The 57,671-nt window shown below is 69.2% G+C and carries 51 protein-coding genes and 1 tRNA gene (1 of these 52 running past the window's edge); 15 read left to right on the plus strand and 37 right to left on the minus strand.

The features are described 5' to 3' along the window. The 5 genes from IT306_15745 to pyrR form a co-directional block, all read right to left on the minus strand. Positions 1-706 (minus strand): carbamoyl-phosphate synthase large subunit (locus tag IT306_15745; protein MCC7369881.1); only part of this gene is annotated, 706 nt, incomplete at its 3' end. Positions 707-765: 59 nt separating this feature from the next. After that, the gene (gene carA, locus IT306_15750; GenBank protein ID MCC7369882.1) at positions 766-1,896 is read right to left on the minus strand and encodes a glutamine-hydrolyzing carbamoyl-phosphate synthase small subunit; all 1,131 of its coding nucleotides are present in this window, start codon (positions 1,894-1,896) and stop codon (positions 766-768) included. After that, positions 1,896-3,224 (minus strand): dihydroorotase, encoded by a 1,329-nt coding sequence (locus tag IT306_15755; protein MCC7369883.1) that lies wholly within the window; start codon positions 3,222-3,224, stop codon positions 1,896-1,898. The genes carA and IT306_15755 overlap by 1 nt, the downstream gene beginning before the upstream one ends. Positions 3,225-3,229: 5 nt before the next feature. Then, on the minus strand, positions 3,230-4,252 hold the full coding sequence (locus IT306_15760; GenBank protein ID MCC7369884.1) for an aspartate carbamoyltransferase catalytic subunit: 1,023 nt from the start codon (positions 4,250-4,252) through the stop codon (positions 3,230-3,232). A 48-nt stretch (positions 4,253-4,300) separates the two neighbouring features. Beyond that, on the minus strand, positions 4,301-4,858 hold the full coding sequence (gene pyrR / locus IT306_15765) for a bifunctional pyr operon transcriptional regulator/uracil phosphoribosyltransferase PyrR (GenBank protein MCC7369885.1): 558 nt from the start codon (positions 4,856-4,858) through the stop codon (positions 4,301-4,303). A 402-nt stretch (positions 4,859-5,260) separates the two neighbouring features. On the opposite strand from pyrR, the gene IT306_15770 reads away from it, so the two are divergent. Then, positions 5,261-6,838 carry a helix-turn-helix domain-containing protein gene (locus IT306_15770; protein ID MCC7369886.1) on the plus strand — a complete coding sequence of 526 codons (1,578 nt, stop codon included), beginning with the start codon at positions 5,261-5,263 and terminating at the stop codon, positions 6,836-6,838. 59 nt (positions 6,839-6,897) lie between these two features. Further along, positions 6,898-8,259: a type I glutamate--ammonia ligase gene (glnA, locus tag IT306_15775; GenBank protein MCC7369887.1), complete on the plus strand. Its 1,362-nt coding sequence runs from the start codon at positions 6,898-6,900 to the stop codon at positions 8,257-8,259. A 211-nt stretch (positions 8,260-8,470) separates the two neighbouring features. Here glnA and IT306_15780 read toward each other — a convergent pair whose 3' ends face one another. The 13 genes from IT306_15780 to IT306_15840 all read right to left on the minus strand — a co-directional run bounded on the left by IT306_15780 (position 8,471) and on the right by IT306_15840 (position 20,812). Beyond that, complete coding sequence (locus IT306_15780) at positions 8,471-8,821, minus strand: TIGR04076 family protein (protein MCC7369888.1); 351 nt, start codon at positions 8,819-8,821, stop codon at positions 8,471-8,473. Between the two features lie 13 nt (positions 8,822-8,834). Beyond that, positions 8,835-9,089 carry a DUF2171 domain-containing protein gene (locus tag IT306_15785; protein ID MCC7369889.1) on the minus strand — a complete coding sequence of 85 codons (255 nt, stop codon included), beginning with the start codon at positions 9,087-9,089 and terminating at the stop codon, positions 8,835-8,837. Further along, a complete protein-coding gene (locus tag IT306_15790; protein MCC7369890.1) occupies positions 9,086-10,108 on the minus strand; it encodes an LLM class flavin-dependent oxidoreductase in 1,023 nt (340 codons plus the stop codon). The genes IT306_15785 and IT306_15790 overlap by 4 nt, the downstream gene beginning before the upstream one ends. 17 nt (positions 10,109-10,125) lie before the next feature. Beyond that, entirely contained in the window at positions 10,126-11,028 is a 903-nt protein-coding gene (locus IT306_15795; GenBank protein MCC7369891.1) for an ABC transporter permease, read from the minus strand. Positions 11,029-11,072: 44 nt separating this feature from the next. Continuing rightward, positions 11,073-12,065, minus strand: a complete 993-nt coding sequence (locus tag IT306_15800; GenBank protein MCC7369892.1) for an ABC transporter permease — start codon at positions 12,063-12,065, stop codon at positions 11,073-11,075. A gap of 3 nt (positions 12,066-12,068) precedes the next feature. Then, on the minus strand, positions 12,069-12,581 hold the full coding sequence (locus IT306_15805; protein MCC7369893.1) for an N-acetyltransferase: 513 nt from the start codon (positions 12,579-12,581) through the stop codon (positions 12,069-12,071). 122 nt (positions 12,582-12,703) lie between these two features. Further along, entirely contained in the window at positions 12,704-13,699 is a 996-nt protein-coding gene (locus tag IT306_15810; GenBank protein MCC7369894.1) for a Gfo/Idh/MocA family oxidoreductase, read from the minus strand. A gap of 85 nt (positions 13,700-13,784) precedes the next feature. Further along, positions 13,785-14,939, minus strand: a complete 1,155-nt coding sequence (locus IT306_15815) for a Gfo/Idh/MocA family oxidoreductase (GenBank protein MCC7369895.1) — start codon at positions 14,937-14,939, stop codon at positions 13,785-13,787. A gap of 101 nt (positions 14,940-15,040) precedes the next feature. Further along, entirely contained in the window at positions 15,041-15,952 is a 912-nt protein-coding gene (locus tag IT306_15820; GenBank protein MCC7369896.1) for a carbohydrate ABC transporter permease, read from the minus strand. Positions 15,953-15,965: 13 nt separating this feature from the next. Further along, a complete protein-coding gene (locus IT306_15825) occupies positions 15,966-16,901 on the minus strand; it encodes a sugar ABC transporter permease (GenBank protein ID MCC7369897.1) in 936 nt (311 codons plus the stop codon). Positions 16,902-16,920: 19 nt separating this feature from the next. Continuing rightward, the gene (locus tag IT306_15830) at positions 16,921-18,399 is read right to left on the minus strand and encodes an extracellular solute-binding protein (GenBank protein MCC7369898.1); all 1,479 of its coding nucleotides are present in this window, start codon (positions 18,397-18,399) and stop codon (positions 16,921-16,923) included. 72 nt (positions 18,400-18,471) lie between these two features. Beyond that, positions 18,472-19,563, minus strand: coding sequence for a LacI family DNA-binding transcriptional regulator (locus IT306_15835; GenBank protein ID MCC7369899.1), 1,092 nt, complete (start codon positions 19,561-19,563; stop codon positions 18,472-18,474). A 211-nt stretch (positions 19,564-19,774) separates the two neighbouring features. Further along, on the minus strand, positions 19,775-20,812 hold the full coding sequence (locus IT306_15840) for a Gfo/Idh/MocA family oxidoreductase (protein MCC7369900.1): 1,038 nt from the start codon (positions 20,810-20,812) through the stop codon (positions 19,775-19,777). A gap of 239 nt (positions 20,813-21,051) precedes the next feature. Between IT306_15840 and IT306_15845 the strand changes: the two genes are divergently transcribed. Then, complete coding sequence (locus tag IT306_15845) at positions 21,052-21,864, plus strand: enoyl-CoA hydratase/isomerase family protein (GenBank protein ID MCC7369901.1); 813 nt, start codon at positions 21,052-21,054, stop codon at positions 21,862-21,864. A gap of 10 nt (positions 21,865-21,874) precedes the next feature. Then, positions 21,875-24,013 carry an acetate--CoA ligase family protein gene (locus IT306_15850; GenBank protein ID MCC7369902.1) on the plus strand — a complete coding sequence of 713 codons (2,139 nt, stop codon included), beginning with the start codon at positions 21,875-21,877 and terminating at the stop codon, positions 24,011-24,013. 405 nt (positions 24,014-24,418) lie between these two features. Here the strand turns inward: IT306_15850 and ftsH are convergent, their stop codons facing one another. Continuing rightward, a complete protein-coding gene (gene ftsH, locus IT306_15855; protein ID MCC7369903.1) occupies positions 24,419-26,425 on the minus strand; it encodes an ATP-dependent zinc metalloprotease FtsH in 2,007 nt (668 codons plus the stop codon). A 496-nt stretch (positions 26,426-26,921) separates the two neighbouring features. Between ftsH and IT306_15860 the strand changes: the two genes are divergently transcribed. Continuing rightward, complete coding sequence (locus IT306_15860) at positions 26,922-27,875, plus strand: hypothetical protein (GenBank protein ID MCC7369904.1); 954 nt, start codon at positions 26,922-26,924, stop codon at positions 27,873-27,875. 129 nt (positions 27,876-28,004) lie between these two features. Further along, complete coding sequence (locus tag IT306_15865; GenBank protein ID MCC7369905.1) at positions 28,005-29,042, plus strand: zinc-binding dehydrogenase; 1,038 nt, start codon at positions 28,005-28,007, stop codon at positions 29,040-29,042. A gap of 96 nt (positions 29,043-29,138) precedes the next feature. On the opposite strand, the gene ftsZ is transcribed toward IT306_15865, so the two are convergent. Beyond that, positions 29,139-30,353, minus strand: a complete 1,215-nt coding sequence (gene ftsZ / locus IT306_15870) for a cell division protein FtsZ (GenBank protein ID MCC7369906.1) — start codon at positions 30,351-30,353, stop codon at positions 29,139-29,141. Positions 30,354-30,423: 70 nt separating this feature from the next. Beyond that, entirely contained in the window at positions 30,424-31,188 is a 765-nt protein-coding gene (locus tag IT306_15875) for a ParA family protein (GenBank protein MCC7369907.1), read from the minus strand. Positions 31,189-31,529: 341 nt separating this feature from the next. Between IT306_15875 and IT306_15880 the strand changes: the two genes are divergently transcribed. After that, positions 31,530-32,012: a hypothetical protein gene (locus tag IT306_15880; GenBank protein MCC7369908.1), complete on the plus strand. Its 483-nt coding sequence runs from the start codon at positions 31,530-31,532 to the stop codon at positions 32,010-32,012. Between the two features lie 123 nt (positions 32,013-32,135). After that, positions 32,136-32,579: a hypothetical protein gene (locus IT306_15885; protein MCC7369909.1), complete on the plus strand. Its 444-nt coding sequence runs from the start codon at positions 32,136-32,138 to the stop codon at positions 32,577-32,579. A 35-nt stretch (positions 32,580-32,614) separates the two neighbouring features. Here the strand turns inward: IT306_15885 and IT306_15890 are convergent, their stop codons facing one another. Beyond that, a complete protein-coding gene (locus IT306_15890; GenBank protein ID MCC7369910.1) occupies positions 32,615-33,502 on the minus strand; it encodes an SH3 domain-containing protein in 888 nt (295 codons plus the stop codon). 257 nt (positions 33,503-33,759) lie between these two features. On the opposite strand from IT306_15890, the gene IT306_15895 reads away from it, so the two are divergent. The 3 genes from IT306_15895 (at position 33,760) to IT306_15905 (ending at position 35,817) form a co-directional block, all read left to right on the plus strand. Then, on the plus strand, positions 33,760-34,422 hold the full coding sequence (locus IT306_15895) for an antibiotic biosynthesis monooxygenase (protein ID MCC7369911.1): 663 nt from the start codon (positions 33,760-33,762) through the stop codon (positions 34,420-34,422). Positions 34,423-34,589: 167 nt separating this feature from the next. Beyond that, positions 34,590-35,222, plus strand: coding sequence for a sigma-70 family RNA polymerase sigma factor (locus IT306_15900; protein MCC7369912.1), 633 nt, complete (start codon positions 34,590-34,592; stop codon positions 35,220-35,222). Between the two features lie 178 nt (positions 35,223-35,400). Continuing rightward, positions 35,401-35,817 (plus strand): hypothetical protein, encoded by a 417-nt coding sequence (locus IT306_15905; protein ID MCC7369913.1) that lies wholly within the window; start codon positions 35,401-35,403, stop codon positions 35,815-35,817. A gap of 121 nt (positions 35,818-35,938) precedes the next feature. Here IT306_15905 and IT306_15910 read toward each other — a convergent pair whose 3' ends face one another. From IT306_15910 to IT306_15945, 8 genes are all read right to left on the minus strand, one after another. After that, positions 35,939-36,595: a hypothetical protein gene (locus IT306_15910; protein ID MCC7369914.1), complete on the minus strand. Its 657-nt coding sequence runs from the start codon at positions 36,593-36,595 to the stop codon at positions 35,939-35,941. A gap of 288 nt (positions 36,596-36,883) precedes the next feature. Beyond that, positions 36,884-36,960, minus strand: a tRNA-Arg gene (locus tag IT306_15915). Positions 36,961-37,044: 84 nt separating this feature from the next. Continuing rightward, complete coding sequence (locus IT306_15920; protein ID MCC7369915.1) at positions 37,045-38,700, minus strand: methylmalonyl-CoA mutase family protein; 1,656 nt, start codon at positions 38,698-38,700, stop codon at positions 37,045-37,047. 48 nt (positions 38,701-38,748) lie between these two features. Then, the gene (locus IT306_15925) at positions 38,749-39,474 is read right to left on the minus strand and encodes a hypothetical protein (GenBank protein MCC7369916.1); all 726 of its coding nucleotides are present in this window, start codon (positions 39,472-39,474) and stop codon (positions 38,749-38,751) included. After that, positions 39,458-40,726, minus strand: a complete 1,269-nt coding sequence (locus IT306_15930) for a competence/damage-inducible protein A (GenBank protein ID MCC7369917.1) — start codon at positions 40,724-40,726, stop codon at positions 39,458-39,460. Before IT306_15930 ends, IT306_15925 begins: the two co-directional genes overlap by 17 nt. Positions 40,727-40,932: 206 nt before the next feature. Further along, positions 40,933-42,009, minus strand: coding sequence for an ABC transporter ATP-binding protein (locus tag IT306_15935; protein MCC7369918.1), 1,077 nt, complete (start codon positions 42,007-42,009; stop codon positions 40,933-40,935). Beyond that, entirely contained in the window at positions 42,009-43,535 is a 1,527-nt protein-coding gene (locus tag IT306_15940; protein MCC7369919.1) for an iron ABC transporter permease, read from the minus strand. Before IT306_15940 ends, IT306_15935 begins: the two co-directional genes overlap by 1 nt. 83 nt (positions 43,536-43,618) lie before the next feature. Further along, a complete protein-coding gene (locus IT306_15945; GenBank protein MCC7369920.1) occupies positions 43,619-44,638 on the minus strand; it encodes an extracellular solute-binding protein in 1,020 nt (339 codons plus the stop codon). 372 nt (positions 44,639-45,010) lie between these two features. Here IT306_15945 and IT306_15950 point away from each other — a divergent pair, with 372 nt between their 5' ends. Continuing rightward, positions 45,011-45,223 carry a cold shock domain-containing protein gene (locus tag IT306_15950; GenBank protein ID MCC7369921.1) on the plus strand — a complete coding sequence of 71 codons (213 nt, stop codon included), beginning with the start codon at positions 45,011-45,013 and terminating at the stop codon, positions 45,221-45,223. A gap of 116 nt (positions 45,224-45,339) precedes the next feature. On the opposite strand, the gene IT306_15955 is transcribed toward IT306_15950, so the two are convergent. The 4 genes from IT306_15955 to IT306_15970 all read right to left on the minus strand — a co-directional run bounded on the left by IT306_15955 (position 45,340) and on the right by IT306_15970 (position 51,516). Then, a complete protein-coding gene (locus IT306_15955) occupies positions 45,340-45,888 on the minus strand; it encodes a hypothetical protein (GenBank protein ID MCC7369922.1) in 549 nt (182 codons plus the stop codon). Next, positions 45,885-47,393, minus strand: a complete 1,509-nt coding sequence (locus tag IT306_15960; protein MCC7369923.1) for an acetyl-CoA carboxylase biotin carboxylase subunit — start codon at positions 47,391-47,393, stop codon at positions 45,885-45,887. Before IT306_15960 ends, IT306_15955 begins: the two co-directional genes overlap by 4 nt. 28 nt (positions 47,394-47,421) lie before the next feature. Further along, positions 47,422-48,978 carry an acyl-CoA carboxylase subunit beta gene (locus IT306_15965; GenBank protein ID MCC7369924.1) on the minus strand — a complete coding sequence of 519 codons (1,557 nt, stop codon included), beginning with the start codon at positions 48,976-48,978 and terminating at the stop codon, positions 47,422-47,424. Positions 48,979-49,173: 195 nt separating this feature from the next. Continuing rightward, positions 49,174-51,516, minus strand: coding sequence for a PAS domain S-box protein (locus tag IT306_15970; GenBank protein MCC7369925.1), 2,343 nt, complete (start codon positions 51,514-51,516; stop codon positions 49,174-49,176). Between the two features lie 307 nt (positions 51,517-51,823). On the opposite strand from IT306_15970, the gene IT306_15975 reads away from it, so the two are divergent. After that, complete coding sequence (locus tag IT306_15975) at positions 51,824-52,513, plus strand: protein-L-isoaspartate(D-aspartate) O-methyltransferase (protein MCC7369926.1); 690 nt, start codon at positions 51,824-51,826, stop codon at positions 52,511-52,513. Between the two features lie 15 nt (positions 52,514-52,528). Here IT306_15975 and IT306_15980 read toward each other — a convergent pair whose 3' ends face one another. From IT306_15980 to IT306_15990, 3 genes are all read right to left on the minus strand, one after another. Further along, entirely contained in the window at positions 52,529-54,115 is a 1,587-nt protein-coding gene (locus IT306_15980) for a glycosyltransferase family 39 protein (GenBank protein MCC7369927.1), read from the minus strand. Beyond that, positions 54,093-54,926: a 2-phosphosulfolactate phosphatase gene (locus IT306_15985; protein MCC7369928.1), complete on the minus strand. Its 834-nt coding sequence runs from the start codon at positions 54,924-54,926 to the stop codon at positions 54,093-54,095. The genes IT306_15980 and IT306_15985 overlap by 23 nt, the downstream gene beginning before the upstream one ends. 141 nt (positions 54,927-55,067) lie before the next feature. Further along, positions 55,068-56,300, minus strand: coding sequence for a threonine synthase (locus IT306_15990; GenBank protein MCC7369929.1), 1,233 nt, complete (start codon positions 56,298-56,300; stop codon positions 55,068-55,070). 182 nt (positions 56,301-56,482) lie between these two features. Here IT306_15990 and IT306_15995 point away from each other — a divergent pair, with 182 nt between their 5' ends. Both IT306_15995 and IT306_16000 read left to right on the plus strand, forming a co-directional pair. Beyond that, positions 56,483-56,935, plus strand: a complete 453-nt coding sequence (locus tag IT306_15995) for a VOC family protein (GenBank protein MCC7369930.1) — start codon at positions 56,483-56,485, stop codon at positions 56,933-56,935. A gap of 6 nt (positions 56,936-56,941) precedes the next feature. Beyond that, a protein-coding gene (locus tag IT306_16000) for a glycosyltransferase family 39 protein (GenBank protein ID MCC7369931.1) crosses the window boundary here: on the plus strand, positions 56,942-57,671 show its beginning. It continues 1,619 nt past the right edge of the window; the window shows 730 of its 2,349 coding nt (coding positions 1-730); the start codon lies at positions 56,942-56,944; the stop codon falls past the right edge of the window.

Genomic DNA, 57,671 nt, shown 5'->3' on the forward strand with positions numbered 1-57,671 from the left:
CCGTGTGGACGCCCATCGGGTCGATGTTCTCCATGTTGCAGACGACGATGCAGGTGTCGGCGGCGTCGCGGAGCACCTCGTACTCCAGCTCCTTCCAGCCGATCAGCGACTGCTCGACGAGCACCTGGGTGACCGGACTGGCTGCCAGTCCCGACGCGGCGACGCGGCGCAGCTCGGCCTGGTCGCGGGCCTGCCCGCCGCCGGTGCCGCCGAGCGTGAAGGCCGGCCGCACGATGACCGGGTAGCCGTTTGAGGCCGCGAACGCCATCGCCTCGTCGACGGTGGTCGCCGTGACGCTGGCCGGCACCGGCTCGCCGATGCGGATCAGCAACTGCTTGAACAGGTCGCGGTCTTCAGCCGTCTTGATGGTTGCCAGCGTTGTGCCGATCAACTCGACGCCGTGCCGCTCGAAGACGCCGGCCTCGGCGCACGCCACCGCCAGGTTCAGGCCGGTCTGCCCGCCGAGGGTCGCCAGGATGCCGTCGGGCCTCTCGCGCCGCACGATGTCTTCGACCATCTCGACGGTCAGCGGCTCGATGTAGGTCACATCGGCCACGCCCTCGTCGGTCATGATGGTGGCGGGGTTGGAGTTGATCAGAACGGTCTCGACGCCCTCCTCGCGGAGGGAGCGGCAGGCCTGGGTGCCGGCGTAGTCGAACTCGGCGGCCTGCCCGATGACAATCGGCCCGGAGCCGATGACCAGCACCTTCTTTGGCTGGCGTACGTGGGTTGGGGTCGCCGTGGTGGGGAATGAGGTTGGCTCGCTCACGCGGGCGCTCCAGTCGCCCGCCGACGGGCGATCAACTCGAACAGGTGGTCGAACTGCGGCTGCGAGTCCTGGGGACCAGGGCAGCCCTCCGGGTGGAACTGGACCGAGAAGACGGGCAGCTCGCGGTGCCGCAAGCCCTCCACCGAGCCGTCGTTGAGGCTGATGTGGCTCACGTCGAAGCCGCTGGCGTCGAGGGCCGGCCCGGCCTCCACCTGGAACTCGTGGTTCTGGCTGGTGATCGCCACCCGGCCGCTGCCGGTGTCCTTGACCGGGTGATTCCCGCCGTGGTGCCCGAACGGCAGGCGCGTGGTGGCAGCTCCGGCCGCCTGCCCGATGATCTGGTGCCCCAGGCAGATCCCCATGATCGGGGTGCCACTGGGGATCAGCTTGCGGGCGGTAGCGACCGCCTCGGCGAGCTGGGCCGGATCACCGGGGCCGTTGGAGAGCAGCACGGCGTCGGGGGTGTTCGCCATGATGCCGTCGTAGCCGGCATCCCAGGGGACCAGCTCCACCAGGGCGCCCCGCCGCTGCAACGAGCGCGCGATATTCGCCTTGTAGCCGTAGTCCACCAGCACGACGCGGGTGCGGCGCTCGGAGGGGACGTTCGGCGCGGGACTGAGGCCCGAGACTTCGGGGATCAGCAGCTTGTCCGAGAGCGAGGTGACCTCGCGGGCCTCCGCCCGGAGCTGATCCAGATCGTCCGCGCTGAAGCCGTCGACGCCCGCGTGCCGCAGCACCGCCCGCAGGGTGCCGACATCGCGCAGGCGGCGGGTCAGCGCCCGCGTGTCGATCCCTTCGAGGCCCGGCACGTTCCAGCGCTTCAGGTAGCCGCTCAGATCTTCGTGGCTCTCCCAGTGGTTGGGGAAGTCCGCCAGCTCGCGGACCAGCAGTGCGGTCAGCAGCGGGTGGGCCGCCTCCTCCGCCGAGAAGGAGACCCCGTAGTTGCCGACCTGCGGATGGGTCAGCACCACCATCTGCCCCCGATACGACGGGTCAGTGCAGATCTCCTGGTAGCCGGTCATGCCCGTGTTGAACACGACCTCGCCGTCAACGTCGGCCTCCGCCCCGAACGAGTGACCGATGAACACGGTCCCGTCTTCGAGGACCAGGGCCGCTTCACGCCCGATCACTGTGGCACCTCGTGTACGACCTCCCCGCCGACCATCGTCGTGCGGACGAGGCCACGGAACCGCTCGCCGTGCAACGGCGAGTTCTTGCCCTTGGATTGGAATTTTCGGACGTCCACGGTCCACTCAGCCCCGGGGTCGATCACCACCAGATCGGCGTTCGCGCCGACCCGGAGCGTCCCCGCGTCCAGCCCGAAGACCTGGGCCGGATTGATCGTCAAGACCTTGATGAGCGTGGCGAGCGACAGGTGTTCGCCGTCCACCAGCCGCATCAGCAGCCCGAAGGCCGTCTCCAGCATCGACAGGCCGGGAGCGGCCTGGTCGAACTCGCAATCCTTGTCGACGACCGTGTGCGGGGCGTGGTCCGTGGCGATGCAGTCTATCGTGCCGTCGAGCAGGCCGGCGATCAGTGCCATGCGGTCGGCGTCGGTGCGGAGGGGCGGGTTCACCCGGCAGTTGGTGTTGAACGGCGGGTGGCCAGCGCTCGTGCCGGCGATCCACTCGTCGGTCAGCACGAGGTGGTGCGGCGTCACCTCGGCGGTCACGCTGATGCCGCGCGCCTTGCCCTGGCGAATCAGGTCAACCGCCGCCGCCGTCGAGGCGTGTGCGATGTGCAGCTTGCCGCCGGTCGCCCGCGCCAGCGCGATGTCGCGGGCCACCGCGACCTCTTCGGCCTCGGCGGGGGAGCCCCGCAGCCCGAGGATGCTGGCGACCCGGCCGTCGTGCATGACGCCACCGTCCACCAGGTCCGGGTCTTCGGCGTGATCGACGATCGGGCGGCCGGTCACCCGACTGTAGGCCAGGGCGTTCCGCATCAGCCGCGCGCTCTTGACCATGTTGCCGTCATCGGAGAAGGCCACAGCCCCGGCCTGGGCCATGTCCGCCATCTCCGACAGCTCCTGGCCCTTCTCGCCGCGCGTGATGGTGCCGATGGGGTGGACCCGCACCACGCCGCCCCGGCGGGCCGCGCTGATCACCCACTCGACATCCGAGGCCGTGTCGATGGTCGGGCTGGTGTTCGGCATGGCACAGACGGTGGTGAAGCCGCCGGCCGCCGCCGCCCTGGTCCCCGTGGCGATGGTCTCCTTATCTTCGAACCCGGGCTCGCGCAGGTGACAGTGCAGATCCACGAACCCTGGCGCGATCACCATCCCGGTGACGTCGACCATGCGCTCGCCGCTGGCGACGGCTGTCCGGCGGCTGCGCTCGGTCCCCCGCACGATCTCGAGGACGCGCCCGCTCCCGATCACCACATCTGCCAGATCGTCAATCCCCTGCGACGGATCGATCAGGCGGCCTCCAATCAGCCGCGTTCGTTCGGTTGCCATAGGGACTACTCTCCGTCTGGTCGGGCCGTGCCGCCCGAGAGAAGGTACAGAAGGGCCATCCGGATCGCGACGCCGTTCGTCACCTGCTCCTCGATGACCGACTGCGCGCCGTGCGCCACATCTGGCGAGATCTCGACGCCCTCGTTCATCGGGCCAGGGTGCATCACCAGCGCGTCGGTCTTCGCCAGCTTCAGGCGGTCGGCATTCAAGGCGTAGAGTCGGCAGTATTCGCGGATGCTCGGGATCAAGCCGGCGTGCATGCGCTCGCGCTGCAGCCTGAGCGCCATCACCACGTCGGCCCCCTCAAGGGCCGGCTCGATGCGCTCCTCGACCCGCAGCTTCCAGGGCAGCCCGCCTGGATCGGTAACCCAGTCGCGCGGGAGGAGCGTCGGCGGGCCGCAGACTGTCACGTCAGCACCGAGCAGGCTCAGGCCCCAGATGTCGGAGCGGGCCACGCGGCTGTGGAGCACGTCGCCCAGAATGGTCACCTTCAGGCCGGCCACGCGCCCGAGTCGCTCGCGGATCGTGAACAGGTCGAGCAGCGCCTGAGTCGGATGGGCGTGCCAGCCGTCGCCGCCGTTGACGATCGACGAGTTGACACGCTCCGAGACGACCCACGGCGCACCGCTTTGCGGATGCCGCATCACGACGATGTCAGCCCCGATAGCCTGGAGCGTCCGGACCGTGTCCAGCAGCGACTCGCCCTTTGAGACCGAGCTGGCGGAGGCCGTCATGTTGACGGCGTCCGCTCCAAGGTACTTGGCCGCCACCTCGAACGAGATGCGGGTCCGCGTGCTCGACTCGTAGAACGCCGTGACGATGGTCTTGCCACGGAGCGTCGGCGTCTTCTTGATCGGCCGGGCCAGGATGCTCTTCATGGTCAGGGCCGTGTCCATGACCTGGGCGATCTCGCCGGGCGACCAGTCGTCCAGGTCGAGGATGTGGCGACGTCCCTTCCAGACGGGCGTCACTCGATCCGCACGCGCCTGTTCGAGGTTCGCCGCCGGTCGGTGTTCTGTCGCCGTCATGCCGGGCCTCCCGTGTTCGGGTTGACAGATCGATCAGCGGCCAGCCCGTCAGCTGGACTGCTTGTCGATGACGACTTCATCACGTCCGTCAACCTCCAGCAGCTTGACTTCTACGACTTCAGAGCGCGCCGTCGGGATGTTCTTGCCGACGTAGTCCGCGCGGATCGGCAGCTCGCGGTGGCCGCGGTCGATCAGCACGGCCAACTGAATGGTGCGCGGGCGGCCGTAGTCGCGCAGGGCGTCCATCGCGGCCCGCACCGAACGGCCGGTGTAGAGCACGTCGTCCACCAGCACGACATGCTGGCCCTCGATGTCAAACGGCATGTCTGAGGGGCCGGCCGGCAGCTTCACGCGGCGCGAGTGGTCGTCCCGGTAGAGCGTCACGTCGAGGCCGCCCACGGCGACCGAGTTGTGCTCGAACTCGGAGATCAGCCGGGCGATGCGCTTCGCAATGGGGACGCCGCGCGTCCTGATGCCGACCAGCACCACGTGCTCGATGCCGGCATTCTTCTCGACGATCTCGTGGGCCATCCGCGAGAGGGCACGACGGATCTCGTCGGCGCTCATCAGCTCGCGGCGGTGCGGGGTCGGCGGCTGCACACTCATGGCGCCACCGCCCGGATCAGACAGAAAAAAACCCCCGCCTCGCGGAGGATCTCGTCAACGATTACATCGGGCAGCTGGGTCGGACGCAGCGTGACACAGGGAACCACTGACGCCTCCTTGCCGGCCTCGCTGGACCGAATTAAAGGTGGCGGACTCGGCCTGGCTGCACGAGCCCACAGTGGGTATAGCACGCCGGTCTGAGCCGGGCAAGCGCTGCCGCGTCACGATCAGATCGCACCGCATCGGGCGAGTCGTCCATCCGGTTGCGCGGAGCTTTGTACAGTCTGCACAATGTGCCCCATGCACGCGACCGTACCAGGTTCGGCCCCTTTGCGCGCGCCCGCCTATGCCGTCTCGGTGTCGGAAGTCCTGCGACTCGCACTGCCGACTGGCGCAGAGGTCGTGGCCGGACGCGGGGGTCTGACCCGTGGGATCTTCTGGGCGCGGCTGCTCGGGGCGCGCCAGGGTCTGCTGAGCGGCAGCGAGACCGGCGAGATGGTCCTGTTCCCGGCGTCGGCCGTCAACAAGAGCTTCGGGCGCGTCGTGCGCGATCTCGGCGAGGCCGGCGTCGAGGCCATCGTCGTCAACACGCTGCCGCCGTCCGATGCGCTGGAGGCCGCCGAGGAGCTGGGCATGCCCATCGTGCTGGTCGGTCCGCACCTGTCGCTGATCGAGGTCGAGCGGGCGGTTATCAGCCTGATCGTGGACCGCGAGTCGCAGCTACGACGGCGCGTCGAGCAGATCTACGAGCGGCTGCTGGCGACCCTGGTCGAGGACGCCGGCATCGCCGCGCTGGCCGCCGAGGTCTCGGACGTCACCCGCCGGCCGACCGTGGTGCTGGACGAGTACTTCCGCGTCCAGGTCAGCGTCCCCGACGACGAGGAGACCCAGCAGACCGGGCGAGCGGTCGGCGCGGCCCTGGCGGCCGGCGACCCGCGTGCGCTCGGAGCACGCCCGGCCGCCCCCTTCTGGCTGGCCTCCGACAGCGACGCGCCCGAGGCGCTGGTCGTGCCGTTGCGGCTGCGTGGGACGCCGGCCGGCTACCTCGTCTTGGGCGGCGGCAACGACGTCACGGACCTCGACCGCCAGGTAGCCGAGCGGGCGGCCCGGGTTCTCGGCATAGAGCTGGCGAAGCAGCGGGCCGTCACCGAGGCCCAGCTTCGGCTGCAGGGCGACTTCCTGGACGATCTCCTCTCAGGCAACTACCCGAGTGAGGAGGCGATGCTCGCGCGCGCCCGCTGGATGGGCCACGACCTGGGACGGGCGCACGTCCTGCTGGCCGTCAGCCTGGAGGAGCCGTCAGACCGCCAGTCCGGCTCGCAGCGGCTGCACGCCGCCGACCTGGTCCGCACCGAGGTGCTGAGGTTGGCACCCGGCGCCCTCCTGCGCGAGCAGCAGGATCGGCTGGCTGTGGCCCTGCCGCGCACCGCGCCGCCCACCTCTGAGGAGGCGCTCGAACTGGCGGAGCGGCTTCGCAAGCGGCTCTCCAGCCTGCTCGCCAGCGGACAGGTCACCGTCGGCGTCGGGCGGCACCACCCGGGCATCGCCGGGCTCGCGCTCTCGTTCCGGGAGGCCGAACAGGCGCTGGCGATCGGCCGCGCGCTGCTTGGCGGAGACCGCTCCGTCCACTTCGAGCACCTGGGCGTGCAACGGCTGCTCTTTCAGCTGCGCGACAATTCCGAGCTGGCCTCGTTTTATGACGACCTCCTCGGCAAGCTCCAGGCTCACGACGAACGCCAGGGCGCTGGGCTGGTCAACACCCTCGAAGCGTTTTTCGAGTGCCACGGCAACCACGTTCGCACGGCGCAGCGGCTGCACCTGCACCGGAATACGCTGCTCTACCGGCTCGACCGGGCGCGGGGCGTGCTCGGGGTCGATCTTGACGACGCCGAAACGCGGCTGGCGCTGCAGGTTGCACTAAAGATCGGGCGTGTGATTGGGCGGCGCGGCGTCGACGGGCCTTCCGGAGCGTCCTCATAATTCATACGCCCCATTCATACGCCCGGGTCCGGCAGCACCTCAGCGGGGAGATGCTCATCATGAGCGCACCATCAGGCGATTCCAACGACCTCAGGCGCCACGTGCTCGAACGAGCCGCTGCCGAAGGGGTCCGCTTCGTCAACCTGCAATTCACCGACATCATGGGACTTGTGAAGACGGTCTCGATCCCGAGCCACAAGCTCGAAGACGCCATCGATCATGGTCTCTGGTTTGACGGCTCGTCCGTCGAGGGGTTCGCCCGCATCCACGAGTCCGACATGTACCTGCAGCCGGACCTGTCGACGTTCACCATGATCCCCTGGGACCGTGGGTCGAACCCGACGGCGAAGGTCTTCTGCGATGTCTACACGCCCGATGGCGAGCCGTTCGACGGCGACCCGCGCACGGTCCTCAAGCGGCAGCTCGAGCGGGCCGAGGAGATGGGCTACATCTTCAACACCGGCCCGGAGCTGGAGTTCTTCCTGCTCCGCACCAGCGGACCGACGAAGGTCGAACCGCTGCCGCACGATCAGGCGGGCTACTTCGACGTGACGACCGATCTCGCGGCGGACGTCCGCAAGGAGATGGTCAACGCCCTGGAGGACCAGGGCATCACCGTCGAAGCCAGCCACCACGAGGTCGCCGTTGGCCAGCACGAGATCGACTTCAAGTACGGCCCGGCCCTCCCGACGGCGGACAACGCGGTCACCTTCCGGGTCACGCTGAAGGCCATCGCTCAGCGGCACGGCCTCTACGCGACCTTCATGCCGAAGCCGTTCTTGGGGATGAACGGCTCGGGGATGCACTGCCACCAGAGCCTTGCCGACGCGCAGACGGGCGAGAACCTGTTCCACAACGCCGACGACGAGTACGGCCTGTCAGAGCTGGCCCAGCACTTCATCGCGGGACAACTGGCACATGCGCGCGGCATGTCTGCGATCCTCGCGCCACTGGTCAATTCGTACAAACGGCTCGTGCCGGGCTTCGAGGCGCCGGTGTACGTGAGCTGGGCGCGGATCAACCGCTCGTCGCTGATTCGGGTGCCGCAGACCACGCGCGGCCGGCGCGAGGCGACCCGCATCGAGCTGCGCTGCCCAGACCCGAGCTGCAACCCGTATCTGGCGTTCGCGGTGATGCTGGCGGCTGGCCTGGACGGCGTCCGCCGCAAGCTCGCGCCGCCCCGCCCGGTCGAGGAGAACCTCTACCACTTCGACGACCAGATGATGAAGAAGTACGCGATGGGGATGCTGCCGGGGACGCTCAAAGAGGCGCTGGATGAGCTGGCCGCCGACGCCGTCATCCGCGAGGCACTCGGGGAGCACGTCTTCGAGTGGTTCTACGCGGCGAAGATGGCCGAGTGGGAGCAGTACCGCAAGCAGGTGTCACCGTGGGAGCTGGAGAACTACCTCTCGACGTACTGAGCACGAGGGCCGTGCCCGGGCAGGCCGCACCTGCGGCCACGGGAGGCCCTCACCCCCGACCCCTCTCCCTGTGCGCGGGAGAGGGGAGGAACGACAGTCTCGTGTATCTCCCCCTCTCCCGCGCACAGGGAGAGGGGGCTGGGGGGTGAGGGCCTTCTCCGGGGGCCGGGGGGTGAGGGCCGCCTCGGTTAACGCCTGAGGGCCTCCCCCGCTACGTTTCGCCCTCCGGCACTTCGAGGGGCACGGCGCTCACGTCGGCGTGGTGCAGCGTGCGCTCGCCCACCCGTTCGATCAGCATGACGACGCCGCACAGCGGATCGGGGCAGATGATCCGGGCGTCCGTGGACATCCAGTCGTTCGGGTGGAGCGGGCGCTGCTTGGTCGGGAGCAGCGGCAACGTCGAGGCCAGCGCGTACAGACAGAAGCTCTGCCCGTCCGGCAGGCTCAGCTTGCCGCCCTTCAGCTCGAAGGCGTCACCGACCCGGTGATTACACGTACAGGTGCCCCGGATCTCCTCGATCCGGACCCGCAAGTCAAACAACTGAAATGTGTCGTCCGCCATGGATGCACGCCGATCAGTCGGGATGGGGCCAGGCCTGACCGTCGACGCTGCGGGCACGGATGGTCAGCACGACGTGCGAGTGAGCGGTAGGCCGCGCCATATCGTCGATGACCGCCTGGATCGCTTCGATGGGCACCACCAGATCGCGTGCCCACGGTCGGTTCAGGATGAAGTCGGTCTGGGAGACCGTCTTGACCGTGCCGACCAGCTCGCCATCGGTGCCATAGACTTCCATGCCAATACGGACTTGGTTCGGATCGACGCTCATGGCAACAGTGTCGCCGGCCGGCCGGTCAGGGCGGGCACGACCTTCTCCCCTAACAGTTTGATGCCGCGAATCGCGTCCAGGCCGTGCGGCGTCCCGAACTCGACGCGCGTCGCGCCGCCTTCGATCAGCCGTTCGACCTGCCCAACGATGTCGGACGGTGCACCCGCGTACGCAAACTTGTCCAGGATGTCGTCCGAGATGTCGCGAGCGACCGCATCATAGTCGTTTCGCCGCGCCGCCGTCTGAATCCGCGTCAGCCACTCCTGGTCCGACATCGACGGGTCCAACGGGGCCACCACCGGCAGGTAGAGCGCCACCTCCCGACGCGCCAGCGCTCGGGCAGCGTCCCGGTCCTCGTCCACCACCGTCACCGCGCCCAGGCAGACGCCCACCGATCCGCGCGCCCGCCCGGCCGCATCCAGCCCCTCGTTGATGTGCGGCATGATCTCGCGAACGAGCGCCGCGTTCGCCGTGCCGCCGATCTTGACCTCGTCGGCCACCTCGCCAGCCACACGGGCCGTGCGCGGTCCCCAGGTGCCGAGCATGATCGGCACGTCGGCCCGCAGCGGCTCGTATTGCAGCACGGCGTCGGGGATCAGGCTGAACACCGCGCCCTCAAACGGCTCCGGCCGGCGCGCCAGCAGGTGCCGAATCAGCAGCGTCGCTTCGCGAAGCGTATCCGCCGGGCGACGCGTCTCCAGGCCGAGCGCGTCGAGCCACGCTCCGCGCGCCAACCCGAGATAGGAACGGCCGTCCGTCGCCATGTCCAACACAGCCACCTGCCCGGCGATCTCGGCCGGATGGACGGTGTACGGGTTGAGCGCCGCCGGACCGAGCCGAGCGCGCGTCAGGCGCCGCGCCAGCATCAGCAGCGGCCCGAGCGCCGGCTGAAACAGCAGATCGTTGTAGACGCTGACCACGTCGAATGCGTAGCCGTCGATCAACCGGGCCAGCGCCTCGTACTGGCTCGGCGTCTTGTTGGTCTGAAGGGCTATCGACAGCTCGAACGGACGCGACATCATCTGCTCCCCTCAGCCTAGCGCTCGCTCAGGCCGTCGCCGAGCAGGTTGATGCCGAAGACCACCAGCAGGATCGCGAGGCCCGGCCAGATCGCGTTCCACCACGCCAACTCGAAGACCGTCTTCCCCTCGTTCAGCATGCCGCCCCAGGTCACCGTCGAGAGCGGCACGCCCACCCCCAGGTAGCTCAATGCCGCCTCGGCCAGGATGTTGGATGAGACGTTGATGGTCGAGACCACCAGGATCGGTGGGAGGATGTTCGGCAGGATGTGGCGGCGGATGATCCGCCCGTGCGTCGCGCCGAGCGCCCGCGCGCCGAGCACGTACTCCTGCGCGCGCACACCCAGCGTCGAGCCGCGCACGATACGGGCGTACTGGACCCAGCTCACGAAGCCGAGCACCAGGACGACGTTGACCAGCCCCTTGCCCGTGGCGGCGAGGATGGCGATGGCAAGCAGGACGCCCGGCAGCGACAACTGGACATCCACGAGGCGCATCACCAGCGACTCGACCCACCCACCGAAGTAGCCGGCCAGCAGGCCGAGCGTCAGCCCGACCAGCCCGCCGACCACCACCGACGCGATCCCGACGAAGAGGCTGGCCTGAGCGCCGGCCATGATCCGGCTGAGCAGGTCACGGCCGTTGAGATCGGTCCCCAGCGGAAAGCCGGCCTGCGCGCCCGGCATCCAGAACGGCGGCAGCAGGCTGCGCGCAAGGTCTTGCTCACCCGGCGGACGCGGCGTCCAGACCAGCGAGACGGCCGCTATCAGCACGGTCAGCAGCACCAGCGCGCCGCCGATCAGCAGTTGCCGGCCGACCTTGCGCCGCCTCCGACGCGTACGAGCGGCCGAGACGACAGCGCCGGCCGCTGACTCAGCCGTGGCGCCGGCCGCTGACTCGGCGACAGCGGCGTTGGACACGCTGACCCCAGGTGCAGTAACCGACTCGCGGCCAGCTTCGAGGCTCACTGTGCCCGCGCCCCCAGCTTGATGCGCGGATCGAGCAGCGTGTAGAGCAGGTCCACAACCAGATTGATGAGGACGATGAACAGGGCCAGGATCAGGACGGCCGCCCGGATGACCGGCAGGTCGCGCGCCTCGATCGACTGGATCATCAGCCAGCCGACGCCTGGCCACGCGAAGACCGTCTCCACCACCACCGACCCTCCGAGCAGCGCCCCGAACTGCAGTCCCATCACCGTGACGACGGGGATGGCGCTGTTGCGGAGGACATGGCCCCAGGCAATCGCCCGCTCCGACAGCCCCTTGCCGCGGGCGGTGGTCACGAACATCTGCCCGAGCGTGTCGGCCACCGAGCGGCGCACCAACCGAATCAGCAGGCCGGTGGCGAACGCGCTGACGGTGATAGTCGGCAACACCAGGTGCTGCCAGGTGCCAGAGCCTGACGCCGGCAGCACGCGCATCCCGCCCGCGAAGATCAGGATCAGGATCACCCCGAGCCAGAACGACGGCATCGAGATGCCGAACAGCGCGACCGACGATGCCAGCACGTCCGGAAAGCGCCCCTTGTAGGTAGCGGCCAGGACGCCGAGCGGCAGGCTCACCAGCATCGAGAGCAGCATGCTGGTGCAGGCCAGCAGCACGGTGTTCGGCAGACGCCCGAGGACGATACTGAGGGCGTCGCTCTTGAACCTGAACGACTCGCCCATATCGCCAGTCGCCGCCTTCTGGAGAAAGAGCAGGTACTGCACCGCCACCGGCTGATCCAGGTTGTACGCCCGGCGGATGTTGTCCACATCCTCCTGACGGGCATTGAGCGGGATCAGCGCGGCGACCGGATCACCCGAAAGAAAGATCAGCACGAAGCTGAGCACGCTCACGGCGAGCAGCACCAGGACGGACTGCCAGAGTCGCTGCACCAGATAGATGGCCATCGCGGCGTATTGTAGGGTGCGCGGCGAGGCGTCGGGCAGGCTGCCGGCTCGGCGGTCAGGCAAGGGTCAGTTCGGCATGTCCTTCTGCAACCAGGCGACGTCCCAGTAGCGACCGAACTTGTACCCGACCTCGGTGTAGAGACCAGCGTCGCGGAAGCCGAACCGCCGGTGCAGCCCAACGGAGGCATCGTTTGGCATGGTGATGCCAGCGTACGCGCGGTGGATCGGCTCCCGCGCCAGGATGTCGAACAGGGCCGTGTACAGGCGGCTGCCGACACCCTGACCGACGGCATCTTGGTGGATGTAGACGCTGCATTCGATGCTCGTCTGGTAGGCCAGCCGCTCGTGGAAGGGGCTGCTGGTGGCGTAGCCGAGGAGCGCACCCTCGCGCTCCGCCACCAGCAGCCGGTAGCGACCGTGGTCAGCGTAGTGGGAGGCCCACTCGCGGCGCTGCTCGACGGTCAGCGGCTCGAGGTGGAACGTCGCCGGCGAGTTGAGGATGTAGTGGTTGTAGAGATCCGTCAGGGCCGGCACGTCATCGTCGGTGGCCGGCCTGATCGTCAGGGGCAAGCTGGACATCGCTCCTCCAGGATTCCCGACTCCCTTCTGCGCGCGCCCATCATACCGCGACGATGTGAAACCCGCTTACCCGAGAGTCACCAGCCCCCGCGCTACTTCGAGCGCACGCCCGCGCCAGCACGTCAGCCCGGCAGGCCGCCGGTCGCCCGCAGCAGCGTCTCCTGCACCAGCAGCTCGTGCTCGAACGTCCGATCCGGCGTCTTGCCGTCGCGGACGGTCGCCACGAACGCTGCAAGCTCGCGCTCGTACATCTGCTGGCGCTGGATCGTCGGCAGCTTCACGATGTGCTCGCCGGCCGCGTACGCGCCGTATGGCTCCGAGAGGACCAGCCTCACCACGTCGCCCGGGTCGAACGGCTCGGTGATGGCGCTGCCCTTCGTGCCGTAGACCTCGAAGCGGCGGGCGTTCGGCCGTGGCTCCATCGCGGCGATGTCCACGAACGCCAGCGCTCGCTCGAACTCGAAGACGCCGAGCGTGTTGTCCGCGAAGTGCGGGATGCCCGGGGTCGTGTCGTTGCGGGCGAACAACTGCGTCCGCGTCGGCCGCCCGAGGTGCCAGACGACCTGATCCAGCATGTGCCCGGCCAGGTCGTAGAAGATGCCGCCGCGATGGACGCTGATGACCTCGCGCGCGGGCTCGCTGATCCAGGTGGACATGTGGGCGCGGACCGAGAACACGTCGCCCAGGGCGCCCGAGCGCGACAGCTCAGCCAGGAACTGGAACCCGGGCTGATAGCGGAACATATACCCCATCTGGAGGTACAGCCCCTTCGCCCGCGTCTTCTCGACGAGCGCATGGAACCGCGGCCAGTTGTCGCCAGCCGGCTTGTCGTACCAGAGGTGCTTGCCCGCGTCCACGGCGGCGTGGGCCATCGCGAGGCTCTCGGGATTCAGCCCCTCGATGGCCACGGCCACGATAGACGGATCGCCAAGTATGTCGTCGGCCGAGGTCGCCCAGTGGGCGCCGGCGAACTGCTCGTGCGCCTGCTCGGCGGCACGCTTCTCGGCGTCCGGCTCCCAGACGGCCACCGCCTCGACATCAGGATTCGTGACCAGCGCGCGCCACTTGCCGCGCGCATGTCCGTGTTTGGTGCCAATCTGTCCAAAGCGGACCGTCATCGTGCCAACTCCCTGCCCATCCGGCGAGACCGACGGACAGGCCCAACGGTACTGACTGCTGACCGCTGATGGCTGACCACTCGCCTCAGGCGTCCCAGGCGAACCCTTCGCCGCGCACGATCCGCGAGCGCGTCTCGTAGCGGCCCGGCCACTCGACCGGCAGCTCGCCGGACTCGACCATCAACTGGAGCGGGTTCGCCAGCGTCTTCAGCGGCAGATCGATGCGCCGACGCTTGCGGGCGGACTCGTAGATCGCCATCAGCACTTCGATGGTGGCCCGCGCCTTCTGGCCGGAGCTGATCGGGTCGGCAGTCTTGCCGTCCACCCAGTCGACGGCCTCTTGCGCCACCCGCACGAACGGATCGTGCCAGGGCGCCTCGATCTTCTCCCAGCGGTCGCCGCCGACGCGGAGCACCTGGGCGTAGCCGTTCTCGACGTTGTACTTGGCCGAGGAGCCTTCCGGTGAGCGCATGTTGCCGTCGCTCGGAATCTCCGCCTCCGGCGGCCGGGTGACGCCCAGCTCCATGATGCCGTCGGTGCCGACGATCCGCGCACCGTGGCCCCGGCCGCCGGTCGGGAGGGCCGCGCTCATGACCAGTTGCACGCCGCCCTGGAACTGCGCGATGCCCATCGCGGCGTCCTCGCAGGGGAAGGAGCGCTCGAAACGGTCGGTGCTGCGCTCGACGGCCCCCATCACCCACTCGACGGGCCGATCGTTGACCAGGAACTGCGCCATGTTGACGTCGTGGGAGAGCACGTTCAGCAGCGTGCCGCTGTTGATCGAGATCTGCACCACGTCGCCGATGAGCCCCTGATCGATCTGCTTCTTGGCCTCGAGCCAGCCGGCCAGGTGCCGCCGCTGATGGGCCACCACCAGCTTGACCCCTTCGCGGGCGCAGGCCGTCAGCATGCGGTCGGCCTCGCCGAGGCTCAGGGCCATCGGCTTCTGGCAGAGGATCGCCTTCGGGGCGCGGGCCGCCGCCGCGATGACCATTTCGGCGTGCAGACCGTGCCAGCTACAGACGTCGACGAAGTCCGGGCGGACCTCGTCCAGCATCTGGCGGTAGTCGGCAAAACGGCCGGACTCCGGCACACTGAAGAACTCGCCATACTCGTCGCGCGCCTGCTTGTTGCTGTCGGCAATCGCGACGAGATCGACATCCGGGACACCCTGCCATCCGCGCCCGTGGCAGCGGGCGATGGTGCCACAGGCAATGATCGCGCTTCGATATCGAGCCATAGGTGCTCGCCCCCTCTCAGTTCAGGACAGCATGAGGGAGGCCGCGCCCGGGGATGCGGCGCGCGGCCAGATCAGACGAGGCGTCACAGGGGGAACTGGCGCTACCCCTTGACGCCCGTGCTCACCAGACCTTGCACGAAGTATCGCTGCAGGGCCAGATAGACGAAGATGGTCGGCAGGCTCATCAGCGTGGCCGCCGCGAAGATCAGCGGGAAGTCCGCCACGGTCTCGGCCTGCTGCTGGGTGTACGAGTAGATCAGCCGCTGCACCGTCAGCGCCACCGGGGTGACTTCGCGGTTGCCGCCGACGAGGATCAGCGGGCTGAAGTAGTCGTTCCAGATCTGGACGAATTCCAGGATCGCCACAGCGGTCAGGGCCGGCTTCAACATCGGAACGTAGATCTGAAAGATCACGCGGAGGGTGCCCGCGCCGTCCACTCGCGCCGCCTCCTCGAAGTCCCCGGGCAGCATCTCGTAGTTCTGCTTGACCAGGAACAGCGCGATCACGTTGACCAGCCCGAGGATCCCGAGGGCCGGCCACTCGTTCACGAAGCCGTGGCCGCCCATGCCCCAGATGTCGTTGCCGCCGACCAGCGGCCACCGCGCCAGCATGATGTAGAGCGGCAAAATGGTCAGGAGCGGGGGCACCATCAGCCCCGACAGGAAGAAGACGAACAACGGCGTCTTGAACGGGAACTGGAGCCGTCCAAAGGCGTAGCCGCCCATGATCGCGATCAGCAGCGCCCAGAAGATGTACCAGAGCGAGCGGCCAACGGTGATCAGCATCGACTGCCAGATGCACCCCTGCGAGCAGTTCCCCAGGATGATCAGGTAGTTCTTGAGACTGAGGCTGTCGGGGATCGGCATGTAGGCGCTGCGGTAGTACTGCTCGGTGGAGGTAAAGGTCGCCAGCACCATGAACGCGATGGGGTACAGGATGATGATGCTGGTGACGGTCAGCACGGTGTAGATCAGCGCCGAGAGCCAGAGCGGTCGGCGGCGGGTGGTGTTCATACGTCGCCTCCCCTCAGCCGCGCTGCCGGAAGAACCGGAGATTGAGGCCGCTCAACGTCATCAGGACCACCAGCAGCAACATGCTCTGGGCGGCGGCCATGCCCATCGCCAGGTTGCCGAAGGCGTCGCTGTACATCGAGTAGACCAGCGTGCGAGTCGAGTTGTTTGGACCGCCGAAGGTCAGCACCAGCGGCGCTTCCCAGGTCTGGAGCGTCCGCACCAGCGAGGTCATGAAGACGAACAGGGTGACCGGGGCCAGCTGCGGGATGGTGATGTGCCGGAACAGGTTCCAGCGGCTTGCGCCGTCCACCTGGGCCGCCTCGTAGAGGGTCACGTCGATGGCCTGGAGGCCGGCCAGGAAGAAGATCACCACGCTCCCGACGCCACGCCAGAAGCTGAACATGATCACCCAGAACGGCATCCAGAACTCGCTGCGCGTCCAGATGATCGGGCCGGCCCCGACCAGGTCGAGCAGGCTGTTGAGCGCGCCGAACTTCGCCGGATAGAGGAAGACAGCCAGCGTCTGGGCCAGCACCGCGCCCGAGATGACGACGGGCAGGTACCAGATGGTCCGGTAGGCGGCGCGGCCCTTGATCTGCTCGTTGAGCATCAGCGCGATGCCGAACCCGACGCCGAGCTCCAGCACCAGCACGACGATGCCGAACAGAACCGTGTTCCAGATGACCTTGTGGTAGTACGGGGTCGTCAGGATCTCGATGTAGTTTTCAAGACCGATGAACGTCGGCGGCCACCGCACGATGTTCCACTCGGTCAGGCTGAGGGCCGCCATCACCAGGATCGGCACCCAGGTGAACAGCAGCAGATAGAGGAACAACGGCGTCAAGATCGTGAAGGCGAGGATCGTCTGGCGGTTCCGCCACCGCCAGACGCGCCACCGATCGCCCCGCGAGAGCGGGGCGTGGGCGGCATGGGTCAGCACTCCGGCCATAGTGATTCCGTCCCGTCGGCTACCGCAGGAGCCGTTCGACTTCCTTCTGGAGGTCGTCCAGCATCGGCTGGATCGGGTCGGCCTTCTCCAGAACCTTGCCGAACATGTCGCCCCAGGCGATCCAGATCTTGTCGGGGTTCTTGGAGTACGGCGGCACCGGCTTCACGTCCTCCTTCGCCAGGATGTCGGCGTAGGTGCGGACGATCTGCGGGCCGAATCGGGTATAGCCAGCCAGCTTTTCGAGGTTCGGATCGGTGAGCAGGTCGAGGCGGGCCGGCAGGCGGAAGCCCAGGATCTCGCCGAGCTGCTGCTGGGTCTCCTTCTCGGCCATGAACTTGACGAAGGCGATAGCGCCCTCGCTGTTCTTGGCCTTCGCCAGCGGCGAGAAAACGACGTTCGCCAGCACCACGTTGCCGCTGACGTTCGGATCCTTGCGCGGCAGCGGATGGTAGACCGTCTCCGCGCCAGCGTCCTTCGCGCTCTGGGCCAGCGACATCTGGGCGATCTGGTACATGCCCTTGTCCTGCCAGTTGTAGGCGTAGAGCTTGCCCTCGTCGCCCGAGAACGTGTTGCCCGGGTCCGCCGTCTTGAACAGCTTGCGGCTGAACTCGTAGGCCGCGACGTGCTCCGGCGCGTTGAAGAAGCCCTTGGTGCCGTCGTCGTCGCCGAGCGGCTTGCCGGTCTGGTTGATCCAGGGGATCGTCCGCAGCACGGTGCCGTAGACGCGGTTCGGCGCGGGGCCGTACAGGTTGTAGCCGATGTACTCACCCTTGCCCGCCTCGAACGCCTTGGTGGAGTTCGCGACCAGCTCGTCCCAGGTTTTCGGGGCCTGGGTCGGATCGAGGCCGGCCTTCTTGGCGACCCGGACGTTCGTCTCCAGCGCGAAGGCCGAAGTGTAGATCGGCAGGCCCCAGAGCTTGTCCTGGTACAGCGAGCCGGCGATGGTCCCGTAGGAGAAGTCCTTCGGGTTCACGTCCGGCACCGCCTGCAACGCGCCGAGCGAGGCAAACTCGTGGACGAACGCCTCGCCGGTCGTGACCTCAGGCACGGTGCCGCCGGCGATGGCCGTCAGGAGGCTGGTCCGCAGCGGCTGGTCCCAGCCGTGATCTTCGACCTTCAGCGTGTACTTCGGGTTCCGCTGCGCGAACGTGTCGCGGACCCAGGTCGCCCACTTGCCGTTGGGCGTGTTCATGTCGTTGAACGTGATCTGACCGGACCAGACGACGATCTGCTGGTCGCCCTTGCCGGCCGTGATGACCGGGATGGCCGCCGTGGCGGCAGCGGCCGGCTTCTGCTCGGCGGGCTTGGTCTCGGCCGGCTTCTGCTCGGCCGGCTTCGCAGCCGGGGCCGCCGGCTTCTCGTCTGTCTTGGCTGGCGCGGCCGGCGCCGATCCCGACGACTGCCCGCAGGCAGCCAGCACCGGCGCGAGCAACGCGATGCTGGCGCCAGCGCCCAGCCCGCGCAGCAACCGACGACGCGACACGTTCCGTGTGTCCATACGAACTCCTCCCCTGGGCTCCCGAGATGGGTTCCACCACGATGGGTTCCACCACGAATGCAGGGACGGCAGCTACTCCGCTGCTGCATCGCCCCTGATGAAGGTGACGTGCTGATGCGCACCGGTGCGCTGAGCTGCTGTTGACGCACGCTCGATGAGCTGGACGGGCAGGACGGTGCGGACGTCCGAGGGTCTCCCTTCGACCATGCGCGCCAGCAGCGTGACTGCCGTCTCTGCAAGAAGTGCCATGGGCTGGCGCACGGCGGTCAAGGCCGGCCGGCACGCTTCAGCCAACGGGCCATCGTCGAACCCGACGATGGAGACATCAGCCGGCACGCGAATGCCAGCGCCCTCCAGCGCGTTGATGGCCGAGACGCCGGCGTAGTCCGAGACGGCGAACAGGGCCGTCGGCGGATCGGGCTGCTGGAACCGCGCCAGGGCGGCCCGCCCCAGATCCTCGCGATGGTCCGCCCAGATCACGAGATCGTCGGCGACGGGCAGGCCCAGCTCGGCCATTGCCGCGTGGTAGGCCGCGCCCCGCAGGTCGATCCACAACGAGGCCTCACGGTGGTAGGTGAGATGGCCGATGCGGCGATGGCCGAGGCGCGCGAGGTGCTCGACCGCCACGCGCACGCCAGCGTCGTTGTCCACCACCACGTGCGCCACGTTCCGAGGCTGGACCCGGTGCGGGTCGATCAGGACAATCGGCACCTGGCTGGCCGCTGCCTCCAGGGCCGGCTCGTCGGCCGCCGAACGGAAGAACACCAGCCCGTCAACCTCGTGACCGTGGACCAGCGAGGCGACGATGCTCAGGTCGCGCTCGGTGTCGCGGTGGCTGTTGAACAGCATGGTGCGGTAGCCGGCCTCTTCGGCGCTGACCACGAAGCTGTTGACCACCCGCGCCGCGTAGCCGGAGTTCAGCTCTGCTGCGACAAACGCGAAGACGTTCGTCCGGCCACTGGAGAGCCGCCGGGCCGGCAGGTTGGGCACGTAGTTGAGCTGTCGAGCGGCGGTCTGAACCCGCTCGCGGACGGCGTCGCTGACGGCAGACGCGCCATTGATGACGCGGGAAGCCGTCTTCAAGGAGACGCCCGCGAGCTGCGCGACATCGACGAGACGGGTCGAGCCGCCCGCGTCAGACCTGCGCGGCGACAGCGCTGTCATCGTCCTCCCCACCGGCTCTCGGCGTACGTCTCAGCCGCCTTGCCACAGAGGTCGAGTCTACTCGTCGATGACAGCGCTGTCAACCCACCCACGGCTCGAAGCGCTGCGATTCCATACAGCCACACACACGGCTGCTCTCGCACAGCCCGTGCGCCGCTGACGCTGGAACGTCCGCTTCGCCGTCCGCATCGGTCCAGGCCTTCTCTGTCGTCTACTCTGCCAGCGGCAGGCTGACGACGCCGCTCTCGGCGTTCGACTTGTAGGCTGCCAGGATCACCTCGACGGCCTTCTTGCCGTCCTGGCCGGTGACCCGCGTCGGCGTCCCCTGGGTCAGGCCCCGCGAGTAGTCCTCCCACATCCGCATGAACGAGGTTGCCGAGACGTCGGGCGTCGGGATCTCGACGTTGTGGATCTCGGTGTCGCCGAACAGTTTCGGCGAGATGACGTTCAGCCCGAACCGCTGTCCGCTGGTCCCTGGCCCCACACCGAGCGCCGCGTACCCCTCGCGCCCGTGCAGCACGATGCTGTGCTCGAACGGCCCATGCGCGATACCGAACGTCGCTGTCATCTCCGCGACCACGCCGCTGGCGAACTTGAGCGTCGCGATGGCCGTATCCTCGGCCGTCATATCCACGACTTTCAGGTCGCCGAACAGGCAGGAGACCCGGGCGACGTCGCCGAGCAGCCAGCGCAGCACGTACGCCGGGTGCACTGCCTGCGCGATCAGCACGCCCCCGCCGCCGCGCTTCGTCGCCAGCCACGGGCGCACGCCGACCGTCCTCGGCCCCTCGAACCCGGTTGTCTGGGCCAGGATCACCTCGCCAATCGCCCCGCTGGAGACGACCTCGTGCAGCTTCTCGACGGCATGCGAGTAGACCCGGTTGTGGACGGGCAGCAGCGTCTTGCCGGCCGTGTCCGCTGCCGCCAGCATGCGGTCCATCTCGCCGATGCTCTGCCCCAGCGGCTTCTCGCAGACGACGTGCTTGCCGGCCTGGAGCGCCTCGACCGTGTACTGCTCGTGAAGGTCGTGCGGCAGCAGCACGGCCACGCACTCGACGGCCGGATCGCCCAGCAGCTCCTGCCACGTCCCGTACACCTTGCCGATGCCGTGCGCGGACGCCTTCTCCTGCGCGCGGGCCTGATCCATGTCGAAGATGCCCACGACCTCGACAGCCGTGGTGCCGCCGATCGCTTGGAGATGGACATTCGCCACCTGCCCTGCGCCGATGATCGCGATGCGTAGCGCCATGTAGCTCCCCTTGCCCTGGGTGGGCCAGTCTCGGCCACGCGCGGCCCTGCCGCTCTCGGGTGGCCTCCCATGTTGTACACGGCCTGCCAGCGGCGTCAGCGCCAGCGGCGCCAGCGCCAGCGCCAGCAGCGCCAGCGGCGCCCCCGGCGTCCCGTTGCGGAAGCCTCGGAGGCGGACTCGGTCGCGAGCCTTCTGCTACCGTACCGGCGTGGCGCGGCTGCGCCGAGGAGCCCGTGTCTATGAGCGCTGAACCGCGCGTCCTCCTGAGCGTCGCCAACGGCATCGCCCTGGCGACCTTGAACCGCCCCGATGTGCTCAATGCCTTCGACGACCAGATGCGAACCGAGCTGTCCGAGGTTGTCGAGCGCGTCGGATCAGACGATTCGATCCGGGCGCTGATCCTGACCGGCGCCGGTCGGGGCTTCAGCGCCGGCGGCGACATTCGCGGCATGCAGGCGCGCCTGGAGCAGCCGACTGGCCGCGTGGCTGACCTGGGCTGGCGGCGACAGCGGCGCATCCATCATATGGTGATGCAGCTGCACGGCCTGGAGAAGGTGACCATCGCGGCGGTCAACGGTCCGGCAGCCGGGCTCGGCGCGGACCTGGCGCTCTGCTGCGACTTCATCGTCGCCGCGCCCGAAGCGAGCTTCGTCATGAGCTTCATTCTGCGCGGCCTGATCCCGGACGGCGGCGGGATGTACTTCCTGCCGCGCCGCGTCGGCCTCTCGAAGGCGAAGGAGCTGATCTTTACAGGGCGCAAAGTCTCGGCCGAAGAAGCGGTCAGCATCGGGATGGCCGACCGGTTGGCCGCGCCGGACCAGTTGCTGGACGAGGCCACCGCCTGGGCCGACGAGCTGACGCTGCACTCCAGCACGGCCCTGGCGCTGGCGAAGTCGATCCTCGATCAGAGCTTCGAGCACTCGCTGGAGACGGTGCTCTCGGCCGGCGCGCAGGCTCAGGCCATCGGCTACACCACCGAGTTCCACCGCTCCTCGGTCGAGGCGTTCCTGCTGCGGTCAGCCGAGCGGGCACGCTCCCGGCCCCAGGAGTGAGGATCGGGTGATGCAGTCTGTCCACTCCAGCGTCACAGCCGTCGAGCGGCTGATCCGGCCGCGCTCCGTGGCCATCGTCGGCGCATCCTCAGACCCATCCCGTACGACGGGCCGGCCCCTTCGCTACCTCCTGAAGCACCGCTACGGCGGGACGATCTACCCGGTGAACCCGCGCGCCGCCGAGATCGAGGGCATCCGCTGCTACCCCAACATCGCGGCGCTGCCGGAGCCGCCTGACATGGCCCTGGTGCTGGTCGCCCCCGAGCTGGTGGAAGATGCCGTCAGACAGCTTGCCGCGCTGGGGACGCCAGCCGCCATCGTGCTGGCGGGCGGCTACGCCGAGGCCGACGAGGCCGGCCGTCAGCGGCAAGCCGAGCTGAAGGTCGCCGCCGGGCCGATGCGCCTGCTCGGCCCGAACACCATCGGGCTGGTCAACGTCACCGACAACACGGCGCTGACGCCGAGCGTCGCCCTGGAGCTGGCGCCGCTGGCGCCGGGGAGCGTCGGGCTGGTGTCCCAGAGCGGCGGCATTCTCGGGTCGGTCCTCTCGCGGGCCGAGGCGCGCGGCATCGGATTCTCGCGGCTGGTCAGCACCGGCAACGAGGCCGACCTCCAGGTTGAGGACATCGTCGAGTTCCTGCTGGACGACGACGCCACGCGGGTGATCGCGCTGTACCTTGAGGGGCTGCGCGACGTGCCCCGTTTCCGGCGACTCGCCCAGCGGGCCTGGGAGATCGGCAAGCCGCTTGTCGCGTTCAAGGTCGGGCGCTCGGAGGCCGGCGCCCGCTCAGCCTCGTCGCATACGGGAGCCATGGCCGGCTCGGACCGGGTCTACGATGCGATGTTCTCGCAGCACGGCATCCTGCGCGCGGCCACATTCGCCGACCTGATCGACGTGGCCGGCGCGCTGGCGACCGAGCGTCGTCCGCGTGGCAACCGGCTGGCCGTGCTCACGTCAACCGGCGGCGCCGGTGTGCTGGTCGCCGACGCCTGTGGGGTGGTCGGGTTCGAGTCGCCGCCGCCCGACGCCGGGACCGTCGCGCGGCTGGTGGAGCTGCTGCCGGGCGAGGCCGCCATGGCCGAGCGCAACCCGGTCGACGTGACGCTGGCCGGCCTTCGGTCAGACCTGTTCAAGTCGGCCATCGCGGCGCTGCTCGCCAGCCCGACCTATGACGCCCTGGTCACTATTGTCGGATCGTCGGGCATCGCGCAGCCGGAGCTGGCGGCCGGCCCGGTCCTCGACTGCCTCCGCGAGACTGACAAGCCGATCCTCGTCTACGTCAGTCCGTACGCGCCGAACATCATCCAGTACCTGAATCGTCACGGCGTCCCGGCGTTCGACACGCCCGAGGGCTGCGCGGCGGCACTGGCGGCGTTGCGGCACGGGACCGCCGGCACGCCTGTGCCTGGCGCTGACACGACGATCCCACACCAGGGCAACCGCGCGACGCCGTCTGACATGCTCGCTGGACTGACGGCGGGACCGCTCAACGAGGCCGAGGCGAAGGCGCTGTTCCGCGCGGCCGGCATCCCGAGTGTCCGCGAGCGGATCGCCCGCACGCCCGACGAGGCCGAGGCGGCGGCCCGCGATCTGGCCGGCCCGGGCGGAAGCGTCGTGCTCAAGGTGCTGTCACGCGACCTGGCCCACAAGACAGAGGCCGGCGGTGTCAGGGTCGGAGTGCCTGTGGCGGACGTTGCCGCCGAGGCCACCGACCTGCTCGTCACCGTCCGCGAGCGCCAGCCGCGCGCCCGCACCGACGGCGTCCTGGTGCAGGAACAAATCCTGGGCGGCGTCGAGCTGATCCTGGGCTTCACCCGCGATCCGCAGATCGGCCCGGCCATCCTGGTCGGGGCGGGGGGCGTCGCCGCCGAGCTGTACGGCGACACCGTCGTGCGGCTGCCGCCGATCTCCGGGCCCGAGGCCCGTCAGATGGTCGCGCGGCTGACCTGCTATCCGCTGCTGACCGGCTATCGTGGACGTCACGTGGCGGACGTGCGTGCGCTGGCGCAGGCCGTCGTGGCGTTCTCGGAGCTTGTCGAGTCGCTTGGGAATCGGCTCGTGGAAGCCGAGATCAACCCGCTGTTCGTGCTGCCGGAAGGGCAGGGCGTTCTGGCAGCGGACGGACTGGCCGTCCTGGCACCGGCGTAGGAGCGGTCGTTCGCGATTCGAAAGCCATGCACTCCGCCATGGCGCTCACGCTATTCACCGTCATCCCGAGCCGAGTGAACTCGTTCGGCAGGCTCAGGGCAGAGTCAGCGACCTTCCACCTCGTCATCCCGAGCCGAGTGAGGCTGCTTCCTTCACCGTCATCCCGACCGCGGCGAGGAACGAGCGGAGTGGATCTTCCTCGTGTAGCCACCAAGGGGAAGATCTCTCGACTGCGTTCGCACGCTCACGTCGCTCGGGATGACGGGCAGGGAGGCTCGTGCCTCACTCCGCTCGGGATGACGGGCAGGGAGGCTCGTGCCTCGTTGCGGTCGGGATGACGTCGAGGGTGCTCATTCCTTGCTCTGGTCCGGATGACAGACGCGTTCCGTTCCCGCCAGCCGGGCGTCAGGTCGCGACCGGCTCCTTGACGATCTGCGTCGGGTCGATCCGGCCGCTGTGGCTCTTCGGCGGCAGGTTCGTCACCCGCAGGATCTCGTCATGGTCGAGCGACTCGTTCTGGAGCAGCGCCTCGGCCAGCGCGACCAGCCGATCCTTCTCCCGCTCGACCAGGGCGCGTGCCAGCACGTAGTTCTCGTCGATGATCCGGCGCGTCTCCTGATCGACCACGCTGGCCATCGCCTCGCCATGCTCGCGGCCGAAGCCCATGCTGCCACCCAGGAACTCGTTGCCGTCGTCGCCGGCCAGCGCCACCAGCCCGACCTTCGGACTCATCCCCCAGCGAATGACCATCTGGCGGGCGAGGTTCGTCGCCTGCTTGATGTCGTTTTCTGCGCCGGTGGACGAGACGTTGAAGATCAGCTCTTCGGCGATGCGCCCGCCGAGCGCCACCTGAATCCGTGCCCGCAGGTACGGCTCGGTGTAGTTGACGATGTCGTCGGATGGCCGCGAATACGTCACCCCAAGCGCCTGCCCGCGCGGCACGATGGTCACCCGCTGGACCGGGTCGGCCTCGGGGTTGATCAGCCCGACGAGCGCGTGCCCCGACTCGTGGTAGGCCACCCGCCGGCGGTCCTCCGGATTCATGACCATCGCGCGTTCGGGTCCGAGGATGATCTTCTCCATCGCGTCGAAGAAGTCCTGCCGGGTCACGTGGTTGCGGTCACGGCGGGCGGCCAGCAGCGCCGCCTCATTCACGAGGTTGCGGAGGTCCGCGCCGACCAGGCCCGGCGTCGCCATTGAGATCTCGGCCAGGTCCACGTCGGGCGCGATCGGCACGCCACGAGTGTGGACGCGAAGGATCTTCTCGCGGCCGACCTTGTCCGGTCGCTGCACCACCACCCGGCGGTCGAAGCGGCCCGGGCGCAACAGCGCGGGATCGAGCACGTCCGGTCGGTTGGTGGCCGCCAGCACGATGACCGCCTGTCGGGCGTCGAAGCCGTCCATCTCGACCAGGAGCTGGTTCAGCGTCTGCTCGCGCTCCTCGTGGCTGCCCACCGAGCCCATGCCGCCGCGCTTCCGCCCGATGGCGTCAAGCTCGTCCACGAAGATGATGGCCGGGGCCTCCTTCTTCGCGTTCTCGAAGAGGTCACGCACACGAGACGCGCCCACGCCGACGATCATCTCGATGAACTCGGAGCCGCTCATCGAGAAGAACGGCACGTTGGCCTCGCCGGCCACGGCCTTCGCCAGGAGCGTCTTGCCCGTGCCCGGCGAGCCGACCAGCAGCACGCCCTTCGGGATGCTGCCGCCGAGCCGCTGGTACTTGTCCGGGTTCTTGAGGAAATCGACGATCTCGACCAGCTCGTTCTCGGCCTCGTCGATGCCGGCCACGTCCGCGAAGGTGATGCGTGGCACGCCCTCGGCGGCGGCGTAGCGCTTCGCCTTGCTGCGCCCGATGCTGAAGACGCCGCCCTGGTTTCGCTGCGCCCGGCTGAACATCCACATCAGCAGGCCGAAGAAGAGCAGACCCGGGCCGAAGCTGAGCAGCAGCGTCAGCAGCCAGCCGCGCCCCTCGTCGGGCGGGCGGGCGTTGATGACGACGCCCTGCTGGGTCAGCAGTTGCTCGAGCGACGGGTCCGGGAACGACGGGATGCGGGTGTCGAACTTGGTGGAGGTCTTCTGGTTCTCACCAGCCGCCGGCCACGTGATCGGCTCGCGTGCCGTGCCCTGGATCGCCTCGCCGCGCGTCGTGATCTCGGCGACGTTGCCGGCCTTGATCTGGTCACGGAACGTCGTGTACGGAATCGTCACGCGGTCGCTGCCGTCAGGAACGACGATGGGCGCGACGAAGTAGTTGACGGCCAGGAAGATCAGCAGGAGCACCCACGGCCAGCTCAGCTTCGGCGGGAAGCTGCGACCGCCGCCCTGGTCGCTGCCGGTGTTACGACGTGACTGCTCAGGCCCGGGTGGTCGAGCGCGCTCGCCGGATCGCCCGTTCGACCGCGACGGCAGTTTGTCAAGGGTGCTGACGGGTGCGCTCGGAGGACCGCCAGCGCTCGCTGTTTCTGTCACGCTTCTGTGCCCTTTGTGAGCAATCTTGCTGTCGAGGTGTGGACAGGGAGAACGTCCGCCCCAATCTGGTTGCACTGAGCGTGCCAGTGGGGGCGTGCTCCTTGCCGTAGATCGTAACGTGTCTGACCCCGGAGACGTGAACGTTTCGCGAGGAGATGGGGATTCGCCGGCAGGATCGCGGAGCTTTTGTCAAGCACGACTCCCGCACACCCCCGGGAGCGGCGGCGGCGCGACCACGGGTTTCCACGGAGTCAGGCCGGCGGCATGACACCTCGGCTGCGCGCAACTGCACGGAGTGTGCATCGTTGGCTACCATGTCGCGGGTCGAGGCCTGGCTGCCGACCTCGCTGATTGGAGCGTGCTTTCCGTGTCTGGACACCGCCCGCATCTGTGGCAGATCACGTGCAGTGCTCTCCTCGCTGCCCTCCTGGTGACGGTGCCCGCTGATTGGCTCAGCGGCGCGGCAGTTGCGGCGGACGGCTGTACGACCGATGGCGGGGTGCGGGCGTCCACCTGCCGGCTCGCGGACGGTCAGAGCGTTGAGGCGACGCTCGACGCCGCCAATCCGAGCCGCGTCTTCCGGGTGGACGTGCTCGCAGCTGATACGTCCGCCAGCTTTGAGCTGAGCGCCACTGGCGGCAGCACGAAGATCTCGGTGACGGACTGGCGTGGCGAGGTGCTGGCGTCCGGCCTGCGCGCAGACAGCGCGCCGAGCATCGTCCTGAACGTCACGCTGCCGCAGCCGGGCGCCTACGGCGTGCTGGTGGCCGGCGACGCACCGCCTGACACGCCGACCTTTCGTGTCAAGGCCTCGCTGGCGACGCTGCCCGTCGCCATGCGCCCGGTCTGGCCGCCGCTCCTGGGCCAGCCTGATGGCCTCCTGACCGGCGAGCGCCAGCAGATCAAGACGCCGCGTGGTGGCACCTCCGCTGCTGGCGTGGCAGTGGCGCGGGCGCTCGGGTCGCCGCCGGACGGCATCGTCGCGGACTTCACGCTCGTCTCGGATGTGCGCTTCGAGCACATCGTGGGGCCGTCGGCGCTGACCGTGCGTTTCCGATTCGAGCCGGAGGCCGGCGGCGGCACCGGCTACGTGTTGTCGCTCGATCCGTTCGGTGGAGTCGTCTCCCTGGACAGCTTCGAGGAGGGCCAGCGACGCGCAGTCGTCGCGCACAAGCCGCTGCCGATCATGCCCAGCTCAGAGCGCCCCAACCGGCTGGTCGTTCAGGCGACCGGGCCATCGATCGCGGCAACGCTCGACGGCCAGCCGATCCTCGACGCCACCGACGACAGGTTCCCACGCGGCCTGATCGCCGTCGGGGTGGTGACCTGGTCCGACCCCGTCGCCGTCACCTTCGATCACCTGATGGTCGTGACGACCGCTGACCGGTAGCGTCCGGGTGTCGGAGCGGGCCACACGGCGCACCATGTCGCGCGCGGCTCCCACGCCGCCGAGGCCGCGCCCCGACAGTCCTCTTCCCCCAGGAAATCCCTTCGCAACGACGCAGAGGAGTTCTCACACATGCTCGCCGCCATTCAGACCGGCGTCCGCACCATCGAGATGCGCGACGTTCCCGAGCCACAGCCGGACGACACCTACGGCATCGTCCGCGTGCGTCGCGTCGGCATCTGCGGCTCGGACCTGCACCCGTATCACGGGCGCGCCGAGCCGCAGTCGTTGCCGGCCGGCCATGAAGTCTGCGGCGAGGTCGTCAGCTTGCCGCCGAGCTACCAGGGGCCGGCCCGCGTCGGCGATCTGGTGGCCGTCGATTCGATTCTCGGCATGGCCTGCGGCGCGTGCAGTTTCTGCGCCACGGGGCAGGCGTTTCACTGCCCAGAGCGGCACACCGCCGTGTCGCCGGGCGGCGGGTTCGCGGAGTACTTCAAGCGCCGGCCGCAGAGCTTCTTTCCGCTGCCTCCCGGCCTGACGGCGCAGCATGGGGCGCTGGCCGAGCCGCTGGCGGTGGGCGTCCATGGCGTCCGCTGGCCCCGCATGCAACGGGGCGACACGGTGGTGGTCATCGGGGCGGGGACCATCGGGCTGATGACGCTGGTGGCGGCGAAGGCGCTCGGCGCGAGCCGCGTCTACATCACCGCGCGCCACGCCCACCAGGCCGCGATGGCGACGGCCCTCGGCGCGACGGCCGTCCTGCCCGAGTCCACGGAGAACGCGCTCGAACAGATCAGGACATTGACAGACGGCGTCGGCGCGGATCTGGTGGTCGAGACGGTGGGCGGCCACGCCGACACCCTCTCGACGGCCTGGGAGCTGGTCCGGCCGCAGGGCAAGGTGGCCGTCGTTGGCGTCTTCCCGGACCGGCTGCCGGTCGATCTGCTCAGGCCGCTCCAGAAGGAGGTCTGGGTCACGTTCCCGATCTGCTACGGCGTCGTCGACGGCCGCCACGACTACGAGGTGGCGCTGGAGCTGATGGCGACCGCCAAGGCCCCGGTCGAGCAGATGGTGACCCGCACCTTCCCGCTGGCCGAGGCCCCCGCCGCCTTCAAGATGGCAGCGGACAAGGGCACGGGCGCGGTCAAGATCCACCTCACCAACGAGTGAGCAGCGCCGCGGCACGCAGTGCTGCTCGGGCCACGACATGAAGACGCCCCCGCGCGGCCCAACGCGCGGGGGCGTCCGACGCTGATCTGACCCGGGCTAGCGCCGCCGCCTCAGGAACGACGGCAGGTCGATATCGTCGTCGTCGTCCAGCGGGGAGCCGCTCGGCCGTCGCCGCCACGAGGTGCGCGCGTCGTCCGGGGGCGCGGCGCGCTCATCGTCGCGCCGGGACTCGCGGCGCGGGCGAGCATCCTCGTAGGGAAGCTCCAGCGTCTCGCGGCGGGCCAGTCGCTCGCGGTCGCGTGGCGCAGCCTCACGCGATGGCTCGACCCGACGCAGACCACGCTCGGACGGGCCGGTCCGCAGCCCCGTCGCGATGACGGTGACGCGCAGCTCCTTCTGGTAGCGCGGGTGGATGACCGCGCCGAAAATGATGTTCGCGCTCGGGTCCACGACCTCGGAGATGACGTTCGCGGCCTCGGTGACCTCGTGCAGCGTCAGGTCAGCCCCGCCGGTGACGTTGATCAGGACGCCGGTCGCGCCCTCAATCGACGTCTCCAGCAGCGAACTGGTGATGGCCGCGCGTGCCGCCTCGGCCCCGCGCTCCTCGCCCACGGCCTCACCCATCGCCATCAGCGCGGTGCCAGCGTTGCCCATCACGGCCTTGACGTCGGCGAAGTCGAGGTTGATCAGGCCGGTCTGGGTCACAAGGTCGGAGATGCCCTGGACGCCCTGCCGCAGCACGTCATCCGCCAGCCTGAAGGCATCCACGACGGTCATCTGGTTGTCGGCCATCTTGAGGAGACGGTCGTTCGGGATGACCACCAGCGCATCGACGTTGGTGCGCAGTTCCTCAATGCCCTGCATTGCGTTCTTGAGACGGCGATTGCCCTCGAACCCGAACGGCAGGGTGACCACGCCAACGGTGAGCGCGCCGACCGCCCGTGCCGCCTCGGCCACGACCGGCGACGCACCGGTGCCGGTGCCGCCGCCCATCCCCGCCGTCACGAACACCATGTCCGCCCCTTCGAGTGCGTCCACGATCTCGTGCTGCGTCAGCTGCGCGGCTTTCAGGCCCTCCTCGGGCTTGCCGCCCGCACCCAGGCCGCGCCCGGACCGGCCGCCGAGCAGGATTTTGCGGAGCGCGCTGGAGTTCGCAAGCGCCTGCGCGTCGGTGTTGACCGCGATAAACTCGACGCCTGGCACGCCAGCTTCGACCATGCGGTTGACGGCGTTCCCGCCGCCGCCGCCGACGCCGACGATCTTGACCTCGGTGAAGCCCTTGGCGGCCGTCGCGAACGGCGCCTCGACGATCCTGGGTACGACCGCGGCCGGTCGGCTCGGCTCCTCGAGCCGAGACGGGTCGAACCCACCATGCGGACGGTCAGACCTGGCCACGGCGTAGTACCTCCTTCGCGAGTGCGGTGTAGATGTCAGCGGCGCGCTCAGCGCCCTGGTAGCCGAAGACCGACGTGCCGGCCGAGCTGGCCTCAAGCACTTTACTGCTGGTGCCAACCTCGGTTTCAAAGACGAGCGCACCCCAGCGCTCCCGGAGATACTCGGACACCTGCTTCTCCTCCCGCAGCCGGCGGTCCAGCTTGCTGAGCAGGATGCCGATGATCTGGAGCTTCGGATTGAGATAGAGCACCTCTTGAATGCTCTCTTCGATCATCTGGAGGCCTTGCAGCGAGAAGAAACGGGCCTCGGTGGGGATCAGCACGCAATCTGCTGCCACCAGCGCATTGATCGTCAGCAGGCCAAGCGAGGGCGGCGTGTCGATCAGGACGAAGTCGTAGCCGGCCGCGTACCGCGCGATCTGGTCCCGCAGACGCTGCTCGCGGCCGAGCTTGTTCATCAGCGCCGCTTCGGCGGACGCCAGCGAGAGGGTCGCGGGGGTCACATCGACCTGGCCGGTGCCGTTGGAGACTTTGACCACCGGCAGCGGCGCACGATAGTCGAGCAGGGCCTCAGCAACCGTCTGCTCCGTCGACTTGGAGATGCCCACGGCGCTCGTCAGATTGCCTTGAGGATCCATGTCGATCAGGAGGACGCGCTGTCCCTGGCGTGCCAGTGCAGCACCCAGATTGGTGGTCGTCGTCGTCTTACCGACGCCCCCCTTCTGGTTCGCTACGGCGATGACGGTGGGCATGGATCCAGGCACTCCGATGCGTCAAGAGTTCCCACTCTGGCGCAGAAAAAGCGTATCACTGCGATGCGGCCAGTATCAATGAAACCCCTATTCCACGGTGTACTCGAAGGGCCGATCTTGACAGGGCTGTGAGGCGCCCCTATGCTACGTCGGTCCTCCGTCGCGTCCGGGCGTCGTGCTGAGGCCCGCAGTGGAGGCGGTTTCTTCAACTCATGAGTGTACAGGTCTGCCCAGGCTGTCAAGGGCGCAATCTTCCTGAGGCAGCACAATGTGAATGGTGCGGGCGTCCGTTTGACGGCCGCGCAACCGGCTTCTCCCTTCGCTGGTGGCACATCGCCACAGTGGTGCTGTTCGGCTTCGTCATCGTGGCAACGATCAGCCTGGTGTACTTGAGCGCCAACCGCCTGCCCTCGATCGCCGATTTCCGCCCGAAGCCGGCGCCGTCCCCGACAGTCCGCGTCGAGCCGACGACCCTCCCCACGCGGGCAGCCACGCCGGCCTTGACACTGGCCACGCCGATCCCCGCGCCATCGCCGGTTGCGGCCCCACCGCCGCCCTCGCCCACTGCCGAGCCTGCGCGGTACGCCCGCGTGGTCAACACGAACGGCCTCGGCGTGTTCCTGCGCGAGGAGCCGGGTTCGCAGAGCCAGCGCATCCAGCCGGCCGTCGCCGAGGGCGCCTTACTGCGGCTGGTCGGTCCAGAGCAGACGGTCCAGGCGCAGAACTGGCGCCTGACGGAGCACGAGGCCCGAGGTGTGCAAGGCTGGGTGCCGGCGCAGTACCTGCTCCAGGTTGACGCCGCGCCAACCCCCGGTCGGCCCTGACGATCTCCACACGGGAGGCCCGCGTCACAGTGCCGTACCAGTTGTCCTGACCTCGCCGCGCACCTATAATGGAGGGGACTGCCGGTCCGGCCGGCCGAACCCCCTGAGAGGGTGCTGAGCACCATGCCCCAGCAATGGGAGCGCGAGATCGACGAGCTCTTGCAGCGCCGTGAGGCGAAGCTGAAGCGGGAGCCAGTCAGCCGCCGTGTCACGCGGCAGAGCGCACCGATGATGTCGGGGGCGTCGGGCATCCTGCGGACGTTTCTGCGCTACTCGCCCGTCGAGCAATTCATGATCGCCAGCATCTTCCTGGTGGCGGTCGCCTTCGGCCTGAGCATCTTCCCGAACATGGCCGACATCGCCCGGTGGGCCAGCCTGCTCAGCATCCTGTTCTTCGTGCTGGCCATCGCCCTCTCGGTCGCCAGCCGGCGCAGCCAGGGTGGTGGCACAAAGCGCTGGCGAGACCGGGACGTTGGCTACGGTTCCAACTACGGAGCCTCGCAGCCAACGGTCTGGGCGAGCGTGCAGCGCTGGTGGAAGCGCCGCAAGTTCCGCCGGCTGCAATAGGGCGATCCTGCCGGGGGGCACGCGGCCCCCGGCGCTCATTTCAGCAGGCCGCTGTCGATCCAGGCGACGGTCCCGCCCGAGATCACCTTCTGCCAGACGCGGCCCGCTACCGTTTGCGTTGCGCCACCGTCTACCAGCCGCGTGCCATCCGCAACCACCGTCACGATGCGGCCATCCGTGCCGGGCGCCGCGCGCAGTCGCGCGCCCAGGCCGCCGGTCTCGACGACGAGGCTCCCGACCCCGATGGGGGTTGCAGGCCGCACGGACATGGCCGCGACCACACCCGAGCCAGCGGACGCGGTCGCGCTCGCGGGCGAGAGAAACAGCGTGTGCGTCGGCACGCCGGTCCCCAGCGCGCCGATCTCCTGCATGCTGAACCAGCGGCGGCCCGCCGCCGAGCGCAGCACCATCGCGCTCTGCGCCAGATCGAACTTGCCGCTCGCGGCGTCGTACCGTTCGGCCACAAAGTAGTGTCCTGGCTGATCGGTGGTGCCGCGCCCGCCCGTCCGAATGATCACGGGCCGCCCGGCCTGCAGCTCCCGCACGATCCTCGCCTGGTTGACCCCCACCTCCAGCGTGGCCGGGATCTTGAGCCGCGTGAGCAGGCTGAGCTGTCCCCAGGGGCCGGTCATCCCATAGGTCGGGGTCCAGCCCACCTCACGGGCCACCGCGACGGCTGTGTCCAACGAGATGGTGCGGCCCACGGCCCGGGCAAACGCCACGGCCGCCGCTGGTCCGCAAGCTGCCTGGGCCTCCCGCGGCGTCAACGAACGGCCGCTGAAGAGCTGACTCGGGGTCAGGTTGCCCGGACGCTCGGTCGGGACGTACTCCACGGCCAGCACGTATGCCGGCGCGCCACTCAGCACGACCGCCAGCGCGGTCACCCCCGCCAGCAGCCCACGCCGCACTGCCCAACAGCCCATGTGTCAACCTCGCCATCGGAGTTCCCGCCACGGTACTCGCGAAGGCGACGCTGCGAGCATCTCCGGCATCACAGTCTGGGGTCGCCGGCCCAGGCGTGCCCGATATGGTGACAAGGTGCGGCACACGGTGGCACTGTGGTGCACGCTCGCGCCCAGCGGAGTCGCCTCACCCGGGCTCGCGTATCCGCTACCATCGATCTGTGGATGCGCGTTGCGCGTCTCCGTCGAGCTAGCGACCATCGCGCAGGGGCTGTCCGATGCCGTTCTTCGTGGCGATCCGTCAGCAGGCCTGGCCTGACCGATTGCCGATGCTGCTGGCGGCCATCCGCGACAACTTCGCGGCGTCACGGATGAACGCGCCCGGCCGCCACGCGGCCCGCGTCTTTCAGCGCCTCCACGAGCCGACCTCCCTGCTCGCCATCAGCGAGTGGGAGAACCAGGCGGCGTACGAGGCGCATCGCGGGTCCGCCGAGCTGCGCCTCGCGATGGAAGCGGCCGGCCCCACGGCGACCATCGACACGCTCGACCGCCTGCACCTGTTCGAGCGGATGAACGAGCGTCCAGGCGTCGTCGCCTGCGTCACCATCGCCATGGCTGCCGAGCACCTCCACGCCGTCGAGACGTTTCTCCTGGGTCCGACCCGCCGCAGCATGGTGGCGAGTCCGTCCCTGGCCTCACGAGAGCTGTACCGCTTCCAGCAGCCCGTCGAGGGGCAGCGTCAGCTCCTCGTGGTGCACAGTTGGCGGTCCCTGGCCGATCTCGACCGTTTCCGGAGCCTTGACGCCCTGGAGTTCGAGCAGCGGCTGCGCGACCTCGGCGCAACCGTCGACCGGTTCACTGGCGAGATCGCCGCCGAATACTCGCGGATGCAGCGTCTGCCGGACGGCGCTGCACCGGACGGCGCGCCCGAACTCCCGTAGCCCTCGCGTCAGGCGTCAGGATGTGCAACCCAGTGTGTTGAAAAACCTGACGCCAATCTGACGCCGAAACCCATCACGCTAACGGCGGCCTCACGCCTCCTGCCCCACACTACGGGAGGAACGCAGCAGGGCCGAACGAACGGCAAGGCGCGAAGGGGACAGGGACGATGGCGACAGAGATGGCGACGACGGCGATGGCGACGACGACTGAGCAGACACTGACCGCGCAGCAGGCCGCCGCGCTGGTGGCGCGGGCTCAGCAGGGCGATCAGCTCGCCTTCGCGACGCTCTACGAGCAGTACCGACCGCTGGTCTACCGTTTCCTCCGCCGCCGCCTTGAGGGCTCGGATGAGGTTGTCGAGGATCTGACCGAGGACGTGTTCGTGAAGCTGTACGAGAAGCTGGATCGGTACGTCGAGCGCGGCCTGCCCTTCACAGCGTGGCTCTACCGCATCGCGCACAACCAGCTGGTGGACTACCTCCGCACCCTGCCCCGCCAGAACGCGCAGCCGCTCGACGCCGTCGCCGAGATGCCGGAGCGCCAGACGACCTCCGAGTACAGCAGCGTGCTCGACCGCCACACGCTGGAGCCAGCCCTGGCGCGTCTGACCGCCGAGCAGCGACAGGCTGTCGAGCTGCGCTTCCTCCAGGGCATGAGCGTCGCCGAGACCGCCGCGACGATGGGCCGCTCCGAGGAAGCCGTCAAGAAGCTCCAGGCCCGCGCGCTGGTCAACCTGCGCCGCGCGCTCACCCCGCCCGCCCGCACGACGACGACCCCGCGCCTGGCGCGCGTCGCCTGACACTCGCCCGGCACTCCCTTCTTCCCTTCCCAGAATCCCCTTCCCCTCCCGCAGAGCGGCCGCACAGAGACCTGTGCGGCCGTTTTGTTGTGCCGGGCCCCGCCAGGCCGGGACGTGCTGTCATGGTGGTGTGGCGACACGTTCACGACGTCGTCATCCGTCGAGCGTTTCCAGAAGCATGAACACCGACCTTCGCCTGCTTCTGTCGAGCATCGCCCTGGGCTTCGTCGGCAGCTTCGGCGGCGCGTACCTGCTCGCGGAATCCCTGCTGATGCCCTCGGCCTCGCCGGCAAACATCGGCGGCCTGGACGCCGAGCTCGCGCAGGGGCGCTCGGGAGCGGCGTACAGCGCACAGTGGCAGCCGCACGCCCCGGATGACCGTCCCCTGATCGTGAGCCTGCCCATGGCGGATGCCACGCCGACCACACCATCCACGACCAGCCCGCTCACGCCGCCGCCCGCCTCGATGGCGATACACCTGACCTTGCCCACTGATGCGCCACCCACCGACGCACCAGAGCAGCGCGATCCTCGGTCCGCCCGCCTGATGAAGCCCACGGGCTACGCGACGGCCGGCGCCGAGCCGGCCTGGTGACGGCGCTCGCCGTGCCGCGATCATCAGCACACGAGGGGTGGGAGCCGATCGGACTCCCACCCCTCGTGTAAGGTGCGCCGCCCGGGGGTCCGGTGCGACGCGCTGGTAACCGGGTCAGCGATCAACCGGAGCGCGGGTTCTCCGACACCAGCACGTACCAGTCGGTCTGAACCTCGCGGCCGGACGTGTCCCGGACGCGGGCGTGGATGTTGTAGAAGCCCACGTTGCGCGCCACCACGGTCCAGTTGGGGTTGCAGGGCTGCGAGCCGCCGCAGTCGAAGCTCTGGACGCCGATGTGCGCCAGATCGTCGCCGCCGTTGCCGCCCGGCCCCTCGGCCCACCACCAGACCCGCTCAATCGGCGCGCCATCGCCCTTCACGGCGATCATGAACGACCGGTTGTAGACTGGCCGCTCGTCGGAGCGCCACAGCTCGATGGTCAGGTCGCCGTTCTGCACGTTCGCGCCTACGCTCGACGTGTCGGTTGGCACGTCCGACGACGGCGACGTGCTCACGTCGTTGTCGTTGTCCGAGTAGTTGTCGTTGCCGTTGTCATCCGAGGAAGCATTGTCGTTGCCGTTGTCGTCGGCAGCATTGTCATCGTCTTCATTGTTGTCATCATCGTCATTGTTGTCGTCGTTGTCGGCCAGCGCGGGACTGCGGACCGATGACGAACCGTCGCCAAACGGCGTGGCCGCGATGGTGGCCGCCGTTGGTACCCAGAACACGGAACCGCCGATGAGCAGCGCCACGATGAGCGCCCGCACAAGCGTGTGCATGAGCCTGTCCTCCGATTCTCGCAGCACGGCGCCCCCTGCGCCGTCTCCTGCGTCTACCTACCCCACTACGCAAGATTCATGACACGAAGGTCGTCATTCCCCGTTATCGTCAACGAGCGAATAGTTAGACGGTGTCGAATAATCGTACCGTGCAAGAAGGGGGCCAGGGCTGTACTGTGTCCTGGTTCCAGGGTGAGCCGATTCGCTCGCGGCCGGCCCGCTTTGCCCGGAGCGCCCGCCTGAAAGCGCCTGCCCGACGCGGCTGCCTGAGCGCGTCAGCGCCGCCAGTGGTACCCCCGGAGGGACTCGAACCCCCAACCAACGGCTTAGAAGGCCGCCGCTCTGTCCGATTGAGCTACGAGGGCAGGGACCACAATCTGTCCAGAATTATACGTCTGCCGGACGCTCGGCGCGCTCCGGATCGTGCGACTCAGCGGAGCATCGTCGGTTCAGAGCGCGCCAAGCTCGGTCGCCTCGCCGAAGACGCGCCGCAGCGTATCCGAGATCTCACCCAGCGTGCACAGCGATTCGATGCACGCCAGGATGCGGGGCATCGTGTTCTCGGTGCTGCGCGCCGCCGCTTCGAGCGCCGCCAGCCTCGCCTGCGCCTCGGCCTCGTCGCGGCGAGCCTTCAGCGCCTGGATCCGCGCGATCTGCCGGTCGCGCACGGCGGGATCGACCTTGAGGATCTCGGCGGTGGCGCCGACCTCCTCGTCGGCAAAGCGGTTGACCCCGACGATCACCCGGTCGTTCCGCTCGACTTCCTGCTGGAAGCGGTAGGCGCTCTCCTGAATCTCGGCCTGGACGTATCCATGCTCGATGGCCCGCAGCGCCCCGCCAAGCTGGTCGATCTGCTCGATGTAGCGCCAGGCAGCCGCCTCCACCTGGTCTGTCAGCGACTCGACAAAGTACGAGCCTGCCAGCGGATCGACGACGTCGGCCACGCCGCTCTCATGGGCGAGCACCTGCTGGGTCCGCAGCGCCAGCTTGGCCGACTCCTCGGTGGGGAGCGCCAGCGCCTCGTCACGCGCGTTGGTGTGGAGCGACTGCGTCCCGCCCAGGATGGCGGCCAGCGCCTGGATCGTCACGCGGACCACGTTGTTCTCGATCTGCTGCGCCTGGAGGGTCACGCCGGCCGTCTGGGTGTGAAACCGCAGCATCCACGAGCGCGGGTTCGTCGCCCCGAAGCGCTCGCGGGTGATCTTCGCCCACATCCGCCGCGCGGCCCGGAACTTCGCCACCTCCTCGAACAGCTCGTTATGGCTGTCGAAGAAGAAGGCGAGGCGCGGAGCGAACTGGTCGATGGGCAGCCCCGCCGCGACGGCATGCTCGCAGTAGCTGATGGCGTTCGCCAGGGTGAAGGCCAGCTCCTGGACGGCGGTCGCGCCGGCCTCGCGGAGGTGGTAACCGCTGACGTTGATAAAGTTCCAGGCCGGCAGCTCCTGCGTGCAGTACGCGAAGACGTCCGTGACCAGCCGCATCGACGGGGCCGGCGGGTAGACGTAGGTGCCCCGGGCGATGAACTCTTTGAGGATGTCGTTCTGGACGGTGCCGCTCAGCTTCGACAGCGGGACGCCCTGCTTCTTGCCGACGGCCACGTAGAGCGCCAGCAGGATCGGAGCCGTCGCGTTGATCGTCATCGAGGTGCTGACGCGGTCCAGCGGGATGCCGGCGAACAGCAGCTCCATGTCGTCGAGCGAGTCGATGGCTACCCCAACCTTCCCGACCTCGCCCTCGGCCATGAGATGGTCCGAGTCGTACCCCATCTGCGTGGGCAGGTCGAACGCCACCGAGAGGCCGGTCTGGCCGCGCTCCAGCAGGTACCGGTACCGTGCGTTCGATTCCTCGGCGCTGGCGTACCCGGCGTACTGGCGCATCGTCCAGAGGCGGCCACGGTACATGTTCGGCTGGACGCCACGCGTGTACGGCGGCTCCCCTGGAAACCCGATCTGCCGTTGGGAGTCCCAGTCCGCCAGGTCGTCGGCGGTGTAGAGGGGCTGAATCGGGATCTGGGACGATGTCTCGAACCGCTCGCGCCGCTCGGGTGCGCGCTCGCGCGCCTTGCGCAGGACGGAAGCCTCCCAGGACGCCCGATCTTCGCTCACGCCGCCGTGGTCCCTTCCGCGGCCGGCCCGCCAGCGCGGACCGCCCGCCTACCTGTGCTCGTCGTCTGGCAGCATGGTGCCGCACCGCGGGCAGAATCGTACACCCGCCAGGGCCGGCACCGGGTGGTCGCACCGGTCGCAGTAGGGCCAGCGCTCGCCGCAGAACGGGCAGTAGCGCCACTCCGAGCGTCGCAGCCGTCCGCAGTGTCCGCAGCGTTCGGGGGCGAGGTCCGCCACGTCATCGGAGCCGGCGTCACTCGTCCGCCCGCCGCGGCCCCGCCCGCGCAGGATGGCGATGCTCTCAGACCGTCCACCCGGCAGCTCCGGCGTGGACTCATTCATGATCGCGATGACCTGCTGCCGCGCGCTCGCCAGCGTCACGCCGACGCCCGAGAGCGTGACGAAAGCCGGGCCTTCACCGTCGCGCAGCAGCCCGAGCAGCAGGTGCTCCGTACCCACATAGTCGTGGTGGAGGCGGGCGGCCTCGGTTCGGGCCATCGCGAGCGCCGCCTGTGCGCCGGGGCCAAGCTCGATCGGCCCATCGGGGCCGAACGACGCCGGAGCGAGCCGCGCGCGGATGCGCTGCGCCAGCTCGGCTGGCTCGACGCCAAGCTGATGCAGGGCGCGCGCCGCCAGCCCCCGCCCCTCGCGCAGCAGCCCGAGCAGCAGGTGCTCCGTCCCAACCTCGGACTGCCGCAGCGCGACCGCCTCATCCTCGGCCATCGCCAGGACGCGGCGGACGCGCGGCGTCAGACGCTCACGCCCGTCCGACACCCCCGACTCCTGCCGCCGCCGCTTCCTCGCGATCTTCGAGCGCCCGCCACAGGATGTACAACGCGTCGAACACGGACCGGCGCTTCAGCTCCGACCGCGTCGTGGACCAGTGCGAATCGACGACCCGCGTCTGCCCCTGAAAATCGAGCGCGATGTGGAACGTGCCCACCGACTTCCCCTCGACCTCGCTCGGGCCGGCCACGCCGGTGATGCCCAGGCCAGCGCTCGCGCCGTGGGTCTTGCGGGCGGCGGTCGCCATCGCCAGCGCCGTCTCAGAGGCCACCGTCCCGTGCGCGTCGATCGTGGATTGCGGTACACCAGAGGCCACCTTGACCGCCGCCGAGTAGGCGACCGTCCCGCCGACGAACCAGTCCGAGCAGCCCGGCGTATCCGTGAAGTAGCTGGCCAGCAGCCCCCCCGACGCCGACTCCATCGTGGCGACGGTCAGGCCCTGCTTGACCAGCAGCTTGCCGATCGCGCCCGCCAGGGTCTCGTCGTCGATGCCGTAGATCCAGTGGTGCGTCAGATCCCGCACCTGCGCCTCGAAGTCCGCGATCATGCTGTTCGCCTTGTCGCGGGTCTCGGCCTTGGCGGCGATGCGGAGGTGGACGCCATCCTGCTTGGCGTAGGTCGCCAGGGTCGGGTTCGGGTTGTGAATCAGCCCCTGCACGACCTCGGCCACGTTCGACTCGCCGATGCCCACCGTCTTGAGCGTCAGGGTGACCAGGACGCCGCCGCCGCCCATCCCCAGGCGCGGTGCAACCTGCTCCTCCCACATCTTCTTCATCTCGTGGGGGACGCCCGGCATACAGGCGATCTTCTTGCCGTCGCTCTCGACGAACCAGCCGGGCGCGGTGCCAATCGGGTTGTCGATGGCGCTGGCCGAGGGGATCAGCGTCGCCTGCTTGATGTTCATGGCCGGCATCGGGCGGTTGCGCTTGGCGTACCAGCCGCGCAGCACCTCCTCCAGCTCCGGCCGCACGGTCATCTCCTCGCCCAGGCAGGCGGCGATGGCCTCGCGCGTCAGGTCGTCCTCGGTCGGGCCGAGGCCGCCGGTCATGATGACCACGTCCGAACGGTCGAGCGCCTGCCGCACCAGGCCGCTCAGCCGGCCCATGTTGTCGCCCACGTGGGTCACGTAGAAGAGGTCGATGCCCAGCCCGGTCAGCTGCTGGGCGAGGTATTGCGAGTTCGTGTCGAGGATCTCGCCGAGCAGCAGCTCGGTTCCGACGGCAATGATCTCAGCCTTCACTGGCTCCCACCCCTTCGTCGCGCCGCGCCCCGCAGCAGCTACAGCCTGCTGGACCGGCGTCCAGGTGTCACTCGCGGCCTACCCAGACGCGAATGCACGCCTTCGCCTCGCGTCGGACTGCCCAGGATGCTGGGCAGAGCGATGCTACCGCGTCCGGGCGCTACCCCGCCACCGTGGCCGCCCGGCAACGTACCCCTGGCCGCCCGTCAACCGGCCGCTGTTCGCGCACCGGCGCCCGGTGCGGCGGGTGCGTCTGCAAACGCATGCGCCGCGCCCTGCACCACCACGCCAACCTGCTCCCCCACGGCCGGCGTGGCGTGGCCGGCCGGCCGGGCCGTCACCTGCGTGCCATCGGCAAGCTCCAGCCGCACCTGCGACTCGTGCCCGTAGAAGGTCACCGAACGAACCGTCGCGGGCGTGCCGGCATCCTGCGCGTCCGGATGCATCGCAAGCTGTTCCGGTCGCAGCAGGATCTCGCGCGGCCCGGTCGGCGCACCGGCCTGAACTGGCAGACTCCCCAGCGCACACGTCGCCTGCCCGTCATGCACAACGGCCGGCAGCACGACCGTCTCGCCGATGGAGGCCGCCACCTCGGCGGTGACCGGGTGGCGGTACAGGTCGTGTGGGCTGGCGATCTGGAGCAGCCGGCCCTGCCGCATGATCGCGACCTGCTGCGCCAGCGACAACGCCTCCGCCTGATCGTGAGTGACCAGGATGACGGTCGTGCCGGTCTGCGCCAGCAGCTCGGCCACGGCTCGGCGGGTGCTGTCGCGCAGGCCGGCGTCGAGCGACGCGAACGGCTCGTCCAGCAGCACGACCTTCGGAGCGGGGGCCAGCGCGCGGGCCAGTGCGACGCGCTGCTGCTGGCCACCGGAAAGCTGATGCGGGTAGCGAGCGGCCAGGGTCGTGTTGAGGCCCACCATCTCCAGCAGCTCCAGCGCACGCCGCTGAGCGGCATCCTTCGGCAGGCGCAGACCGAAGCGGATGTTCTCGGCCACCGTCAGGTGCGGGAAGAGCGCACCCTCCTGCACCACGTAGCCGATCTGCCGGCGCTCCGGCGGGACGGACCGCCCACTGGCAAAGAGCGGCTGATCCCCGAGGACGATCTCGCCGCTGTCCGGCGACTCGAAGCCGGCCACCAGCCGCAACAGCGTCGTCTTGCCACAGCCGGACGGCCCGAGGATCGCCGTCAGCGTACCAGCCGGCGCCGCCAGATCGACGCCGTGAAGGATCTGATGCTCGCCGAACGACTTCGTGAGTTGCGAAACGAGGAGATCGAGCATCAACTCCGGCCGAAACCTGCGCGCCGCGTGACGAGGTACGTCATCGGCGCAGAGATCGCGACCATCATAGCAGCGTACGGCGCCGCCGCGCCGTAGGTGATGCTCTCGGCGTGGCTCCAGAAGCGCGTCGCCAGCGTCTGCGTTCCGATGGGTGAGAGCAGCAGCGTGGCCGTCAGCTCGGTGGACACGGCGATGAACACCAGGGCGACGGCCGCCCCGAGGCCGGGCCAGATCAGCGGCAAGGTCACCCGCCGCAGCACCCCGAACGGACCGCTGCCCAGCGAGCGGCCGACATCGTCCAGGACCGGCGGCACCTGGGCCAGCGCCGCCCGGATGCTGACCAGCGCCAGCGGGAAGAAGAGGATGACGTAGGCCGTGAGCAGCAACGGCGTGGTCTGGTAGATCGGCTTTGCCACGCGGATGGTGATCGCCACCAGCGAGAGCGCCACGACGATGCCCGGCAGCGAGTGGGCGACGTAGGTTGCGCGCTCCGTTAGCGTGCTGAGGAGGCCGCCCCGCCGCACCGCCAGCCAGGCGACGGGCGTCGCAAGCGCGGTCGCGATGAGCGCGCCGGCCAGCCCGAGCGAGATCGAGCTGAGCGTGGTCTGCACGAGCAGCGGCAGCCGGATCGCCGTTGACGAGCCGATGGCCACCCAGTAGGCCAGCATCGCCAGCGGCAGGCCCAGCGAGAGCACGGCGACCAGCAGGAGGCCAGCCAGCACGACCGGCGCGAGCAGCCCGAGCCGCACGCGTGTCGCCGGCCGAGGCGTCCCCGCGCCGATCCGCGCGTACCGTCCCCGCCCGCGCAGCGTCAGCTCGGCCAGGAGCGCCAGCACGCAGGCCGTCACCAGGACGCTCGCCAGCATGTTGGCGGCAGCGCTGTTGAAGGTGGACTGGTACTGGTCGTAGATCGCCGTGGTGAAGGTCGGGAAGCGCAGCATCTCCAGCGCGCCGAGTTCGGCCAGCAGGTGAAGCGTCACCAGCAGCATGCCGCCCAGCAGCGACGGCCGCAGCTGTGGCGTCACGATGGCCCAGAAGGTGCGCCACGGCCCGAAGCCCAGCGAGCGGGCGCTCTCCTCCAGGCGCGGATCCAGGCCGCGCAAGGCGGCGGCAACCGGCAGGTATACGTACGGATAGTGCGACAGCGTGACGATCAGCACGGCCCCGGCGTACCCTTCGACGGCCGAGGTCAGCGAGACCCACGCGAAGCTGTGGACGAACGACGGGATCGCCAACGGCGCGACCAGCAGAACGCTCCACATCGACCGCAACGGAAGCGACGACCGCTCGGTGAGCCAGGCGGCGAGGACGCCGAACAGCGCGCTGGCCGCCACCACGGCCACCTCAAGGCGAACGGTGTTCCAGAGCAATTCGCCGACGCGCGGGCGCACCAGCAGCTCGTAGGAGGTCGCCCAGCCGGTCGAGACCGTGTACACCACGACGTAGAACAGCGGGATCAGCGTGACCAGGGCGGTGAGGATCGCCAGCGCCCGGCCGGCGAGCGGCAGCACCGAGGGGGCAGCCAGGCCGCGCCGGCCAACGAGAGCCGCCCGCTGCGACGGGGAGGTCGCAGCGGGCGCTGACGGCGAGGATGTCAGAACGGCAGAACTCAGAGAAGGCCTGCCTTCTGCATCAACTCGATGACCAGCGGCGCGTTGAGCTGCGACAGGTCCACCACCGGCGGATCCAGCTCGCTCAGCGGCTTCAGGGACGGATGCGACGGCGAGCCAAGGCCCACGGCGTACTCGAGGGCGTTGCTGTCGGAGAGGATCTTCTGGCCGGCCGTGCTCGCCATGTACTGCAACAGCTTCTGCGCTTCGGCCGGGTTCTTGCTGGACTTCAGCACGCCACCACCCGACACGCTGACAAAGCCGCCGGGATCCTTCCCCATCCAGTGGTACAGCTCGACGTTGCCGCTGTTCTGGCCGGACTCGGCGCGGTCACCGTACCAGTAGTAGTGGTAGATGATGCCGCCCTCGATCTCGCCCTTGTTGGCAGCCGTCATGATGGCGCGGTTGCCGGTGTAGACCTTCGCGTTCTCCTTGAGGCCGCGCAGCCAGGCTTCGGTCACCTCGGGGCCCTTGAGCTGGAGCACGGCGCTAACGATCGCCTGGAAGTCCGCGCCCGTCGGCGCGATGCCGAAGCGGTCCTTCCACTCGGGGTTCGCGAGGTCAAGCATCGAGGCTGGGACCGACGACACCGGCAGCAGGCTCGGGTTGTGCACGAACACCGTGGTCCGCGCGGCGATGCCGACCCAGTCGCCGGAGGCCGAAGAGAGCTGTGGCGGCACCAGGGCCAGCGTCTCGGTGTCCACCGGGGCGAACAGTCCGGCCTGCCCGACAACGCTCATGGCGGGCGAGTTCTCGGTGATGAACACGTCGGCCGGCGAGGCGGACCCCTCCTGCACGATCAGGTTCGCCAGCTCGAGGTCGCGGCCAGACCGGATCTCCACCTTGATGCCGGTCTCCTGCGTGAAGGCGCTCACCCAGGCCTCGGCCAGCGGCACATGCTGGGCGTTGTAGAGCGTGAGCGTCACGTTCTGCTTGAGCGGCGAGGCCACCGCGCCAAGCGCCGGCAGCGCGACGACCGCGACCACCAGCGCCACCACCAGGGCAACGACAGTTCGCATTGCCCGAGATCGATTCATAGGATGTCCATGCCGCCTGACTTTCCTCGTGCTGCGACTGAATATAAGCACAGGCTAATGCGGCTTGACAGGATGGTAGCATGCCGTAAACGCCGCGTCCAAGGGTCGCGCGTCCCGTCATCGTCGGGACATCCTCGCCAGCGTGAGGTCGCGCCGGGCCAGTGGCACGTCATCCCCGCCATCCCGAACCGCGTCGAAAATCTTCCCGGGCCGCTGCCCGCCGACCGTATCATCCGAAGTGGAAGGGCGCAGCGTTCCCGTCCTCTCCCCGCCGTGGGGAGACCATACTCTGGCTCACCTGTGGGTTGTTTCTGGCACGCTGTCGGGCCGCGCTGCGCGAGGGAAGTACGTATCATGCACAACGGCTCGATTACCCGACTCATTCGCGACCGTGGCTTCGGCTTCGTCAAGACCGAGACTGGCAACGAGGTTTTCCTGCATCACTCGGCACTGCCGGGCGGCGTGTTCGACACGCTCTCCGAGGGCCAGCAGCTCGAGTTCGACATCGTCATGGACCCACGCGGCCGTGGTGAGCGCGCCAGCAACGTCCGCCTGCTGGGCGCCTGAGGCCTGAGGACGCGTCGCCCTCGCGTCCATTGCAGATCGAGCGCCCGGAGCCAGCCGGGGGACATGGGGCCGGCGCCGGGCGCTCACGTTGTCGGGGTCGGAAGGGCGACCGCTGGCTACTCCAGGCGCACCAGCACCTGGTTCTGATCCACCGTCTGGCCGGGCGAGACCAGGATCTCAGACACCATGCCGTCGCTCGGGGCCGTCAGCTCGTTCTGCATCTTCATGGCCGAGAGCACGACCAGCGTCGCCCCGCGCGTCACGACCTGGCCCCTGTCTACGGGAATGCTGACGACCAGCCCCGGCATCGGCGCGCGCACGGCCGCCTCGACGTGGCGATGCCGCCCGCCGGCGGCCGCGCTGGCGAGTCTGGCGGCGCGCTCGTCCAGCACCAGCGCCGACACCAGTTGCCCATCCAGCGCCATCGTCACGCGGTCATCCTGCCGCCCGATCAGCCCCCGCAGCACCGATCCACCGACCAGCACCGACAGCTCACCGTCAGTCGTCGTGGCAAGGACGTCGATCCGTTGCTCGTCGCCCTCGTCCAGGCGCACGTAGCGACCGTCCTCGCGGTCCACCACCGTCACCGTGACGGTGCGCTCGCCGATCTCGACGCGATACGCCGTCGAGGCCAGCAGTCGGGAGACGCCGTTCCCTTCGCTCATGGCACGCGCAACCCGGCGCGTCGGGCGAACTGGAGCCAGCGCGGCTCCGGCTCGGCCGGCGCGACCGCCACTGCCGCGGCACGCCCCTGTCCCAGGTGCTCGGAGAGGGCCGCCAGGATCGCTGCGCGCGCCAGCAGGTCGTCTGGTACGTTGTCGGCCGGCTGCCACTCGCGCGCCACCAGCTCGGTGTCGAGGTCGCCAACGACAAACGGCGGATGGCGCATCAGCCACCGGTGGAACGGCGTCGTCGTGCTGACGCCGAGGATGCCGTACTCGCCAAGCGCCCGGTGCATCCGCTCCAGCGCGCGGGGCCGGTCCTCGGCCCAGACGATCAGCTTGGACAGCAGCGAGTCGTAGAGCGGCGTGACATCCTGGCCGGGTTCGAGCGCGCCATCGATTCGGATGCCGGGGCCGGCCGGCTCGCGCACGGAGGTGACCCGGCCCGTCGAAGGGAAGAACCGCCGGAACGGGTCTTCGGCCTGGATGCGGCACTCGACGGCGTGCCCACGGATCTGCACGTCGTCCTGCCTGAAGCCGAGCGGCTCGCCGGCCGCGACGCGCAGCTGCCAGTGGACGAGGTCGATGCCCGTCACCAGCTCCGTCACCGGGTGCTCGACCTGGAGGCGGGCGTTCACCTCAAGGAAGAAGAACTCACCGCTCTGGTCGAGCAGCATCTCGCAGGTGCCGGCGTTGGTGTAGCCCACGGCCTGCGCCGCCCGCACCGCGACATCGCCCATACGCGCCCGCAGCTCCGGGCCAACGGCCGGCGACGGCGCTTCCTCGACCAGTTTCTGGTGCCGGCGCTGGACACTGCACTCGCGCTCGCCCAGGTGCACCACGTTGCCGTGATGGTCCGCAAGGATCTGGATCTCGACGTGCCGGGGCCGAACCACCAGCCGTTCCAGGTACATCGACGGATCGCCGAACGCCGCCAGCGCCTCGTCGGACGCCTGCCGGAACGACGCGACGAGGTCCTCCGGCCGCTCGACGACCCGCATGCCCTTGCCGCCACCGCCCGAGACGGCCTTCAGGGCGATGGGGTAGCCGATCCCCTCCGCGATCCTGGCGGCCTCCTCGGGCGTCGGGATCGGATCGAGGGTACCGGGCACGACCGGGACGCCGGCCGCCTGCATCACCGTCCGGGCGGCCGTCTTGCTGCCCATCGCGCGCATCGCGGCGGGCGGCGGCCCGACGAAGACCAGCCCGGCGTCGGCGCACGCCTGCGCAAAGTCCGGGTTCTCGGCCAGGAAGCCGTAGCCAGGATGGATCGCCTCGGCGCCGGCCGCCCGCGCGATCTCGATGATGCGGTCGCCCCGCAGGTAGCTTTCGGCGGCCGTCAATCCGCCCAGCGGGTACGCCTCGTCGGCAGTCCGCACGTGCAGCGCCGCGCGGTCAGGGTCGCTGAAGACGGCGACGGTCCGGACGCCCAGCTCGCGGCAGCCGCGCATCACCCGCACGGCGATCTCGCCCCGGTTGGCGACCAGCAGCTTGGAAAACGGCGGCATCAGCGCGCCGCCTCGCCCTGTCGGCCGGTCACAGCGGGATGTTCCCGTGCTTCTTCGGCGGGTTCGTGTCCCTCTTCGTGCGCACCACTTCCAGGGCCGCGATCAGCTTCCGACGCGTCTCGCGCGGCAGGATCACCTCGTCCACGTAGCCGCGCGCCGCCGCCTCGTAGGGGTTCGCGTGGCGCTCGCGGTACTCACGGGTCAGTTGGGCGCGCTCCGCGTCCGGGTCGGCAGCCTTCGCGATGCGGTCGCGGAAGATGATGTTGACCGCTCCCTCCACGCCCATCACTGCGATCTCAGCCGTGGGCCACGCGAAGTTGGCATCCCCGCGAATGTGCTTGCTCGACATCACGTCGTAGGCGCCGCCGTAGGCCTTGCGGGTGATCACCGTCAGCTTCGGCACGGTCGCCTCGCAGTAGGCGTAGAGCAGCTTCGCGCCGTGCCGGATGATGCCGTTGTGCTCCTGGCCGACGCCCGGCAGGAAGCCGGGCACGTCCACGAACGTCACCAGCGGGATGTTGAAGCAGTCGCAGAAGCGGACGAAGCGGGCGGCCTTCGTCGACGAGTCGATGTCGAGGACGCCGGCCAGCACGCTGGGCTGCTGCGCCACGATGCCGATGGGCCGGCCGTTCAGCCGCGCGAACCCGACGATGATGTTGCGGGCGTAGTGCTCCTGCACCTCCATGAACTCGCCGTCGTCCACCACCGCGCCGATGACGTTGTGCATGTCGTAGGCACGCGTCGGGTCGTCGGGAATGATCGCGTCGAGGTCGGGCGCTTCTCGGTCCGGACGGTCAGTTGGCTGGGTCCGTGGCGGGTCATCCACGTTGTTCGAGGGCAGGTATGCCAGCAGGCGACGGATCTCCTGCAGGCAGGAGACTTCGTCGTCCACGGCGAAGTGCGCGACGCCGCTCCGCCCGTTGTGGGTCATCGCGCCGCCAAGCTCCTCGAAGTCCACGACCTCGTGGGTCACGGTCCGCACGACATCCGGCCCGGTCACGAACATGAAGCTGGTGTCCTTGACCATGAACGTGAAGTCGGTGATGGCCGGCGAGTAGACCGCGCCGCCGGCGCACGGCCCCATGATGGCGCTGATCTGCGGCACGACCCCTGATGCCAGCGTATTTCGCAGGAAGATCTCAGCGTACGCACCGAGGCTGACGACACCCTCCTGAATCCGCGCGCCGCCGGAGTCGTTCAGGCCCACCACCGGCAGCCCGGACTTCGTCGCCAGATCCATCAGCTTGCAGATCTTCTCGCCGTACGCCTCCGACAGCGAGCCGCCGAAGACGGTGAAATCCTGCGAGAACACGGCGACCGGGCGGCCGTCCACTCGGCCGACGCCCGTGACGACGCCATCACCCAGGAATCTCGGGAGGCTCGCGTCGGCGGACCGGTGCACCACCAGGGCGTCGATCTCCTGAAACGTGTCAGGGTCGAGCAGCAGCTCCAGCCGCTCGCGCGCCGTCAGCTTGCCGGCGTTGTGCTGGCGCTCGATGCGGGCCTGCCCGCCGCCTAGCCTCGCCTGACGCCGCAGCTCCTCAAGGCGCGCCAGCTTGGCAGCCGTCGTCTCGACGGCCGGCAAGCTGGTCTCCTGCACGTCGTCGGATGGGTGTACTGACACGTCACGCTCCGGTGCGGGGCTGCGAGCGACAGGTCGCCGCCGTCGAGCGCCGTCGTGGCGCAGACGGTGGCCTCGTCGCGGAACGGATGCTACACAGGCCGCGAACGCGCCGACAAGGCAGCCGTCGTTCGCCCGAGAAGCCCCAGCCGCACCCGCTTACAGCTCCTGCAGCACCTTGCGGAGGTCTGGGAGGCGGTACGGCTTCGCGATGACCGCACGCACGCCCCGTTCCAGTGCCTCGTCGGGATCGATCTCTGCGCCCCAGCCGGTGGTCAGGATGAACTGAGGCGGGTGGGGCTGCTGCTGCACCGCCGCGGCCAGGTCCCAGCCGTTCATTCCCGACCCCATACCCAGGTCGGAGATCACCACGTCGACGGAGGAGGTCGCCAGCAGCGACAGCGCCTCCTCACCGGACATCGCCACGAGGACCGTGTGGCCGTCAGACTCCAGGATCCGCGAGAGCATCGTGACCAGGGCCGGCTCATCATCCACCACCAGGATGGTTTGCGGGCGCACCGCGTCCGGACGCTCGTCAGGCGGCCTCGCCGGCTCCCCCTGCGCTGCGATCGGGAAGACCAGCTCGAAGGTCGTTCCCTCGCCCAGCTCGCTGCGGACCGCGATCGAGCCGTCGTGGCGCTCCACGATCCCGAACACGATGGCGAGGCCCAGCCCGGAGCCGCCCTCACCCTTCGTGCTGAAGAACGGCTCGAACAGCTTCTCTCGGGTTTCCGGCGTCATGCCAACCCCGGAGTCGATTACCTGAACGACCACGTGCGAGGCCAGCGTGACCGCCCGCAGCCGAATCAATCCACCATCGGGCAGCGCGTCCACCGCGTTGAGCAGGAGGTTCGTGAAGGCCTCGCGCAGGTCGCTGGGCCAGCCATCGATGGCAACATCGCCTTCGACCTCCAGGCTCACCTGAATCGTGCGGCCCTCCTGCTGGGCCGCGTCTCGCCAGCGGGGAGCCGTGAGCTTGGCAACCTGGCGCAGCACGTCGTCCAGATCCACGCGACTCTTGGTGCCCTCAGCGTCCGGGCGAGCGAACAGCAGCAGGCGCCGCACGGCCTCGGCCCCGTCGACGGCCGCGCGAATCATGGTGTGCACCGAATCCTGCACGCTGTCCAGGTCGAGCGCCGGCCGTTCAAGCTCCTGGAGCGCCAGGTCGCCGTACCCGACGACCAGTCCGAGGTACTGGTTCAGGTCGTGCGCAACGCCGCCCGCCAGTTGGCCGAGCGCGCGCAGCTTCGCGCCCTGGGCAACCTGCCGCTCGCGCGCGACCTCGTCCGTGATGTCGTGGACGACGTGCACCGCGCCGGCGATCTGCCCGGTCTCGTCCCGCACGGGCGCGCTCGCCGCCCGTACCACGAGATCGCGGGCATCTGCCGTCTTCATCCGGTAGACGGCGCTGAACTGCTCTCCGCGCAATGCGCGAATGATCGGGCGGTCCTCAAGCGCGACCGGCAGGCCCTGCTCGTCCAGGGTCTGCCACGACTGACGGTGGATCGGCAGGCCGACAAGCTGCTCGGAATCCACGCCCAGCACCTGCCCGGCCGCGGCATTGACGAGGACGATTCGCCCGTCTCGGTCGGTGACAATCACCGCGTCGAGCATCTGCTGCAAGATCAGCGACTTTTCCGTCGCCTCACGGCGGGTCTCGGCAATCGCCTGCCGCTCCCGTTCGAGCAGCAGCAGGCGCTCCTCCTCCGCCCGCAGCCGCTCGCCGATGTCGCGCATCATGCCCGTGAACAGGCGGCGGCCACCCAGTCGGATCTCGCTGACGGCAAGATCGATCTTGACGGCGGCGCCGTCCTTGCGCCGCCCCTCGACGATCCGCCCGATGCCGATGATGTGCGGCTCGTCGGTCTCGAGATAACGGGCCAGGTAGCCGTCATGCTCGACGGCGATGGCTGACGGCATCAGCATCGAGACGTTCTTTCCGATCAGCTCACGCGGCTCGTACCCGAAGACGGCCATCACCGCCGGATTGACCGATTCCATGATGCCGTGCACGTCTATCGTGACGATGACGTCCGACGCACCCTCGACAATCACCCGGTGACGCGCCTCGTTCTCGAAAAGCGCCTGTTCCGCGCGTCGGCGGGCAGCCCGCTCGTCCGCCGTCTTGAGCGCGGCGCTGACCGCCGCAGCCAGCCGCCCGCTTTGGTCAGGCCCTTTCCGCAGGTAGGCGTCAAAGCCGGCCTGCAGCGCCGAGACGGCCAGATCCTCGTCGCCGTACTCGGTCAGCATCAGGACCGGATGCTCTGGTCGCGCGTTGCGGACGGCGTCGAGCACGCCCAGTCCGTCCGTCCAGGACAGGCGCGACTCGGTAATGACCACGTCGAACTGGCAATGGGCCAGTGCCTCGCAGAGCGCAGCCTCGCCGGGCGCCTGGTGCACTTCGGCGAGCGGGAGATCCCCACAGATCCAGTCCGAAACGCGGGCTTCGGCTCCTGGCGACTCGTCGACGAGCAGGATCCGCAGCGGCGAGCCCTTGCTCACAGCGACACGTCCCCCGTCAATCTCTCTGCTGAAGCGTCGGTACGTTCCTTGTACCACAAGCAAAAGGGGATTTTAGGGCGTCGGCCAGGGGCTCTCAGGCAGTTTCTGGTGTGAATCCGGTCAAAGAACGTCCGGAAGAAGCCGTCAGCAGGTCGCATTCGACGCTTCCTTGCATCTGATCGAAGCGCACATGCATGTTGCACGGATGTCGCTCGCCCGCGCATGCTCCGAGCGTATCGGTCGGGCCTTCGCGGTACCATGCCTGCGTGATCCGGGACGCGGCAGCCATGCGCGGAGGACGGCGAGTATGACCTACGCCGAGCAGCGACAGCGCCTTCTTGAGGAGCTGCGGGATCAGGGCGTGCGCGACGAGCGGATACTCCTGGCCATCGGTCGGGCGCCCCGCGAGCGCTTTCTGCCGCCCGAGCTGGCCGCGCGCGCCTACGAGAACACCTCCCTGCCGATTGGCCTGGATCAGACGATCTCTCAGCCCATCGTGGTGGCCAACATGACCGAAGCGTTGGCGCTGACCGGCGGCGAGCGCGTCCTGGAAATCGGCACCGGGTCGGGCTACCAGGCGGCAGTGCTCGCGGAGATGGGCGTGTCGGTGACCAGTGTCGAGCGCGTGCCAGCCCTCCGTGAGCGCGCCGCCGCCCTGTTGGCCGAGCTGGGCTACGCGCACGTCGCCGTCCACCAGGCTGAAGAGCAGATCGGGTGGGCGGCCGGCGCTCCGTACGACCGCATCATCGTGACGGCGGCCGGGCCGTCCGTGCCGATGTCGCTGCTCGACCAGCTTGCCGTTGGCGGGCGGCTGGTGATGCCCGTCGGGTCGCTGCGGCAGCAGCGGCTGGTGGTGATCGAGCGCACGGCCGGCGGCGTCGACGTCTCGGACCTGGGCCGGGTGCGCTTCGTGCCGCTGATCGGCAGCGAGGCCTGGACCGAGCAGCAGGTCAGCGCGGACCGCGCAAGCGATCCTGAGGAGGCCGACAGCGCGTAGACGTCTTGCGAGCGTCTACGGTTTGCGGAGCGGTTCGAGCGGCTCGACGTGTGTGTAGACGTGGTACACAGCGATGGTCTCACGGTCGGCGCGCCCGCCCACGCCTGCGAGCCGCGCCTGAAACTCGGCGTCGCCGGGCGTGCCCTGCGCGAAGACGAAGGCCGGCCGCTCGGCCACCGAGACCAGATGCGAGTAGACGGCCCGCCGCCCGAACCCGCTCGACCAGACGGACGGCACGATGCGCTCGCGGCTCTCGAAGGCCAGCGGATACGCCAGCCAGTAGTCGGTATAGATCCGGTCGATGTCCCGCGCCTGGAGCGCCGCGATCAACTCGGCGCGGTTCGCCGCCGTTGACGCACCGGCGCTCGTCGGCAGCGACAGCCGGTAGTCGCTCGCCAGCAGGCTACAGACATTCAACCCGAGCAGCAGCGCCATCAACAGACCGCCGAGGACGCGCCGCCGCCGCCATACCTCCCAGATGATGGCGGTCACCAACGGAGCTGCCGCGTAGACGGGCAGCGCGTAGCGCGGCTCGGCCCAGAGGTTCGCGAATCGGCTGACGGCGACGAACGGCGGCACCAGCAGGAGTACCAACACGAAGATGGCCGCTCGGCGGCGCTCGTCCTCGCCACCGGCGACCAGCGCCACCAGCGACCGCCGGTGCCACCAGACGACGCCGAGCGCGAACAACGGGAGCGCCACCGTCACCAGCCAGCTGCTGCCCGGCCGAGTCGGCCAGTCCAGGGCCAGCAGCTCCCGGGACGGCGTGCCCTCGGCCAGCCCGACCAGCACCGGCAGGCCGTAGCGGACCAGCCCCCAGAGGTTGACCAGGGCGGCGCGCGGCTCGGTACCGCCCTCGGCGGCGAAGCGGAGGCTCGGGAAACCACCGGCCAGGTTGTGGGCTATGGCCGGGCCGAGGCCGATCAGGAAACCGGCCGCCGCCACGCCAAGCGGGAGCGCCAGCCCGACCAGGGCCGTGCGGCTGGCGGCCCACGGTCTGAGCGCGCCCAGCAGGTAGAGTCCGGCTGCTGCCACCAGCACCGCCGCCATCGGATGGGTCCAGAGCGCCAGCCCGGCCGCCAGCCCGAGCAGTCCCCACCAGCCGAGGGCGCGCTGGCGCGTGTCCGCTGGCCGGTCAGCCAGCCGCTGGGCGGCCAGCAGACACAGTGTGCCGAGCGCCAGCGCCTCGGGATAGCCGCCTCGGGCCTTGACGCTCCAGGCCGCGAAGAACGACGGCGGCAGCGCGAGGTACGCAGCACCCAGCAGGGCTGGCCCCGCGCCGAACGCCCCCCGCGCGACGGCGAAGACGAGGCCGACGAACGCCACGGAGCAGAGGGCCGGCACGAGCTTGAGCGCCCAGGCCGACGGCCCGACGACGGCAAACAGCAGCGCGGCAGTGACCGGCTCCAGCGTGCCGAGGTAGTGCTGCTCCCAGTAGAACGCCGGCAGCTCCCCGGGCATCTGAAGCGCCATCAATCCGACGACGGCCTCGTCGGCGTCGATCTCCCCGAACGGGCCTGTAAGCAGCCAGACGCGGAGCCCAAGCCCCGCCAGCAGGATCAGGGCAAGCGCGAGCCGCTCAGTCAGCGTCGCGCGCGTCACCTGAACCCTGCGCCACCACGACCAGCCGCCCGTCGCGCAGCTCCAGGTGCGGCACCACGGTGGTGACGTCGATCTCCGAGCAGTAGAGCAGGTCGGCCCCGTACCCCTTGCTGGGAAGATCGCGTCCGCTTCGCGACTCGGCAAACATGGCGCGGATCGTCTCCGACGAGGCGTGCTTCTCGTGGGGGGCAAGGTACGAGCGGAACAGCCGGTGGGCCACAATCGCCGAGTCCGACAACCCGAGCGCCATCGGGTCGGTCGCGGCCTCCTCCGGCGGCAGACGGCGCGGGCTGAGCTTCACCAGTCGCTCGACCAGCATGCCAGCCACAAACGTATCTTCGAGGCTCAGACTGAACGCCCGGTTGTCGCCGGCGCAGAGGATCAGGATGTCCCAGTTGTTCGCCGTGGCCTCGCGGAGCGCGTGGCGGACCACGGCGACCTCGTTGCGGGGGCTGCCGACCAGCACCAGCGGGGCTTCGGCCACGGCCCGCAGCGCGCCGGTCCCGTTCGAGGTGACGTAGACGACCTCGCGGCCGGCCAGGTTCGCATCGTCAACCTCGACCGGCGAGTTTCCGAAGTCGAACCCCGGCACCTTCAGCCCGTCGCGCTCGCCGCAGACCCAGAACTCGTCGCGGCGTCCCTCGGCGATCTCCAGCGCATCCTCCGGCGTCTCCGCCAGCCGCAGCTCGCGTGCGCCCGCCTCGAACATCGCCAGCATGGTGCTGGACGCCCGCAGCACGTCCAGCATGATGCAGACGCGCCCTTCAACTGACCGAACGCCACGCGCGTTCATCGCCACCGAGACGATCACCAGACTTGCCCCTTCCTCAGCACGGCTGAGGATACCGGAAACGAGGCGGCCCCCCGGCCGATGACACCGGCCCTCTCGTGGACGCCGCCAGGACGCGCGCCAGGCCAGCCCGGGTGTGAGCGGACCTGGCGCAGGCCGCGCCTACGAGATCGGCGGGTCGTACTTGAGGCCCATGCCGGTCTGGAACAGCACGACCAGCTCGTCGGGCTTGACGAAGCCCGAGGCGACCAGCTTTCTGAGCGCGGCGTAGGTCGCCCCGCCTTCCGGCGCAGCGTAGATGCCGCCGAGCCGGCCGAGGTCGAGCTGCGCCTCCAGGATCTCGCCCTCGCTGACCGTGAGCGCCGTTCCACCGCTCTCGCGCACAGCGTCCAGGATCAGGTAGTCGCCGATGGCGACCGGAACGCGCATGCCCGCCGCCGCCGTGTGCGCGTTCTGCCAGAGCTCGGCGTGACGCTCGCCACGGTCGAAGGCCCGCACGATGGGCGCGCAGCCCTCGGCCTGCACGACGATCATCTTCGGGCGCTTCGGGCCGATCAGGCCCAGCTCCTCCATCTCGGCGAACGCCTTCCACATGCCGACGATGCCGGTGCCGCCGCCGGTCGGGTAGACGATCGCGTCCGGCAGGGTCCAGCCCAACTGCTCGGCCAGCTCGTACCCCATCGTCTTCTTGCCCTCCTGACGATAGGGCTCCTTGAGCGTTGACACGTCGAACCAGCCGCGCCGCGGGGCCAGCTCGCGGACCTTCGCGCCGGCGTCGTTGATCAGGCCGTCCACCAGTGTGACGTTCGCGCCGTACACCAGGCACTCGATGCGGTTGGCGTCTGGCACATCGCGCGGCATGAAGACGTTGACCTCAAGCCCGGCAGCCGCGCCGTACGCCGTGGCTGCCGAGGCCGCGTTGCCCGCCGACGGCAGCGCGATGGCCTTGACGCCCAGCTCCTTCGCCCGCGAGACCGCACAGCCAAGCCCGCGCGCCTTGAAGGAGCCGGTCGGGTTCTTCCCCTCGTCCTTGAGCAGCAGCCCGGCCAACCCGAGCGCATCGCCCGCCCGGCGCGCCGGGACCAGCGGCGTCATGCCCTCGCCCAGCGAGACCATGTTGGCAGGGTCGCGGACGGGCAGCACTTCCTGGTACCGCCACATGTCCCAGCGCCGCCGCCCCAACGACTCGCGCGTCAACGTGTGCCGGGCACGGGCCAGATCGTAGCGAGCGTACAGCACCTTGCCGCACGACGCGCAGACCGTTTGCAGGCGATCGGCGTCGTAGCGCTGGTCACAGTACGTGCAGTCCAGGTGCGTCAGCGTGCTCGGGCCGGCGGGCGTCGGGGAGCCGGCCTGCCCGGAGACGGCGGCAAGGGCATCGCGGAGCGTCGTCATCGAAAAGCTCCAGGGCGGGGAGAGTGTGACGAATGATACGCGCCACACCCAGCACGCCTGCCGTGGGAAGGTGGTGGCGCGGTAGAATGCGAGCCGCTGACACGCAAGGGTCGCGAGCAACAGGCGCACGTGGGGCGGGATCGCCCCGCCGCACGCTCTCACCGAGGAAGGGACGGCGCACCATGCTTCTCGGTCTGCACCACGCTGGCATCACCGTCTCGGACCTTGACCGAGCCATCGGGTTTTATCGTGACGTGCTCGGCCTGGAGCTGTTCGTCGTCGCCGACCGCGCGGACGAGACTATCGGGCAGATCGTCGGCTACCGGGGCGCCAGGATCAGGCTGGCGTTCTGTGGCATCCCCGGCGACACTGCCCGCGTCGAGCTGCTCCAGTACCTGCAGCCAACCGGCGCGTCCAACGACGGCGAGACGTACCGACCGGCCAGCGGACACGTCTGTTTTCGGGTGGCCGACATCGAGCAGCACTATGCGCGGCTGGTGACCGCCGGGTATGCGCCCCGCTCCACCGGGCCGGTGACCATCCTCGAAGGGCCGAACACGGGCGCACGTGCCTTCTATGTGCGCGATCCTGACGGCAACACCGTCGAGTTCTTCCAGCCGCCGCCCGGACGCTGACCGCCGGTGATGGACGCGCAGGACGACAGCCCGACCCACCCGCCAGCCACCTCGGCCGAGACGCCAGCCACGCCGGTGGCAGGCGCGCCAGCGACGGCGAGCGCGCCAGCGTCGAACGCCGGATCCGCCACCGACTCACCAGCGGGGTCGGCCGGGCCTGACGCCGCTGCGCCCGGGCCGATCGCGCCCGGGCCGATCGCGCCCGGGCCGATCGCGCCCGGGCCGATCGCGCCCGAGCGCGTCCTGCTGGCGTTGCTGCTGGTCGCGGCTGCGCTCGTGCGCCTCGCCAGCCCCGGCATCTTTGAGCCGAACGTCTCCACGGCTGAGACCGTCCAGCTCGCGGCCGTCGAGGCCATCGCGGCGGATCGCGGGTTCAGCCTGTTCGGGCAGATGGGGCTGGGCGCATCGGGGCTCGCGCTGCTGCCCGTGACCGTGCTGCGCCTGCTGCGCCCCGAGCCAGAGCTTGCGTTGCGCCTCTACGCCGCCATCGGCAGCGTGGCGTTCGCCGGACTGTTCTACGCACTCTGCCGGACGCGCTTTGGCGCGGTGGTCAGCCTGACGGCGACGGCGCTGCTGGCGTTCAGCCCGTGGTCGATCTTCTTCGGACGGAACGGCGAGCTGCAGGCGTTCGCTGGCTGCTGGGCGACCGCCGCGATGCTCCTGCTGCACACCGCGATGCGGCGCGGCGGCCTGGGGCCGTGGCTCGCCGCCGGCGCGGCCAGCACAGCCGGTCTCT

It is taken from the genome of Chloroflexota bacterium (assembly GCA_020850535.1).
Lineage (GTDB): Bacteria > Chloroflexota > UBA6077 > UBA6077 > JACCZL01 > JADZEM01.

Bases quoted from the DNA above. Each gene is read 5' to 3' on its own strand.
- IT306_15755 (MCC7369883.1), bottom strand. From the start codon at position 3,224: ATGGCAACCGAACGAACGCGGCTGATTGGAGGCCGCCTGATCGATCCG.
- IT306_15760 (MCC7369884.1), bottom strand. From the start codon at position 4,252: ATGACGGCGACAGAACACCGACCGGCGGCGAACCTCGAACAGGCGCGT.
- pyrR (MCC7369885.1), bottom strand. From the start codon at position 4,858: ATGAGTGTGCAGCCGCCGACCCCGCACCGCCGCGAGCTGATGAGCGCC.
- glnA (MCC7369887.1), top strand. From the start codon at position 6,898: ATGAGCGCACCATCAGGCGATTCCAACGACCTCAGGCGCCACGTGCTC.
- IT306_15780 (MCC7369888.1), bottom strand. From the start codon at position 8,821: ATGGCGGACGACACATTTCAGTTGTTTGACTTGCGGGTCCGGATCGAG.
- IT306_15785 (MCC7369889.1), bottom strand. From the start codon at position 9,089: ATGAGCGTCGATCCGAACCAAGTCCGTATTGGCATGGAAGTCTATGGC.
- IT306_15790 (MCC7369890.1), bottom strand. From the start codon at position 10,108: ATGTCGCGTCCGTTCGAGCTGTCGATAGCCCTTCAGACCAACAAGACG.
- IT306_15805 (MCC7369893.1), bottom strand. From the start codon at position 12,581: ATGTCCAGCTTGCCCCTGACGATCAGGCCGGCCACCGACGATGACGTG.
- IT306_15810 (MCC7369894.1), bottom strand. From the start codon at position 13,699: ATGACGGTCCGCTTTGGACAGATTGGCACCAAACACGGACATGCGCGC.
- IT306_15815 (MCC7369895.1), bottom strand. From the start codon at position 14,939: ATGGCTCGATATCGAAGCGCGATCATTGCCTGTGGCACCATCGCCCGC.
- IT306_15820 (MCC7369896.1), bottom strand. From the start codon at position 15,952: ATGAACACCACCCGCCGCCGACCGCTCTGGCTCTCGGCGCTGATCTAC.
- IT306_15825 (MCC7369897.1), bottom strand. From the start codon at position 16,901: ATGGCCGGAGTGCTGACCCATGCCGCCCACGCCCCGCTCTCGCGGGGC.
- IT306_15830 (MCC7369898.1), bottom strand. From the start codon at position 18,399: ATGGACACACGGAACGTGTCGCGTCGTCGGTTGCTGCGCGGGCTGGGC.
- IT306_15835 (MCC7369899.1), bottom strand. From the start codon at position 19,563: ATGACAGCGCTGTCGCCGCGCAGGTCTGACGCGGGCGGCTCGACCCGT.
- IT306_15840 (MCC7369900.1), bottom strand. From the start codon at position 20,812: ATGGCGCTACGCATCGCGATCATCGGCGCAGGGCAGGTGGCGAATGTC.
- IT306_15845 (MCC7369901.1), top strand. From the start codon at position 21,052: ATGAGCGCTGAACCGCGCGTCCTCCTGAGCGTCGCCAACGGCATCGCC.
- IT306_15850 (MCC7369902.1), top strand. From the start codon at position 21,875: ATGCAGTCTGTCCACTCCAGCGTCACAGCCGTCGAGCGGCTGATCCGG.
- IT306_15865 (MCC7369905.1), top strand. From the start codon at position 28,005: ATGCTCGCCGCCATTCAGACCGGCGTCCGCACCATCGAGATGCGCGAC.
- IT306_15875 (MCC7369907.1), bottom strand. From the start codon at position 31,188: ATGCCCACCGTCATCGCCGTAGCGAACCAGAAGGGGGGCGTCGGTAAG.
- IT306_15885 (MCC7369909.1), top strand. From the start codon at position 32,136: ATGCCCCAGCAATGGGAGCGCGAGATCGACGAGCTCTTGCAGCGCCGT.
- IT306_15890 (MCC7369910.1), bottom strand. From the start codon at position 33,502: ATGGGCTGTTGGGCAGTGCGGCGTGGGCTGCTGGCGGGGGTGACCGCG.
- IT306_15895 (MCC7369911.1), top strand. From the start codon at position 33,760: ATGCCGTTCTTCGTGGCGATCCGTCAGCAGGCCTGGCCTGACCGATTG.
- IT306_15900 (MCC7369912.1), top strand. From the start codon at position 34,590: ATGGCGACAGAGATGGCGACGACGGCGATGGCGACGACGACTGAGCAG.
- IT306_15905 (MCC7369913.1), top strand. From the start codon at position 35,401: ATGAACACCGACCTTCGCCTGCTTCTGTCGAGCATCGCCCTGGGCTTC.
- IT306_15910 (MCC7369914.1), bottom strand. From the start codon at position 36,595: ATGCACACGCTTGTGCGGGCGCTCATCGTGGCGCTGCTCATCGGCGGT.
- IT306_15935 (MCC7369918.1), bottom strand. From the start codon at position 42,009: ATGCTCGATCTCCTCGTTTCGCAACTCACGAAGTCGTTCGGCGAGCAT.
- IT306_15945 (MCC7369920.1), bottom strand. From the start codon at position 44,638: ATGCGAACTGTCGTTGCCCTGGTGGTGGCGCTGGTGGTCGCGGTCGTC.
- IT306_15950 (MCC7369921.1), top strand. From the start codon at position 45,011: ATGCACAACGGCTCGATTACCCGACTCATTCGCGACCGTGGCTTCGGC.
- IT306_15955 (MCC7369922.1), bottom strand. From the start codon at position 45,888: ATGAGCGAAGGGAACGGCGTCTCCCGACTGCTGGCCTCGACGGCGTAT.
- IT306_15960 (MCC7369923.1), bottom strand. From the start codon at position 47,393: ATGCCGCCGTTTTCCAAGCTGCTGGTCGCCAACCGGGGCGAGATCGCC.
- IT306_15975 (MCC7369926.1), top strand. From the start codon at position 51,824: ATGACCTACGCCGAGCAGCGACAGCGCCTTCTTGAGGAGCTGCGGGAT.
- IT306_15990 (MCC7369929.1), bottom strand. From the start codon at position 56,300: ATGACGACGCTCCGCGATGCCCTTGCCGCCGTCTCCGGGCAGGCCGGC.
- IT306_15995 (MCC7369930.1), top strand. From the start codon at position 56,483: ATGCTTCTCGGTCTGCACCACGCTGGCATCACCGTCTCGGACCTTGAC.